Origin of the sequence: Rhizobium sp. BR 314, assembly GCF_047445805.1 — a bacterium.
GTDB classification, from domain to species: Bacteria; Pseudomonadota; Alphaproteobacteria; order Rhizobiales; family Rhizobiaceae; genus Rhizobium; species Rhizobium lusitanum_B.
Window position 1 is genome coordinate 57,672 of the sequence record NZ_JARWLA010000022.1, and the last position, 51,311, is coordinate 108,982.

The window sequence follows — 51,311 nt, forward strand, 5'->3', positions numbered from 1 at the left end:
GCCAAGCCAAGACGCGGGGGTCTATCGCTGAAATGAAACCGGACGTTTCGCCAAGCACGTCTGCTCGGTCAGCATTCCCCTGGGCTCTATGGATTACGGTTGCCGCAGCCTGTCTCTCTGCCGCTTCAGCCTATTGGCACGGCTACCGGATCAACCTGACGCCGAGCGAGTCGATGGGTCTCTGGCGGAGACCTGGTGTTCATTTGTCCGCCGCCATCGGCCGAAGTCCAGCAAGCGAAGAAGCGTGGATATTTCCGCTTACCGTCATGCTGCCGGAAGCTGCGTTGGGGTTCTGGACGCCGACCACCGAGCGCGCCTGGATCGCAGTACTTCAGGGCACCGAACTGATCGTCGTAGCTGGTTCCATGGTTGCCGACCTGGGCGGGTATGACAACGTGCTGATTGCGATCTCGGCTGCTCGCGGCGCGGTCATCTATCGCGAGCGCATGCCGGTCCCGGAATCGATGTGGCAGCCGTGGTGCTCGTGGTCGGGAGCGTGCGAGAGCACGTACATTTCTTTGCAAACCCGGTCGTCACCATCGGCTCCCATCGGGTCGATCCGCTGATTTGCTACGAGCAACTGATCGTCTGGCCGATCTTGCAGTCCATGCTCCATAGCCCGGATCCTATCGTTGCGGTTGGAAATGGCTGGTGGACAGATGGCGCTTCGATCGTCGCCATCCAGAGGGTAAATGCGATCGCGTGGGCGAGGTTGTTCTCAAAGCCGCTCGTCTTTTCCTGCAACACCTAAGCATCATTGGAGCCGCCATGCTCGATGCAGCACCGATCAAGGAATGCGCCGATCCCTCGCTGAACCCGGCAATCGTCCAACACTTTGTCGATGCCGCCGGCTCCGCCGTTACCGTCAGGCAGGGTGGCCGCCTGCTCCTTGTTCAGAAGGCGGCAACACCGGAAGCGGCCATTGCGATCGCAAGGCAATATCCAGGCGATGGCCTCCCGACGCAGTCGGCTCCAGGCGATTCGGGAAGGTGGACGAACTCGGTGCTTCCGGGATGCGGATCGATCTTTCTCGGATTGAGAGAAAATTGATGAAAAATCTGGCAGGTTTCGTCCAAGTACTGACGAGTAGCGAAGGCGCGATCGACAAAATTGGCTCATGTCGCCTTCTCACTTGCTTGCCTTGATCTTGGCTCGCAGGTGACAGGATTTGGCCAGGATTATCTTGCGAATCGGGCGTGTGGACCTATCTATCGGTCGATATCACAGGGAGGAATTTCATGACGAAGCGCATTTTGTTTACCGGGGGAAGCGGCAAGGCGGGGCGCCACACGGTTCCGTGGTTGGTCGACGCGGGCTATGAGGTCCACAATGTCGATCTCGTGCCGCTCGACAGCCCAGGCGTCACCAATCTTCAGGCAGATGTGACGGACGCAGGCCAAGTCTACAACGCCTTGACCATGCATCGTGATTTTCCCGATCTTGATCGCGGCAAAGGCGCCCAGCCTTTCGATGCCGTCGTGCATTTCGCGGCCATTCCTCGAATCCTGATCAAACCTGACAACGAGACGTTTCGCATCAATACGATGAGCACCTACAATGTCATTGAGGCGGCCGCAAAACTCGGCATAAAGAAGATCATTATTGCCTCAAGCGAGACGACCTATGGGGTCTGTTTTGCCGAGGGGCATCGCGATTTTCATCGGTTCCCGCTCGAAGAAGATTATGACGTCAATCCGATGGATTCCTACGGTCTCTCCAAGGTCGTAAACGAGAAGACGGCTCGGGCTTTTGCTGAGCGTTTCGGCATAGATATCTATGCGCTGCGCATCGGGAACGTCATAGAGCCGCACGAATATGAGCGGTTCCCCGACTTTTTTGCCGATAGCAGCATCCGCAAGCGGATTGCATGGAGTTACATCGATGCTCGCGACCTCGGTCAGATCGTCCATCTTTGCATCGAAAAGAACGGGCTCGGTTTTCAGGTGTTCAATGCTGCAAATGATACTGTATCCGCCAACACGCCTTCGCGCGAGCTGGCCGCAGAGCACTTTCCGAATGTTCCGTTCACGCGCGAGATCGGTGAGTTCGAGGGTTTGTTATCCAACCGAAAGATTCGCGAGGTTCTCGGTTTCAAGGAAGAGCACAACTGGCGGCGCTACGTGCAGCGGTGACGCGCCCGATCAGATGATCGGGAAGCTCAAGGCGCGACTTGCCGTTCAGCGGCGCGGTCGGCTCGGTCAATCTTCGCAGGAGATTGAACGTGCCATTGAGCAGTGGGAACTGGCGCTGGAGGATAGGGTGGCGGCGGACGCGGACATGGTCGGGCCTCGGCCCACAGTCAACACAGACCGGGGCCGAGGCCAAGCCTTCTCGCCAGCCGTTACCGGATCATCCGCGCCGCCATGAGGACATTCACGACCTCGACCCTTGTGTTTGCCGCGGCTGCGAGCACCAACTTCCTGAAGGCGGTGACGTCTGAGACCGAGATTCTGGATGATGTGCCCGCGTCGTTTCGGGTTGTTCGCCATCTCCATGCGGCTCTTCGCTCATTGCGACATCTCATTCTTATCGTCAGGACGTTTCACAAGACGCTGCAGGGCTTGAAGGCCGGCGGTAATCGGCGGAGCGAAAGCCATAATCCCAAAGTATGCCGCGTAGTAGATATTTGAGAAAGGCCCATGAACACCAAATAGAGCTTCGCCACCCCCGCACCGGCCGCCCCTGCAAGGCGTGTTGTAAAATATCACCGTCAGACCATCCCACAAAACTAGCAACGGCACAACGCGCACCAGCCACTGGCGGAACATCTCCGGGTTGGGGATCAGAGGACGAAATTCCACGTGCCTTTGCGGATCCATGCCGACCTGGATCGTTCGCAAAAAGACAGCCAATATGACGACGAGAGCGGCTGCCGAGACTTGCGTCAGCAATACGGACACGAGCGGCCCTATCGGTGGGGCCAGAAGATACACCGTCCCGGCAACGATAAAAGCCGCAAGAGCTATGCAACTGCCCAACGAGCCCACGGTCAGACCTTTGCGCGTAATCAGCGCGTGCAGGAAAGAGATCACTGCCGCTATGGTCGCCAGCCAAGCAAATGGGCCGACTACCCAGGGAAATGGCGGCCAATGTCTGGGGAAGAGGAACAGTATGATCCAAGGGGCGGCGATTATGACGGCGAAATGTATCCAGGTCAGCTCAGCCTGGTGTGAGGCGTTCTTCTTGCGAGCCTTCTTGGATGCCTTCTGTGTCCTCACCACCGACCGCTGCGGCCTCCTCACGTCAAATTCTCCATTTGTGATCAGGACATCACATACCCTGGGGCGCCTCAGTGACGAATGGGGCCACCAAGTTCGAGATCAACATCATTTGGATCGTCGCCAGTCGATTTCAGAACTGCGATTCCCTCTTCCGTTCGGACTTTACAATCAACCTTGGAAAGGCGGCCGACAGTACTCATCACCAGTTTGCATTTTTCCTGGCCCTTTAGCGAGCGCCTCATATAGACGCCCCTGACCGAGATCGTGCTTGAATCCGTCTTCCTCCCACTAAAGCTGACGTCGCCCCGGTCCGTTTTCGCAATGACCGATTCCTCGCCGACCGGGAAGTTCTGCATGTAGAGCAACCGTTCACATGGATGATCAAGCTCGTCGCCGAGCCTGACGTAACAAAATCGGTGCGACGAAGGATGTTTCGGCCTCTCTGTCGCGTGGCTCACCGTTGGAGAAACGACAGCAACCACCGCGCCGACCGCCAAAGCGAATCTCATCATCACATCTCCAGCTCTTCGTCATCATTAGCGGAGGGCGAGAAAGTCGATGGCCAGATTTCGCTAAATGGTAGCGAGCGACCGCCGTCAGTTCAGGCGCGCAATAGCGTCGTCGAGATTGTCGATCGCGAGCTGTTCATGGGCGATCATACCGTCAATATCGATGTCACTGTTGACCTGTTTCGCAATCGCGGCTCGCATCTTCATCTCAAGCAGTTCGTCGCGATGCGCGATCTTTTCGTCCCTGATTTTGATGAGCTTTAGGCGAAAATCATCATTCATCTCAAATCTCTCCGCTTCGGGTCAGCTATCCGAAGCTCCCGAATTTACGTTCGCCTTCCGGATTCGACTTTACAAGGATCACTCGTGCCCGCGGCCGCGATAGGTGGTCGGCACGCCGGCTGCCTCGTGGCATTGCGCGAGGGTCTCCAGCCACGTCGCCAATCCGGCCGGCACTTCGACATTGCCTGCCTCCAGCGCCTCCACCCATGACAGGTCGCATTGCAGGGCGCTTGCCAGATTGATCGGCGTCCAGCGGATATGCAGAAGGCATTCGGAAAAGCGCTCTGGGGTCATGATCATCCAATTCCTGAAGATGCTTCAGGGTGTCAGAGGACGGCGCAAAGTCAAGCGAACATGCAGATCCGACCGCCTGGGGGCAGCTCTACAATGACGAAATTTGTTGCGGTCGCAGTCGTGGCGCTTGATGGAGCGTCTTCGATCCTCACCCGATGTCATCGGCACCGGTTTTATCGGCGCAAGGAGGAAGCTCTTTGGGGCACCGAGATCACTTGTTCACCCGAGCGAGACGCAACGCATATGTCTCCAATCGGCTGTACTAAAATTGCGATTCTAGTATAGCCGCAGCCTATCCCTTGACGGGCGGGGGAGTTTAGAGACCGTTCGGAGAGAGGCCTGCACCCGCAGGCCTCTCAGCGCCTGATGCTTTATGCCTTTGGCTTGCGCCCACGCTTCGGCTTTTCGGCGCTCGCTTCGCCCGACACTTGGCTTGTTTCCGTCGCCTTCACGGTCGCCGGTTTCCGCGTTGCAGCCTTCGCCGCAGGCGCCTTCACCTTTGCCTTGGCGCTATTCAGAAGCGCGGCACGGCGCAAACGGTTTTGCTCCAGCGCCTTCTGAAACGAAACGTCGTTGTCGGCATGCTGTGCAAGGTCGTCGAGGAACTCTGCAACTTGTGCCGTGGTTTCGACGACGACATAGCTTAGTCCCTGCCCGGCATCGATCGAATCCCGGCCGATGGTCACGCCAAAGCCGCCGGGGGCGCGCTGAAACCAGGTCGACCGCCATTTGTTGAAGCCGGCGCCGTCGCTCTCAAACTCGGCCAGATAGGCCTTCTGCTCGGCCACTCTCGCGCGGAAGGCGTCGACGGCACTGCGTGTACCAGCCTTCGGCTTGTCGGACTTCTTGGCGGACCATTTTTCCAAAAAACTCGTCATTGTGCTCGTCTCTTTTGCTCGTTTTCGTCATCAAACCATTTTGCAGTGCGACATGCCAATCAGGCCTACCGCACCTGCCTGCCTGAGCGTTCTACAGAATAGACGTAGGATGGCAACAATGTGAGCTATCGCAAATATGTGCACGATGAGGTGTGGTGGCTTACGACATCGATCAGCCGATATCGGTGGGTATCAATCCGACCCATCCGGTGATGGGGTTTTCACGCTGCGGCCTGCCCGCTAAAGTTTACGCATAGTTTTTGGTCGGAAGCGCAATGACGTCACAACTCGACATGTTCTCCGGAAACCCACCGCCACGCCTATCGGGGGCAGCGAGCGCGCATCGGCAAAAAGCCGGAGCCACTCCGGGCGAAGAGGATATGGTTCGCATGCTGGAGGCAACCGGCCGCTACCAGATCCTGCGAAAGCTTGCGCCCCGTGAGATCGTCGCGGCAGCAAGGCCGGGTTATCCGCTCAAGGGCATTATCCTTGACACGGAAACGACCGGGCTCGACGCACGGAAGGAAGAAATCATCGAAATTGGCTTGATCGCCTTCACATTTAACGAGGGAGGCGAGGTCGGTGACGTCACCGCCGTCTATGGTGGCCTGCAGCAACCGAGCACGCCGATTTCGGAAGATATCACGAGGCTTACCGGCATTACCGATGCAATGGTCCGCGACCAGATGATCGACATGGCGGTGGTGCGGGCGCTGGTCGAGCCGGCCGATTTGATCATCGCCCATAATGCCGGCTTCGATCGCCCCTTCTGTGAAGCCCTTTCTCCGATCTTCACCCGGAAGGCTTGGGCATGCTCAAACTCGGAGATCGAATGGGGGATGAGGGGCTACGAGGGTACCAAGCTTGGCTATCTCATCAATCAGAGCGGCTATTTCCACGTTGGCCACCGAGCGGTCGACGATTGTTTCGCATTGCTGGAGGTTCTGGCTCATTCTAGGGGAGATGGCGATCGAGCGCCCTTTGCCGAGCTATATGAGGCAAGCAAGCAGTCGCGGGTACGCATCTTTGCGGAAAATTCGCCCTTTGATCAAAAGGACCGCCTGAAGGCAAGAGGTTATCGCTGGTCCGACGGCAGCGACGGCCGCCTGAAATCATGGTGGATCGAAGTCGCCGAAGAAGCGATGGAGGATGAGCTACGGTTCCTGCGAAGCGATATCTATCACTGGGACGAGGCTGATCCGCCGGTCCAGCGACTGACGGCTTTCGATCGTTTCAGGAGCCGAAATTAGTCTCCAAACAGATCTTCTGCGACATGCTCATCCGACATGGCATACTCAGCATGGGCATTCGCTACATGGATGCTCACTTGCTGGTGGCGGAACAAGATCTGTTCTCCCAGACACGCTAAGGTCGAACGGACAACGAGCATCGTGCGTTTACCCAAGTTGGCGATAGCATGCGCAGATGGCAACTGACGCAGCGAACAACGTGACCGAAGCGAACCAACGCGCCTAGAACGCTGAACGATTCAATGCATGACTGTCGGCCTTTGGCAGTCCGGAGGCTGAAGCGGCGAGAATCGTGGCCGAACCTGAACGCGTTCTCCGCCGCCTCTCCCCGCATCTTGGAGAGGTCACAGGCGACCGCATTTGCAACGTGCAAGGCTCTCATGGCCGCATTGCGGTAGCACTGACCCGGGATTGGAGCGAACCCCTCGGGCTAGACCACGGGAGACGGAAAAACTGATACGCTCGGTGGGCCTCAATCGGAGAAGGCTCATGAAGTCACGAGGTCCATATCGGCGGCATTCGACACCGTTCAAGCTGCAGCTCTGCCAGGATATTCGAAGTGGTGTCATCGGACGGAGAGAGGCAAGGGCGGAAATCACTTGGGGCGACTATCAGCTTTCAACTTCTCCAAAAGGTTCTGTCGCAAAACGGTATCGAGGTCACGGATGTGGAGCATGCACTGGGGCTCAAGCAGCAATAAGTTCGAATTGCTCGGCGCATTGCGTTGAGCTGCTGTCTGTCGGCAACGTTTCCTCAACTCTAGCATGCTAGGAAAGTCCTTTTGGAGGATTGAAATGTGCTTGGCCATGGCCGCGCTGAGACGGATTACCTGAGGCACCGATGCTCAAGATCGCCGCGCTAGGGTCGTACTTTTATCAATCAGCTCTCGCCTTCTGTCTCCTCATCGCAGTCTCCCACCTGCTCGCGGCGCCGAGCTACGTCGCCTATTCACTGTTCATCTCGATCGTCCAGTTCGCCGACATCGCCTGCTTTCAGTGGCTCCGCTCCGCCTGCAGCCGTTTCTATCCCGGCCCTGACGAAGAAAGTGAATTGGCTCAGCGTGGCGTCATCATCGCCGAGTTCATTGCCAGCGCCGCCTTGTGCCTTCTCGGAGCGCTGGTCGCACAGCTGTTAGACGTTCCACTCTGGCTCGGGCTGACCGGCGCCACCGCAGCGATCCTGCAAGGCGGCGGTGAATTGCATCTGACCATGCTGCGCTTTCGGCAGGAGTTCAGGCTGTTCTCTTGCCTCCAAGGTGCACGTGCGACGATCCAAGCGGCGACGACGTTAGCCGGTGCCGCGCTAGGTGGCGATCTCAAGCATGTGGTGGCTGGTGTCCTGGTGGGAAACTTAGTCTACTGTACCTTAGCCTGCGTCCTGTCGCGTCACATCCTGCCCTGGTCGCGCGCCCGCGGCGGTAAGCTCGTCAAGCGTCATCTGGTCTATGGTGGTGTGTCGGCCGGCGCCTCAGTCGTCGGGGTGCTGGCACCGCTCGGGCTCAAGACAATCTTTTTGAGCGGGCTAGGACCGGCGGGAGCGGCCGGCCCGTTGCTGGCGCTCGATCTGCTGCAGCGGCCATTCGGCATGATCATCGCCTCGCTTCAGGCCGTGCGTTACCCTGAGCTGGTGGCACGCTTCGACAGCGAGGGCAGCTCTGAAGACGTCCAGGTCGAGCTCGGCCGCTACTATGCTCTGCTGACAGGCTCCGCCCTGCTCGGCGCCGCTGGTCTAATCGCTCTACTTGGGGCCGCGACAGCGACCGTTATTCCGCCTGCTCTGCAGGCTTCCTTCGCGCAAACGGCGCCGTTCATCATGCTGGTGGCGTTGCTTCGAGCCCTCACTCAAACTTTACTGTCGACGCCCGCGCACCTGCAACGCCGCTTGCCCGCCATCGTCGGATTGGCGGGCCTCGACTGCATCTTGACCTGCGCCGGAGCCTTGGTGGCCGTGGCGCTCTATCCCGGCGCCGGTGCGGCCATCGCCGCCGGAACCGCCGGCGGAGCGGCAGCGGCAGCGGTCTTCGGCGTGTTCATGCTGGGCCGACAACCTTTCGTTCTGCCCTGGTGGCCAGTGCTTGCATCTGCCGCGGCCTTGATCCTTGCCTGGCTGAGCGCAGGTTTGTTTGCAGGCAACCTCCTGCTAGCAACTGGCGTCGCCCTTGCCGTCGCGCTCGTCTTCGGCGCGGCACCCTCTTTCATCTTCCTCCGCTGGATCGCACGTTGAGGCATCATGACTGACACGACACCAACCCAACCGACTGTTATCATTGTTGGCTTCGCCACCTCCGGCCGCCGCGAGGTTTTACGAGACACACTCATCCAGCTCGATCGGCAGGAACTGCGCCCGCAACGCATCTTGATCTGCCCGTCCTCCAGCGATGACGTCGATTGGGATCATGCGGCAAGCCTGACAATCCCCGCAGAGCGCATCGATGGCTCTCGGGGGCTAACCGCTCAGCGCAATGCCATCCTTGATGCGGCCGGCGATGTGGATCTGATCGTGTTCCTCGATGACGATTACCTGCCGACGGATCGCTTTCTTGCCGAGGTCGAGCTGATATTCCGGCAAAATCCGGATGTTGTCGCGGCGACCGGTCATGTCCTTGCCGACAGCGTCCATGGGCCTGGAATCGGATTGCAAGAGGCGCTCGCGATTTTGGCCGACGACCAGCCGCCGGAAAATGGCGATATCCGTCCGGTGGAGAACACCTATGGCTGCAACATGGTATTTCGTATGACAGCGATCCGGCGCGCAGGCGCGCGCTTCGACGAGAATTTGCCACTCTACGGCTGGCAAGAGGACGTTGACTTCTGCAGCCAGCTCGCAGACGAGGGGCGGATCGTGCACGCTACGACGTTGCGTGGCGTCCATCGGGCCGTCAAGCTTGGCCGCACCTCGGGATTGCGATTCGGCTACTCACAAATCGCGAATACAGTGTATCTGGCGCGCAAGGGTACGATGCGCCGCGTTCGTGCCTTGCGCCTGTCTTCCGCGCCCCTGATAGCCAACATCGTTGGTAGCCTGCTGCCCCAGGGCCGGATCGATCGACGCGGCCGCCTTAGGGGAAATTTGCTGGCACTGCGGGATCTATTGCTAGGTCGCCTCGACCCGCGACGCATCCTGTCGCTTGACTAAGACCTCGGCCTGGGTTTCCTCCGATCGCGCGTCCAGCGCGACGGTCGTCGTCGTCGGATCGGACTTTTGAAGGCGCGCGTAGAAATCGAGGTGAGCGAGGGCAGCCTTGTCCCAGAGCCTGGCGAGGTCGACGCCGATCGCCTCTGCTTTGCCGGCCTGGGCGACGAGAACGGCCTCTGCGAAGCGGTCGGGGGTGGCGTCGACTGGACACAGGACCGTCGAAGGGTTGTCAATCTTCGCCTTCAGCGCCGGGGCGAGTGCGAATTCGTCCGGCCTCTCGGCTTCAGTCGAAACCAGCGGGATCGCGAGTTGGCTGACCGCCAGAAAGCTGCCACGCCGCGTACTGATCCCGTCGGTGAACGGCAGCAGGAAGACGTCGGCGGCGGAAAGCGTCGCCATTAGCGCGCCCTCGTCGTCGATCCGGCCACGGAAATCGAGCCAGTCGGCGACGCCGAGGTCGTGTGCCAGTGCCAGGAAGGCCTCACGATCCTTGGGCTTATCCCAGAGGAAATCGCCGCAAATCAGCAGGCGCGCCTTAACGCCACGTTTGTGCAGCGCTTGCGTGGTGCGCAGCAGGACGCCGGGTCGCTTGCTTGCATAGAGCACGCCGAAAAAGCCGATGACGATGTCGGCTTTGCCAGCGCCGGAGCCACGGAGCTTAGCCCGCTCCGCGGCGACTCTCCGAGGATCGATCCGCGCCGGCATGATGTTGGGACCGATCGGGATGACCGGGGCTGCCTGCTTCTTCGCTTTGCCGACCAATAGGGTCGTCCGGAAGCTCTCGCGCTGCTGCGGCGAGACGAAGATGAAGCCGTCGCAGGCCAAGATGTCAGGCACCATCGAGAGATGGCGCAGGCAGTTGAGCGAGGTCCATTCGTGCAAGGTGATGGCAATCCGTCCCTTGCGTGTCATCAACCGCGCCGCCATCAGGGCCGAGCCCGGCACGACTTTGTTGCCCCAGCCCTCGATCGGCAGCTGCAGATGCACAATTCGGTCCCGACGCAACTCCTCGGCAATGGCGCCAATGAAGGCAATCGGCTGTTCCGGTTCGATTGTTCGGACCGCGACAAAACCCGGGCGCAGTGCATTGATGGCGTCGGCGAGGCGATGGGCATAGTCCATCACCGCGCAGGTGACGGGCCGCGCGGAGCCGAAAATGACGACGGATGGGGCGGGAGATGAGGAGTGCATGCGCCTGTTACCCTACCGATGGTGGAGTACATGCCATAGCACAACTTTCCTAACATTGGGTTCATCCCCGCAAAGGCACCAAATGTGATACTGGATTTTAGTCGTGTGCTAACGCTCGTTGAAGGGTGCAACCGCAATTTGACGACCGGGGAGCCGCCCCGCCAGAAATGGCTCTGATGAGGTTGTTGCTCTATTCGAAGTGGTGAGATCAAGCACCTTCTGACTGTCCGTAGCTTTGGTGATTGATGGCTTCGCAGTATCGCGCTTCTCTCCTGGATCGGCCTGCGTGGCCCTCCCATTGTCCGACCAGAAGAATGACGCAGAACAATCTAATCGGCGACCTGATCGCAAAAAACGACCGTACCGAGACAACCACGCGAGCACCCCCCATACGTCGTCCTGCGAAGGACATCTTTCCACCAAGTGCGGGATCTTCTTGTCTCCTTTGGTTCCTGTCACCTTGGTTGCCAATTACGCAGCACCAGGCACATCAGTCCCGCACCTTGCATTCGACCTGGTTGTTGTCAAACATGAGTTGGTTTCCTCCAGTATCGGTCACGATCTGGCCGACATAGGCGCCGGTTGCCCTGTCCCGCTGCGCCGAGATCACCATCCTTATCCGGCTCCTCTCAGCGTCATCCATAGCGATCAAGAGCAAGTTTCCGTCGCGGAAGCTGAATTCCGTGACTCTCGTGGGGTAATCAAAATCGATCGAAGGAAGATCGGTAAGTTTTTTTGGCACCTCGAAGACCAACTTTTGATCTTTTGGATACAAGCAAGTCACCGACTTCGCGGAAGCCGCGTTCGGTTGAGTGATTGCCAACAATATGATGCCGATGGTCATCGAGTGTTTCATCTGTCATCCTTCAGAGCGATATGTATTCCGAGCTGTTTACGGCTGGCGATGCGAAAACACTGAATGCGATCCTGTGCCACAAGGCAGCTTCTGTATTGAACGTACACGCAGACCGCCGTTCAGAACACGGCGTTGAAACCAACGTTGAGCCCTACGGCAGGCGCATTGCCGTAAGATGCGCGAGAAACTCCGGCGGCGACACTCACGGTCGAGCGGGTGCCGATCGCGAACGAATAGGAGCCGGCCAGGAAGGGCCGCACATTGTTGCGATCGAGCGTCTCGGGCTGCGTGAAGCTGGTACGGCCGGGAATGGAAGATGTGCCGGTCAGCCCGGTCACGCTATGATCGAGATCGGTGACGACACCAGCCTGGAGACTGATACTCTGATGCTCGCTGATCGGACGGGAGCCACCAAGCGAGAATGTAGCAGTGGTCAGGCGGCCCGAAAGCTTGCCATACCCGATCGGGAAATCGGCATCCGTGTCTTCGTTGTACGCGGATCGATCCATGCGATAGGTGTCGATCGAGGCCGATGGCGTGAGGAGCCAGTCTCCGGCCACGAAACCGTAGCCGATACCCGCCCGTGCCCCGAAGGTGGAAAGGCCGGCGCTCCCTGCAACCGGTACGACATTGTCGAGGCTAAGACCGCGTGTGATGAAGGCATGGGTCTTATCGTAGCCGATCGCGAGATCGGCCTGGAAGCCCGAGTTGACCGCCCCGCCCGCGCTGTAATGCGACCATAGACCGAAGCTCGGCGCGGCGTCGATATTGAAAGCCTTTCCGCTGATCCTGCCTTTTGCCGTCATCGCGATCGTGCCGCCGACGGCGATCTGATCGGTGATGCCGTAGCCAAGTGCCATCGTACCGGTCAAGGCGTTCTGCTGGTCCGAAACCGTGAAACCCGACAGTGACGTGCTCAGGCACCAATGTGAGCCGGCGGCAGCACGGCACTGTGCTCCGAGCACGCTTCCCATCTCGCTGACCTGCCGGTCGAAGGCGATCGCACTGGCGTCGGCGATGTTCGGCACGGAAAGATAGAGATTGCCCAGATCCTGCATGACGGAAGGCTGGGTTCCGACGCCGCCGGCATTTCCGCTACCATTGCCTCCGCCGTTGCCGCCGCTCCCACCACCGTTGCCAACACCGGGCAGCCGCACGACAAAGGCTCGGGTATAGCCTACTGCGGTTTTGGATACTCCCACAACGACCGAACCGTCGGCACTGACGGAATTGGCTTGACTGAAATTGCCGCCCAAAGTGCCGAGATCGGTAGGCGTCGTCGCGCCGTTGGCCCAGACGGCGGCATGTTGGTATCCAAGAAGACTGGCAGAACCGACAATAACATTGCCGTTAGCGCTGACAGCATAGGCATAGCTGTTGGGGCCGCCCAGCGAGCCGAGGTCCGTCGGCGCGGTGGCGCCATTGGTCCATGAGGCTGCATGCGTATAGCCCGTCGCAGTATTGGCGTTTCCTACGATGACAGATCCATCAGCACTGGCGGCGACCGCTTGGCTGAGGTTGCCACCGAGTGTCCCGAGATCAGTGGGTGTGGTCGCACCGTTGGTCCAGATGGCGGCATGTTGGTAGCCGAGATGGCTCGCGGAACCGACGATGACATTGCCGTTGGCGCTAACGGCATAGGCATAGCTGTTGGGACCGCCCAGCGAGCCGAGATCGGTTGGTGTGGTGGTACCATTACTCCATGAGGCTGCGTGAGTATAACCGGCCGTGGTGATGGCAGCACCGACGATGACTGAACCGTTAGCGCTGACGGCATACGCTTGGCTAGAATTGCCTCCTAGCGTGCCCAGGTCGGTGGGGATGGTTGGGCCTCCGGCTTGCCATGAGACCGCATGGCCGTGACCGGTCAGGTTGTCGGCAATGCCTACGATGACGGAGCCGTTGGCGCTGACTGCGGTAGCCTGACTGGATATGCCGCCGAGCGTTCCGAGGTCTATAGGTATGGTCGCTCCATTGAGCCACGACACAGCATGCTGGTTGCCGACTGCGTTGTTGGCATAGCCCACGATGACTGAGCCGTCGCCACTCACTGCATTGGCCTGACTAATATTGCTCCCTGGTAGCGTGCCGAGATCGGTAGGCGCAACCGCCCCATTAATCCACGATGCAGCATGTTTGTAGCCGAGGAGGCTGGCATCGCCGACGATGACGGTGCCGTCAGCGCTGACGGCATAGGCATCGCTGAAAGTGCCCCCTAGCGCCCCCAGGTCGGTCATCGTGGCGGGCCAGTCGCCTGCGTCGGCCTGTCTTGTTCCGATGAAGACAACAATTGTCGCGGAGGCGAGAAGAACAATCTGGCGCATCTTACATGACGAAATTAACTTCGACCGTGCGGGGGCGAAATATGCGGCCTGAGCCGGAAAACGGAAAATCAAAGACATACGACCTCGCAACATCAAACAGGCGCTTGTGAATTCCGGAGGTCGTTCAGGTATTAATGCCGTCATTCCGCCTTCGGCTCCAGCCGTTCTGACACTTACTGTGTTCGTCAGGGGCGTGCTTGGGCCAGGCTGCACTGCACTGAGGTCGAGCGGTACTCACCGCGTTTTTAGTACAAGGGGGGTAGCGCCGCGACGTGCCAGGGCGACGGATCAGCCGAGAGGCGTATCAGCCCTTGCCGCAGCGCGTATCTCGGACGGGGTTGCTCCATACCGCCGGCGAAATGCCTGGTTGAAATGGGAGAGATCGCCGAAGCCGCATTCAAATGCAATCGCGCTGATCTGCTGGCGATTGCGGCGTGGGTCGCACAAGAGACGATGTGCGAGCGCAAGACGTTGCCCGCGGACGAAATCGGAAAAGGTTGTGCCTTCCGCCTCGAAGAGCTTTCGAATATAGCGCGGTGAAATCTGGTGGCGCCCCGCCAAGGTATCGACGGTAAGGTTCGCTTCGCCCAGTCGATCAACAATATCGTCAACGAGGAGACGCAGTCGTCCAGCCCGAACGCCGCGCCCCTTGGCAATCTCGCAGGCCTCTCGATCCGCACCAACCATCATCGCCACGAGATCATGCACATGGGTAACGGCGAGGCGGCGCAAATTCGGCGCTTCCAGGACACCCGGTTCCAGTAGAGCGACAACGTAGCGGACGAGCAAACGTAAGAACGCATTCTCACGGCGGATTTGCCGTAAGAACTCACTACTGGGATTGGCAATCATTGGCCGCAGCACCGACGCCGGCAAATGCAGAGCAAGATAGCTCAGTTTACCCGGCACCATGGCGCCTCCGACCTCCTCACCCGAAAGCAGAGCGGCCTCGCCATCACCGAAGGTCAAGTTGTGACCGTGCTGACTGATCGTCGCCTTTCCTTCCAGGTGCACCATCAAGGTCAGATTCTCGGCGATTGACTGAGCTCGCGTTCGTTCGTAGCGCGCAGATGAACTCGTTCCGAAGACGATTCCAAGGCCGGGGAGAGACTGCTGCCTAAGCGAGCTTGCGAACGGAGCATCCGTCAGGGGCCACACGCCCATTCCGCGCCCATAGGTCGCTCGCCAAGCGTCCACGCGGTCGCGCTCAGGAAATTGGTCGGTCGAAAAATACGAGAGCCCGAATTGCTGCACACCTGTGACCATGCGCCTTATCAATTGCTCCTATGCGCTATTTGCTCTGTTCCGCATCCAAGCTTGGCCGGATTCAAGGGCAATCCGGCTGACACAATAATTTAGACCAGTTTGGCGCACTAGGGTCAGGCGGAAGCGCGACTTTGGCTGCACGGCACTGGGGCAGCGATCGATGCGAGACCCATCTCTTTTTCGCCGGAGTTAAATTCTTTCACTGCTTGCGGCTGTGATAGGTGATGCTGATCGAGGTGCGTTGTGGTGACGTTCGCCAAGCCGATATTCCGATCGTGTCGCTGCCCTGCGCCGCGCCCGTGCGCCAACTCGCCACAAACCGATTGCCATCATTGGCCAACTGCTCGGTTCGGTCGTGGGCATCGAGTGATTTCTCGATGAGGCCCGGCAGAGCGTCGGCCGAAACGCCGATGGTATTCAGCGAGCACGATACGTCGGGCTCCGTCACGGAGTTGCCGAAATAGGCGCTCAGACTTACGTTCCGACCCGATCCCGCAAACCTTGCCCGATAGACGATGTCAATTTGGGGACCAGCCTCCATGTCAGCCGAGATCTTGTCTTCGCTGACGAAGCCCAGGCCTGTGACGATCCTTGCCAATTCGCTGGGCAATGCCGGCCGTATCGCGCAGGTCTTCGCGAAGAGGGCGACCAGCACAGGACCATAGTCCTCTTCCGCGGCAACCGGACTCACCAGCGTAAGCATGGCAAGTCCCGCGAACACAAATCGAACCATGCGCCCCCTCCGCCCGGTGGCGCAGCGCGCCAATCTTCGGTCAAAAATCGATCATTCGTCAATCCCGCTCGACACGCAAGCCCCTCACAAGCGTTAACTATGGCAAACCTCACGCGCAACTTCGCCAACTACGACCCCGTGGTCGTCTCGCTGAGTGGGGAAAATAGTGGCAATATTTACTACTGGGCTTGGTCGAAAGAACCGAACCCGGAATCCAAGTCGTACGCATACCTGGGTCGCATCGCTGTGGACTTCACTAAAGCTCTTGCTGCAAGGCGCGAGATACCCGACTGTTGAGTTTCAGCTAGATTCGCGCCACTTTTTCATTTCGCGTTGTACCAAATGATTGCATTTATGGTGTTGATCGAAAACATTTTCTTGCTGTGTGGGTGGAACCGTCCGAAATAAGAAAGCGGATCAAGTTAAGGCGGAAATCAACAGTCGGTGAATGATTGCGTGGCCTTCGATCAGCTTGGGTCACCGCCATTTGCGAGCGGAACGAACAGACCGAGCTTGACATCACGCAAGACCACATTCGTATGCATGCGGCGGATTTGCGGATTTTCCGCCATGATCACAGCAGCGATGTCGTCATAGTGTTCGACATCACGAGCAGTGATGATCGCAATCAGGTCGACGGCGCCCGTCACGTAATAGACCTGTTGGATGTGATCCTGCTTTTCCGCCCAAAGGCGAAATTTGGCAAGAGCATCATAGTTGTCCCGTTCGATCTCCATGCCGACGATGAACACCATCGGTGTTCCGGTTGCCTTGCGGTCCACCACCGCAATTTCCGCCCTGATGATGCCATCCTCGCGCAGCCGCTTCAGGCGCCGCTGCACAGCGGATGTCGAAAGGCCAACCTCCTCGGCAATCGCCTCGGCCGTGAGCTGGCAATTGCGCTGGACGATATCGAGGATATCGCGATCAAAACGATCCAGATTTTCCATTCCCATTCCTCTGAGCGGCCACCGACGCAGGGTAGCGATATCTCTATTCTGTCATAAAAGATGCGCAAGGAATATATTTTTGCATTTTTTATGCAATTTGATCTGAAATTGCGCGCAAAATATGCACTTCTTCGCGATATTCTCCGCGAATTGTTTTCTATTGGAATAGGGTATGACAGAGCTGTCCTCCCAGGCGCTTTGTGTGGAGGATCTTCACAAGAGTTTTGGGTCACATCAGGTCCTCAAGGGCGTTTCAACCTCGGCCAATCAGGGGGACGTGATTTCCATTATCGGCTCGTCCGGATCCGGAAAGAGTACGTTTCTGCGTTGCATCAATCTGCTTGAGATGCCCGATCGCGGGCGCATCGTCCTCAACGGTGAGGAAGTCGTCCTCCGGCAGGGGCGTCACGGACAGATGCAACCGAAAAGCTGGCGCCAGGTCGAGCGGATGCGCAGCGGGCTCGGAATGGTGTTCCAGAGCTTCAATCTCTGGGCACACATGACCGTGCTCGAAAACATCATCGAGGCGCCGGTGCATGTCCTCGGCATTTCGCGTCATGAGGCCGTGGAGAGGGCAGAGGCACTTCTTGCCAAGGTCGGCCTCTTCGACAAGCGCGACCAATATCCCGCCTTTCTCTCCGGCGGCCAGCAGCAACGCGCCGCGATCGCGCGCGCGCTGTGCATCGATCCGGCCGTGATGCTCTTCGACGAGCCGACCTCTGCACTTGATCCCGAACTGGTTGGCGAAGTGCTCAAGGTTATCCGTGACCTCGCTGAGGAGGGCCGAACCATGCTGCTGGTCACGCATGAAATGCGCTTTGCCCGCGACGTCTCGAACCATGTTCTCTTCCTGCATCATGGACGTATCGAGGAGGAGGGTCCGCCCGCGCAGGTCTTCGACGCACCGCTCAGCCTCCGTTGCCGGGAGTTCACCGGCATGCTGGCCTCCTGATCTTTCCCTTTCACAGAACAAAACCTAGGAGAACCCCTAAGATGAGACTGGCTTCCACTTTGCTTGCCGGGCTTGCATTTACCCTTTCGGCGATGACGGCGCAGGCGGATGTTCGCTTCGGCATCATGAACGAATCCTATCCACCCTTCTTTGCCAAGGATGCCGCAGGCAAATGGCAGGGCTGGGAAATCGATATGATGAATGCGGTTTGCGATGAGATGAAGGAAAAGTGCTCGATCGTTGAGCTCTCCTGGGATGGCCTCATTCCAGCCCTTCAGAGCAAAAAGTTCGACGTCATTTGGTCTTCAATGGCAAATACCACGGAGCGCTCGAAGGTCATCGATTTCACCGACAAATACTACAATACGCCCAGTACGCTGATCGGACCGAAGGACCAGAAGACTGGAGCGACCGCAGAAGATGTCAAAGGCAAGACCATCGGCATCCAGGTCTCGACCATCCAGTCCGATTACTACAAGAAGTATTTTGCCGCGGCTTCAGACGAAAAGACCTATCAGACCCTCGACGAAGCGTTCCAGGATCTGTCTGCCGGTCGCATCGACTATGTCTTTGGCGATTCGCTTGCCCTTGATGCCTTCCTGGCAAGCGATAGCGGCAAGGATTGCTGCGCCAAGATGGGTGATGTGGTCGACGACAAGGAAATCCTTGGGGCCGGCGTTTCGGGCGGCCTGCGCAAGGAAGACATCGCGCTGAAGGCAAAGCTCAATAAAGCCATCGCCGCAGTCCGTGCCAGCGGCAAGTACGACGAGATCACCAAGCGGTATTTCAACTTCGACATCTACGGCGCCAAGTAAAACACAGCGACGATGGCGACCTCCCAACAAAGCATCCTGGAGCTGCTCTCCCCCTATCCACCTGGATGGGGCGGCGTGCTGCTGACTGGAGCCGCCTCGACGGTCGCCATCTCTGCCGGCGCGTTTCTGATTGGCCTCCTGCTTGGTACCGGCGGTGCGCTCGGAAAACTTTCCGGCATCAGGCTGCTACGCCTGGCGCTTGAATTCTACACCACCGCGATCCGCGCGGTCCCCGAACTGATCCTGATCGTCGGGCTCTATTATGCCGGGATCGATGGTCTCAACCGTCTTCTCGCCATGTTCAATCTGCCGGCCTTCGAACTGAACGGCTTCGCGGTGGCCGTTGCCGTGCTCGGCTTCGTGCAGGGCGCCTATATGACGGAGGTGCTGCGCGGCGCGATCCTTGCAATCCCATCCGGCCAGATCGAAGCGGCGAAGGCGTTCGGCATGGGGCCATGGCTGCGCTTCCGTCGCATCATCCTGCCCGCCCTCCTGCCAAACGCGCTGCCCGGCCTTGCTAATCTATGGATGTCGATCACCAAGGACAGCGCGCTCGTCGCGGTCGTCGGATATCAGGAGCTCGCCCTTGCCACTCGCCTCGCCGGTGCGAGCACCAAGCACTACTTCATATTCTTCCTTGCATCCGCCTTCATCTACCTGGCACTCACTCTCGTCTCGAATGCGATGTTCGATCTCCTCGAGCGACGCGTGCGGCGTGGCCAGCCAAAGCCCACGTGAGGAGCGATGATTTGACCTTCTCATGGATAGCATCATACTGGCAGCTCCTGTTGACGGGCGCCGTGCAAACGCTGACGCTGCTTGTGATTTCCGTTACCTTCGGCTTCGTGATAGCCATCGGCCTTGCCTTCTCACAGGTCAGCGGCGGTCCGCTCCTTCGAACGCTTGCCCGTGGCTATTGCACCTTCTTTCGAGGCACACCATTGCTGATACAGCTCTGGCTGCTCTATTACGGCGTCGGTTCCCTTCTCCCGATGATCCCCGGCATTAGGCAGAGCATGTTCTGGCCGATCCTGCGTGAAGGCTTCTTCTTCGCGGCAGTCAGCTTCACGTTGAACTATGCGGCCTACGAGGCAGAAGTCCTGCGCGGCGCATTGCTTGCGGTGCCCAAGGGGGAGTTGGAAGCAGGGCGTGCATTCGGCATGGGTCCCATCACGCTGACGCGACGCATTTGGCTGCCGCGGGCCATTCGAATCGCGTTGCCGACGATCGCAGGCGAAGTCGTCATGCAGCTGAAGGCGACACCACTCGCCTTCACCGTCACGGTGATGGATCTCTATGCCGTTGCAAGCAAGGTGCGCCAGGACACGCTACTCGTCTACGAGCCGCTGATCGTCGTTACTGTCTTCTATCTCGTTCTAACCGCCATCGTCGCTCGAAGCTTCCGCTTTCTGGAGGCGCAGGTGCCAGTGCGGCGCTAGCCAACACACGAGGGAGAGACCGACACTCTCCGCAGATCCGAGCATTTTGGAGATTTCATTCATGAACAGAACCTACATTCTCGACGGCGGCATGAGCCGCGAACTCCTGCGCCTCGGGGCGGAATTGAAGCAGCCGGAATGGTCGGCGCTGGCGCTGATCAATTCGCCCAGCATCGTCAGGCAGGTCCATGACGAGTTCATTGGCGCCGGTTCGGATGTCATTACCACGAACAGCTATGCGCTCGTCCCGTTCCATATCGGCGAGGAGCGGTTCTGGCAGCAAGGCCCTGCCCTGATCGCACGATCTGGGCAACTGGCTCGCGATGCCGCAGATGCCTGCCAGGATCGCAAAATTCTGGTTGCAGGTTCTCTGCCACCCATCTTTGGCTCGTACGAGCCACAGAATTTCGACCCGTCTCGGGTGCAGGATTATCTCAAGGTTCTGGTTGAAAACCTCAATCCTTATGTCGACGTGTGGCTGGGAGAGACGCTGAGCTTGCTCGCTGAAGGGCAAGCCGTGCGCACGGCAGTCGCGGAAACGGGCAAGCCATTCTGGATCTCGTTCACGCTAGCCGATGACGCCACGCAAGGGAACGGCGCTGCTCCGAGATTGCGCTCGGGCGAGACGGTCCAGGATGCGGCACAATGGGCGGCAACCTCCGGCGCCAAGGCGTTGTTGTTCAACTGCAGCAAGCCGGAAGTCATGGGTGCCGCCGTCGAAGCGACTGCCGCGATCATCGAGCACGCCTGCTCCGACCTTCAGATCGGCGTCTATGCCAATGCTTTCGAAGGTGAACAAGGCGAGTCCGCGGCCAATGAGGGCCTTCATGCGACCCGTGACGATCTGAACGATGACGCCTATTCACGCTTTGCCTGCTCCTGGGTGGATGCCGGTGCAACAATCGTCGGCGGCTGCTGCGGGATTGGCGCCAGTCATATTCATCGGCTGAAACGGACGCTCCTGCGCGGCGTCGATGGGTGATCTGCCACCGCAGTCCAGCCCGAGGGACGATCGACTTGCCAAACGATGAATTCCGCTATCTCGATCTGTTTTGCATAAATATGAGTTATATTCTCTTGTTTTTGTGCGCCTGACCGAGCTATACGACCGCGGGCGCTTTCGCACGGGCATGCTCATCGCAATCACCGGGATAATTCCGTGACTATATTGAAATCACTTTTGACCATCTCCGGTTTCTGGGCCGGCTTGGGCTTGGCAACGATGGCGGCGTCCGCCGCCTCCACCACCTATCCTCTGACAATCGATAATTGCGGCGCCAAGGTCACATTCCAAAAAGCTCCCGAACGCGTGATCGGGCTTGGGCAAAATAGCGCCGAAGTCCTTCTTCTGCTTGGCCTCAAGGACAAGATGGTCGGTACCGCATTCTGGCCGAGCAAGGTGCTCCCCGAGCTCGCCGAGGCCAATGCCAAGGTCAAGCTCCTGACTGTTGAATTCCCGACCTTTGAATCGCTCCTCTCGCAGAGCCCCGATTTCGTCGCCGCGGCTTTGCCGAGCCTAATGGGGCCGAGCAGCAAGGTCGCAAAGCGCGAGGATTTCGAAAAAGTCGGCGTCTCGACCTATCTATCGCCAAGCACGTGCCTCAGCACCGCCGCCGTCAAGGACCAATATGGCAGCCGCGGAGAGCTTTGGAACATGGATCTGCTCTACAGGGAGATCGATGAACTCTCGCAGATCTTCAATATCCCCGATCGCGGCCAAGCTCTGATTGCCGATTTCAAGGCCCGCGAGGCGGCCCTTCGTTCCTCCGTGTCGAGAGACGGCAAGCCGCTCTCCTATGTTTTCTGGTTTTCCAGCCAGTCGCCGTCCTCCGACGCCTATCTGGGAGGCAAGAACAGCGCCTCAGGCTTTATCGCCGATCTGCTTGGCGGCCGCAACGCCATTACGGCAGAGGCGGAATGGCCGACGCTCGGCTGGGAGAGCATCATCGCCGCCAATCCCGACGTCATCGTCGTCGCCAACCTCGACCGCAATCGCTGGGAACTCGACAAGCCTGAAGCAAAGATCAGGTTTCTGACCACCGATCCCGCCGTCAGCCAACTGCCGGCGGTCAAGAACAAGGCCATCGTCGTCATGGACGGCCAGGCCATGAACCCCACCATCCGGACGATTTATGGTGCCGAGCAGGTTGCCGGGCAACTCAAGGCGCTTGGCTTGCTGAAGTGACCGGAACATATCGAACTCTCCCGCAGTTGGCCGTCATGTGCCTGCTGCTTTTTGCCTCTCTTGCGGCCATCGGCCTGATCATTGCTACAAGCGTCGGGATCGGCGATCTGCCGATACCGCTATCGACGACTTTCTATGCCGTCACCAACAAGCTCGGTTGGACGGAGATCGAACTTAACCGCATCCACGAAACGGTGATATTTGACTATCGCCTGAGCCGGGCATTAGTGGCCGCCTTCTGTGGAGCGGGCCTTGCCCTTTCGGGCGCCATCATGCAGTCGCTTCTTCGAAATCCGCTTGCCGAGCCCTATGTCCTCGGCATTTCGGCAGGCGCCTCGACCGGCGCCGTGTCAATTGTCATCTTGGGTGTCGGTGCAGGTACGGTATCGCTCTCGGCGGGAGCCTTTGCCGGCGCATTTTCGGCCTTTCTTTTCGTCGCTCTCTTGTCGAACGGCACGCGAGGCGGTGCTGATCGCACGATCCTTGCCGGCGTTGCCGCCTCTCAGCTGTTCAATGCAGCAACATCCTATATCGTGACGACATCCGGAAATGCGCAGCAGGCACGCGATGTGATGTTCTGGCTGCTTGGCAGTTTCGGCGGTGTCCGCTGGCCGGAGTTCGTACTAGTATCGATCGTCGTCGCTTTCGGGCTTACTGCCTGTCTGCTTTGTGCGCGGATCCTCGATACGTTCGCCTTTGGCGACGAGGCGGCCTCATCCCTTGGCGTCAATGTCGGACGCGCACGATTGGGGTTCTTCGCGCTGACTGCGATGATGACGGCAACGATCGTAAGCATGGTCGGTTCGATCGGATTTGTCGGACTGGTCGTGCCGCATGTAGCACGTTTCATTGTCGGGCCACTCCATGTCCGCTTGCTCCCGGTCTGTGCCATCATCGGAGCGATGTTTATGGTGTTGGCTGACATCGCCTCGCGCATTCTCATTCCCCAACAGGTTCTGCCAATCGGGGTGGTCACAGCCCTGGTGGGCGTTCCATTCTTCTCGGTCATTCTCTACCGGTTTCAGCGCGCATCATGAGCATCAAGGCCGACAACATCACCTGGAAGATCGGCGAGAATATCGTGCTTGACGGCGTTTCGTTTGAAGCACCCGCCGGCAAGTTGCTGGGCCTGCTTGGCCCGAACGGCTCCGGCAAAACATCGCTCCTGCGCCTTCTTGCCGGATTAAAGCGACCGAACTCTGGCCGCATCACGCTTGAACAGCAGGATCTACAGCGGATGTCGCGCCGCTCGATTGCGAGGCGCGTTGCCTTCGTCGAACAGCACGCCACCACCAACGCCAATCTCAAGGTTATCGATGTCGTAAAACTCGGCCGCTTTCCGCATCGGTCGATGTTTTCAGGCTGGACGCCTTCAGATGATGAAGCGGTAGAAGACGCACTTAATCGTACCGGCATGACGGGAAAGCGCACCGACCGTTGGCAAAGCCTGTCGGGTGGGGAAAAGCAGCGCACACATATCGCGCGGGCCTTGGCGCAGGCGCCAAGAGAGCTCATTCTCGATGAGCCGACCAATCACCTCGATATCCAGCATCAGATTGGTCTTATGCGTTTGATTGCCGGATTGCCCGTCACCAGCATCATCGCCCTCCACGATCTCAACCATGCCGCCATGTTCTGCGACCAGCTGATTGTCATGCAGCGCGGCGCGGTTGTCATTTCAGGGCCACCTGAAGACGTGCTAACGGAAGATTTGCTGAGGGATGTCTTTACCATCGAGGCACGAGTGGAAATCTCGCCTCATCATGGACGACCCCATATCCACTACCTGCGATGACGAAGCCGACTGTTGCGGTACTGTTTGTCCCGCAGGACGCCGGCCCGTACCTGCAACCCGTTCGCCTCGCTATCTGGCCGTCAATTGCCGGTGGGCACGGGCGTGATGGAAGACACATGAACAGACAGCGGCGTTCTCCCTGACCGGAGCGGGTGACGGAGACCGCGTGCTCATCCAGTTCCTTAGTCTTTGTGGGATGACTTCAGTAGTTGCCCAGACATAAGTTGGCTTTCTTCAGGCCGTCGTCTTTTCATAGGCGATGAACAGATCGGTTACGAGAACGCCGTTGATCCGCATCCCAGTCAAATCGACGTCTCTGATGTCTGACCCTGCCAGTGTGACATCGCGTATGGTCAATCGCGATAGATTGGCGTTCGTGATGGTGGCTCCGGACAGATTGACGTTGTTAAAGCGCGTATCGGCAAGGCAGATATCGTCAAAACGCGCTTCGCTTAAATTGCTGCGGGTGAATCTTGCCTTTGTCAAAACAGCGTAAGATCGTGCGTCTGCAAGGTTTACACCATCGAGATTAGCGCCCGACTATCGGCTCGTTTGTAATGCTTCCCTGCATCTGAGGGCCATCAAATGGGTTGTGTTCTTGATGATCGCTCATTGTTCCTCCGGTCAAAACCATGATTGGGGCCTGAAGAATGCCAGATTGCACAGTCATTTGCGATCGTCCAATCTGAAACTAAGACGAGCCCATGCCAGTTTTGGCCATACCGTTCGTCGCGAAATTCCCCAAAACATGCCACAGCTTCGGCCAGCTTAGCGTCCGAATGGGCAACTTCGTTCATGACGGCCAGCGGCGCGATGCCTTCGAGCGCGCTGACTTTGCCTGCGATCACAAGCGCGATCTCTATAGCTGCCCTGGTGACAAGGAGTTGCGCTCACGGCAGATAACCTGCAGATACGAGCATCCGGTCATCGATTGGGATGGCTGGGTACGCTCTCGCGCCGGAAAGCACGACTGCGATGCCTGGCCCTGAAACCTTGACGCTGTCCGAACGCCCTGGCGCGCAAGATAGCACGCTCCACCCGAGAGGGGGCTCGCGACATGGCTCGCTATAGCGCGAAAACGGAAGCCTATGTCACATCGAGGCCGCAGAAGAAGAAGGTCGAGATGCTGTCTGCCCATCTCAAACGCATCCACAAATTGGGTCGCTTGCGATTGCAAGGACCGAACGGAGCCCGCGATGCGTTCCGCATCGCACCCGCAGGCCGAGACCTCCGGAATCTCGCAAAGCTCATTCCAGCACCGGCGGCGATGCCGGCGTGAAGGGAACGACACCTCGGCGCGCGCCCGCCAGGCAAATGCTGCCCCACGGGCGCAATGGGACTTTTTCATCCCTATCGGCCAGGAGCGGACCCATCATTTGCTCAGATAGGGCTATTGCTGTCACCCAAGACCTCCGGCAATGCCGACAAATCACATTGATCCCTCGGTCAATATCTTGTATTGCTTCTGATGTACGTACCTCAGTTTTATGGCATGGAGATCAATGGAGATCTGAGATGTTGCGTACCGGCAAGGAGACAAACGGGAGCAATCGGGGAGATAAATCATGGCGGCGTTAGAACTCAATCCCAATTTCGCAATTGAAGATGAACAATCACTTCGGGCGCTTTTCGAGCCAACCCACTCTCTGGCTACACTGAAGTGTCAGAATATTCTGGGAGCGCATGCGCGAGAATTCATCAGGCGCTCGCCGTTTCTGTGCATCGGTTCGCAGCATCTGGACGGAAAGGCTGACGTCAGTCCGCGCGGCGACCCGCCAGGATTCGTGAAGGTCCTTGATGAGCGTACCATTGCGATCCCCGATCGCCCGGGCAACAACCGTCTCGATACTCTTGCTAATATCGTTGCCAACCCGAACGTCGGACTGCTCTTTCTAATTCCTGGCTTTGACGAAACGTTGCGCATAAACGGGTGGGCTGCTCTAACCCGTGACCTGCAACTTCTGAAAGATATGGCGGTCGCCGGCCGCGCACCGAAACTTGCGATCATCGTAACCATCAGCGAAGTCTTCTTGCACTGCGCCAAGGCTTTCCGGCGTTCTAGATTGTGGAGCGCAGAACATTTCCAGGATCGCAGCGAGATGCCCTCGCTCATAAACATGATCCTGGACGAGACAACAGGAGCCCCGACGGACCGCGATGAAATGCGAACGATGGACGAAGGGCTCGAGGAAGATTATCGCAGGACAATGTATTAGATTCGACTGCGAGGTCACGAAACTGAGCAATAACTACCGTGTGTGCGCTCGCCAGGCTTAGGCTCGAAACAGGCCGCAGCTTTTCACCTACTTGCTCTTGAGTGGGATCGAACCGTCGTTCAGCCGCATATCGACCTCGATGAAGATCACGCTTGAATTTAGTTCTGCAGCAGCAGCGCGTAACGTGTATGCCGACGTTCGCCCGTGCGCGTAAGTGCACCGATCTCTACGAGTTGCTGAAGGTCGCGCGTGGCTGTGGCACGTGATGTGGCTGTGATCGAAATGTAGTTCTCCGCGCTTAGGCCTCCCTTAAACCCCGCTATGCCCTCTTTGAAAATGCGCGCGACTACCTTTTCTTGCCGACTGTTCAGGCGGCCTCTGAACCGATCGTAAAACCTTGTTTTCTGAACGAAAAAATCTATGCGTTCAAGCGTCGCCCGTTGGGCAGCCAGGATCGTTTCTGAGAAAAAAAGGACCCAGCCGGTGATATCGAGTGTACGCTGGTAGCGCTCAAGCTCGGAATAATAGGCCTTGCGGTTTTTCTCGATCATGAAGGCAAGTGAGATCAGGCTAGGTTGCCCTATGTTTTGAGCCAGGGACTTCTCAGCAAGCGCGCGCCCAATGCGGCCATTGCCATCTTCAAATGGATGTATGCTCTCAAAATAGAGATGGCCAACCGCTGCGCGCGTCAAAGCCTGAAGTCGTGCTTGACCGCTTGGGCCGGATTGATTGAACCATGCGGCGAAGCTCTCCATCTCGCCGGCGACTTGGCGAGACGGGGGAGCCTCAAAATGTATTGTCGGTTTGTCCAGTCGGCCTGAGACGATCTGCATGGCGTCGGCATGCTCGCGGTAAGCGCCCACCGTTTCAATGTATCGATTTCCTGCCATCAGCATAGAGTGCCAACGGAATAGCTCCTCGTGATGCAGCGGCTGGTGCCAGTTTCGATAGACATTCGCCATCATCTCGGCGATGCCCCGCTCCTGGGGGCGAACCTGTCGGTCATCCGTGGTGAGGCCGAACTGTCGGCGCAGTGATGATTGAACGCTTGTGCGGTCGAGAAACTCTCCCTCGATCTCTGAGGTCTTGATCGCCTCGTCACTCAGCAGTTCAATCCGAAGCTGACTATTGTCGTCCTGATTAAAATGCCGCACAGCACCGATGACCTCGCCGGCGGACTGCAGAAATTTCTGCTCCAACGGGATCAAGCTTGCAACATCATACTTGAAACTCGGCCAATCGGCGTACTGCCAGTTCCATTGCATGAGTTATAGCCCACCTCTCTATAGCTCATGATTATCCATATAGATGAGCTATGGCAAGCTCATCTATCGCTCATCTACAAAACCTCACGTGCTCGAGCCCTTAGCTCCACAACCTTCTATCGCGGGCTCATCAATGGACAATGAGTATTGGGTCACGGCCAAGCTCGCCAATATGACGCGCTTCTAGGTTAGCACTGAGCGCAAGAAACTGGAATATCAGGTCTTCATCGGCGCGGAATGGCTGAAATCCTATCCGAATGGCAGTGGATATGCCGTTAGATTCTGGAACCTCACGCCGGAAGAGGCGGCGGGCCTGGTCGGCGGTGGGTTTCCCATCAGCGTTAAAGGTGTGGGTTATGTCGGTGCCATCATCGCGTCAGGCGGCCGTGATTCGACCGATCATGATTTCGTGGTGTCGGTGCTCAGGAAACTCCTAAAGAAACAGCGCGAATACATAGGCAGATCGCATCGGTGCAAGAATGTTTGTGATGCGGTCTGCAGTGTTGCGGCAGAATACCGCCTTGTCAGGCACCCAATACCCAGAGCGCTCTGCGATTTTCGCGAAACCGCATTTCGCTCTGGGTCGCACCTTGTCGGAGGGTCAGTGCACCGAGGTCATTTGCAGCAGGAGCGGTATCCTGCGTACTCATCAGCGGGATGTCATGCTAAATTTGCCAAGCCGATTTTAGATGGATTTGCCGGAGTGAGATGGCGAGGACATCGACGGCGCTTCATTGTGCCACCACCCTCACGGCGATGCAGACGGGTAGTTATGATACAGTGTTTCGACGGAGGCGGCGCGAAGAGGTTTCGGATCGCCGAAAAGATTGGATCGGACCATTGCAATCCGCCCGGCGACCGAAATCCTTACGTGACCCGCTCTCGTTTTAGTAAAGGCAAATGCGAATTCTCGGCCCGGTAGTTCAGGCCCCTACACGATCGATGCTAGACGGCCGGCATCGCTTGGCGTCGTGCTGCTCCATAAGAGGATGCCTCTATTCAGTGGGGCCCTCATTTCTTTCGCGCCTTATCCTGATATCCTCGTTCGGCGGCGTGAGCCTAGAAGAACGCGATCGTGTAGAGAGCGAAATCGAAGCTAGCTCCAACATTCGTCTGGTATTGCTGCCGGTTCATGCATAGATCTGGAATTATCAGAAAGGATTCCGCTCGCCATGAAGTTTAGTCTCGATCATCTACCGGAACGCAAGCGGCGTGACCTGGCGCAAATTGTCGAGATCATACATGAAGAGTTCGAGGATGCCCTGAAGGAAGGCACATCTGACTTCAAGAAGAAAGGCCGCATCCTCAAGATCATTCTGTTCGGCTCCTATAGTCGTGGGGACTGGGTAGATGAAGAACATACCAGCAAGGGCTATAAATCCGACTACGATCTGCTGGTGATCGTCAACAACCGCAAGCTCACCGACTTCGGCCTATACTGGTACAAGGCCGCCGACCGCTTTCCTCGTATCATCAAACCACCCGTCAGCCTGGCCGTGCATTCTCTGCGCGAGGTCAACACGGCACTGAAGCTCGGCAACTATTTCTTCTGCGAGATTCGTCAAGACGGCATCGTTCTTTACGAACTGAACGGTGAGGAGCTTGCCGAGCCGAAGCCGCTGACGCCAGCCCAGGAATATCGCGCCGCGCAAGGGCATTTTGAACGATTTGAAAGGGCAACGAAATTTCTTAAAGGTGTGCGATTTTATGCAAGTGAAGGCGATACAGCCGAGGCTGCATTCCTACTGCATCAAGCTATCGAGCACGCCTATTCGACGCTTCTGCTGACATTGACGAACTACAGCCCTGCCTCGCACAACCTCAACCATCTGAGGACGCTTGCGGAGGGTCGCGACCGACGGCTCGCAGGGATCTGGCCGCAGGACCGGCAACGCTATACCGCCTGGTTCAACACTATCAATCAAGCCTATGTAAAAGCGCGCTATTCCAAGCATTTCCAGATTACCGAGGAAGCGCTCGCCTGGCTTGGCGAGCGCACGGACGCACTACAGCAGTTGGTGACAACAATCTGCGAAGATCATCTCGAAAAGTTGCGAAAGAAGCTTTGAGCGTCACAGGTAACCGATCGACGACCGAGGGCCCGCACCAAATCCTCCCGCAGCCCCACCGACTGCCACCTTATCGATCGCCCAAGAACTCGATCTCCCGGAAATCGCGACGATGCGCAGCATTCTCCAAGCCGTGCCCAGATGAGCCGCCGGAACTGATTTACGCGCCTTATGAGATGGATCGAGACGCGGCAAGGTAGCCAAACGTTGCAAGGCGTGACTGTCCAAAGAGCGTATCCATCTCAGATATCCGTACTCTCGGTGGGCGTGACCTCTTTCATGGGATCTCCGATGCTCTTCGTTCTTGCTTGAGCCCAAAGAAAGCGTGCTGTGTGCTTCACGCAGGTTGTTCAAACTCGGCCGCTTGATGTCGTGACATCAGGCGGATGATGGTGAGAAAGGCCGCCACAGCAGCGGTGCCAAGCAGTGCTGCACTCGAGAGAGCCCATCCCACGCCGATATTCTGCATAATGAAGGCCAGGACAAACGGTGCGGCTGACGAGATCACCAAGCGGATGGACAGCACTTGCCCCTGCCGTTGCCCATAGCCTTCGCTTCCGAACAGTTCAAGTGGCAAGGTTCCCTGCACGATGCTGCTAAGGCCCGAGCCAAGTCCGAAGACGACCGCGAACACCAGAGCCCCTGGCAAGGATGGCGCCGTGGCGATCAAGATCACCAACGCCGCTGGTAGCAAGACAGCAGAGATGAGCGCCAACGTCGTTTGCGACAGACCACCCCCGAGCATCATGTTAGTGAATCGACTCAAGACCTGCGCGGGACCAAACAACGTGCCGACCATCACCGCCATGGCTCCGAGCCCGAGTGCAGACAGAACGGGAACCATGTGGACGAGTAGGGCCGCGTTGACGAAGCTTTCAAGCGCAAAACCTGTCGCCATCAGCACGAAGGCCGGCGTCCGGATCGATGGTGGAATACTGGGTTTGACGTGCTTTCTCGTCGACGCTTCCTTGCCGCTCCTGGTAGCTTTGAACGACAGCCACGCATGGATCGGCAGGCCGATCAGGAGATTGAGTGCGGCGAAGACCAGATAGACCTGCTGCCATGACATATGCGCATGCAGCGCCGTCGTAATCGGCCAGAAGATCGTCGAGGCAAAACCTGCGATCAGCGTCAGATACGTGATGCTGCGCTGGGCGACCTGCGGCGTGATCTGGACGAGCAATGCGAAGGCCGCTCCGTATTGCACCAGGTTGGATGCCGTTTCGATCGCGATCAGCGAGACAACGAAGGCCACCTTCCCGGAAGACAAGGCACAAGCCACCAGCGCAAGAGCAGCGATCGCCGAGCCGCCCGTCATGACACGGCCAGCCCCGAACCGATCGATCCATTTCCCCATCGTCGGCGCCGCGAGGCCGCCGATCAGGAGAGCGGCGGATAGTGCGCCAAAAATCCATTCCGACGACCAATTCAGATCTCGCGCCATGGCGGGCGCGAGAATGCTGAAGCTGTAATAGAGGCTTCCATAGCCAATGATCTGGGTCAGACCGAGAGCAAGGATCGCGGAGACGGGAACCTTGTGATCGCTCATCGAACCTGTTCCAACGTGTTGCCGGCACGGGCCGCGCCATTGCATCCGCATCCTGTTTGCTCGGCCGCCTGTGCCGCCGCGTCGGCAGCACAGCAGGCATCGACGTTGGCTGGTGCGGGATCGCCGCAGCATGACCCGGACTTGCCGTCTTCGGTCAGGCTCACGCCAAGATCGACGCTGCAGACGCCCGTCTTCGGCAGCACCAGATGAACCTCGCGCGCCGCCTTGTGGTCGCCGGCGATCTCCGCCACCACGGAGCGCACCTGCTCATATCCGGTCGCCATTAGGAAGGTAGGCGCCCGTCCATAGGACTTTGAGCCGACGATCGTGAAGCCCGGCTCCGGATGCGCGAGTTCGGCGACGCCGTGCGGGGGCACGTCGCCACAGGAGTGGAGATTGGGATCGATCAGTGGTGCAAGTGCCGGCGGCGCTTCAACGGTGGGATCGAGGGCGATGCGTAGTTCGCGCAAGAAGGAGAGATCCGGCCGGAACCCCGTGGTCACGATGATCCGATCGACGCTGATCGAGTACGGCGCACCAGCGAGTTTCGCGTCGACGCGCAGACTGTCGCCTTCCTTCTGAATTCTGCTTACGGCAAACGGCGCCAGCATGTTCAGGCGACCGTCCTCCATGGCGCTCTTGGCGGCAAGGCCAAGCGCGCCGCGCTCCGGCAACTGGTCGTTCAGTCCGCCGCCTAGCAGGCGGTCGAGGCCGCCGCGGCGAAGCGCCCAGAATATCTCCGTGCCCGGTTCTGTCTCCTGAACCTCCATTAGCGCCAGCGCCGCGTTGATCGCGGAATGGCCGCCGCCAATCACGAGGACGCACTTGCCCGCAAACTTGCCCCTGTCGACGCCAGCGACATTGGGAATGCCATACGAGATGTAATCGGAAGCCGCCGCCTCGCCGAGGACGGGCAGGCCGTCTATGCCGATCGGGTTCGGCTGCGTCCATGTGCCGGAGGCGTCGATCACAGCTCGGGCCCGAACCCAAACTTCCTCTCCATCCTGGTCCCTATATCGGACGACGAAGGCCGATGCGTCGCGGCCGGCGGACGAGACCTTGTCCAGCCCTTCGCGGGTGATCGCGGTGACGGTGACGCCCAGCTTGAGGTTCTGCGCGATCTGCGGGAGTGCGGCGAGCGGCTGCAGATAGGTACCAACAATGTCGGACGCGGTTGGCAGAGCATCGCCATCAGGGCCTTGCCATCCAGCGTTCTCGAGAAGGGAGCGGGCGGCTGCGTCAATATTGTATCTCCATGGAGAGAACACGCGGACATGTCCCCATTCGATCAGCGAAGCGCCAACCGTGTCGCCGCGCTCAAGAACAACGAGGGGGGTGCCACGGGTGACGAGATGCGCCGCGGCGGCGAGACCGACCGGGCCTGCACCAATGACGGCCACGGGAAGTTCACTAGCATTCAACATGACAGCTCCTTCGGTATTTCTAGTAATTTGGAATTATCTAGGCAAAAAAAGGGATCACTCCGCCGCCTCCACGGTCGTCGATCCGCATTTGGCATCGGCACAGCATTCGTCCACGAGATAGCCGACCAGTGCCTGCATCTCCGGATAGTTGGCGCGGCAGATCAGTGTCGTCACCTGCCGTTCCTGGGTCACGAGGCCGGTATCGACCAGGCGCTTCAGATGATGGGAGAGCGTCGACGCCGCGATATCCAGCTTTTCCTGAATGCGACCCACGGGCAATCCATCCTCTCCGGCGCGAACAAGCGTCCGGTAGAGTTGGAGGCGGGTGGTATTCCCGAGAGCTTCAAGCTGGGCGGCGGCTATTTCGATTTTCATGGAAATAGCATGGCCCGTGTCCATTACGAAGTCAAGGCTATTTCGACAAATATGGAAATAGCCTTGACCCGGTCAGATCGACTTCAGTGAAACCCGGTGCTCGAGTTTTTCCGCTTCTTCCTTCCGCTCGCTGTAGCGATCGGTGAGGTAGTCGGACGCGTCGCGCGTCAGGATCGTGAACTTCACAAGTTCTTCGCAAACGTCGACGACACGATCGTAATAGGAGGATGGCTTCATGCGCCCGTCGGCGTCGAATTCCTGAAAGGCCTTGGCGACCGAAGACTGGTTGGGAATGGTGATCATCCGCATCCAGCGGCCGAGAACCCGGAGTTGGTTGATGGCGTTGAACGACTGCGATCCGCCCGACACCTGCATGACCGCTAGCGTCTTGCCTTGCGTCGGCCGGACTGAGCCGACAGAAAGCGGTATCCAATCGATCTGTGCCTTCATGATGCCAGTCATAGCGCCGTGGCGCTCCGGACTGACCCAGACCTGGCCTTCCGACCATTCTGATAATTCCCGCAGTTCCTGCACCTTGGGATGACTGACGGGTGCGCTGTCGGGCAGCGGCAGGCCTTCCGGATTGAAGATCCGCACCTCGCAGCCGAAGTGTTCGAGCAATCGTGCGACCTCGTGCGCCAGGAACCGGCTGTAGGAGATGGTCCGCAGCGAACCATAGAGGATCAGGATGCGTGGCTTGCGGGACGAGAAGGCTGGACGCAGCGCGTCCAGATCCGGCTGACGCAGATGCTCCAGCGATGCGGCAGGCAAATCAGACAATGCGCTTGCCCTCCGCGTCGAGAACCTTCTCTCCGTCCTCCTTGGTGAACGCGCCCTTGTGGGTGTCGGGTAGGATGTCGAGCACGACCTCCGAAGGCCGCGACAGGCGTGTGCCGAGCGGTGTGATGACGAAGGGACGATTGATCAGGATCGGATCCTTGAGCATCGCGTCGAGCAACTGGTCGTCGGTCAGGGCGGGGTTGTCCAGACCAAGTTCTGCGTAAGGGGTTCCCTTCTCGCGGATGGCCTGCCGCACCGTCAGGCCGGCGTCGGCAATCATCTTCACCAGTTCGCCGCGGGATGGCGGCGTCTTAAGGTATTCGATGACGGTCGGCTCGATACCGGCGTTGCGGATCATCTCCAGCGTGTTGCGCGAGGTCCCGCAGTCGGGATTGTGATAGATGGTGACATCCATGATCAGACTTCCTTTGGCTTGGTGAGTTTGGAGGCGGATACGGAACGCACAGCAGATCCGCTCTCGTACCAGCCCTTGCTGCGGTTCACGATCCACACGACCGACAGCATCACCGGCACCTCGATGAGTACGCCGACGACGGTGGCGAGTGCCGCTCCCGAGTTGAAGCCGAACAGGCTGATGGCGGCGGCGACGGCAAGTTCGAAGAAGTTCGACGCGCCGATGAGGGCCGATGGCCCGGCAACGCAATGTTCCTCGCCGCTTGCCCGGTTCAGCAGATAGGCAAGCCCGGAGTTGAAATAGACCTGGATCAGGATCGGCACGGCCAAAAGACCGATTACTGCAGGCTGCGCGATGATCTGCTCCCCTTGGAAGCCGAACAGCAGGATCAGGGTCGCGAGCAGAGCCAGAAGCGACAGCGGCTGCAGGGTGTTCAGGAGCCGATCGAGCGGCGCGGTCGATCCGGCGGCCAGAAGGCTGCTCCGCAGAAGCTGAGCAGCGATGACCGGTAGAACGATATAAAGCACGACCGAGATGACCAGCGTGCCCCAGGGCACAGTGATCGCCGACAGTCCAAGGAGCAGGCCGACGATCGGCGCGAAGGCGACGACCATGATCGCGTCGTTCAAGGCGACCTGGCTCAGCGTGAAGTGCGGTTCGCCCTTGGTGAGGTTCGACCAGACAAAGACCATGGCGGTGCATGGTGCAGCGGCCAGAATGATGAGACCGGCGATATAGCTGTCGATCTGGCCCGCCGGCAGCAGCGGTCGGAACAGCCATCCGATGAACAGCCAGCCAAGCAGTGCCATCGAGAACGGCTTGATGGCCCAATTGATGAAAAGGGTCACGCCAATGCCGCGCCAGTGTCGGCTGACCTGGCCGAGAGCGGCAAAATCGATCTTCACCAGCATCGGGATGATCATCAGCCAGATCAGCACTGCCACCGGAATATTGACCTTGGCGATTTCGGCCGCGCCGATCGCATGAAAGACACCAGGCATCAGATGACCGAGCACGACGCCGACGACGATACAGAGAAACACCCAGACAGTGAGATAGCGTTCGAATGTCGACATGATCAGGCAACTCCGCCCTTGGGGTCGGTGTTGCCCTCGATGCGACCGATTTCGCGCAGCTTGGTTTCCAGCGCGAGTTTATCGATGGTGGTCAGCGGCAGATTGATGAACAGTGATATGCGGTTCTTGAGATACCGGGCGGCCTGGGCAAAGGCGCGCCCCTTGTCGAGCTCGGAACCCTCGACAGCCGCGGGGTCTTCGATCCCCCAATGGGCGGTTGCCGGATGTCCAAGCCAAACCGGACACGCTTCGCCGGCCGCGTTGTCGCAGACGGTGAAAATGAAGTCCATGTGGGGTGCGTCCGGTTTGGCAAACACGTCCCAGCTCTTGGACGAGAAACCTGTCGCGCGGTAGCCGAGGGCTTCCAAGGTCTTCAACGCCCACGGGTGAACAGTGCCCTTGGGCTGGCTTCCGGCAGAGAAGGTGCGGAACCGTCCCTGTCCCTCTGTCTCAAGAATGGACTCAGCCAAAATCGACCGAGCGGAATTGCCGGTGCACAGAAACAGCACGTTGTAGATAGGATCGGCGCTCATTGCAGTTTCTCCTCCATTTTGGGTGCGCAGCATGCGGCAATCTCCGTGGCATGGGCGCAGATTTCCGGGTGTCCGGAACAGCAATCCTCCATCAGGAAGCGGACAAGACCGCCCAGGGCTTCGAGTCTGGCGGTGTAGATGATCGATCGGGACTGACGTTGCGCATCGATCAGTCCGGAATGCTCGAGTTCCTTCAGGTGGAAGGAAATGTTCGACGGCGAGACCTCGACCTTCTCCGCCAGGGCTCCCGCCGCCAAGCCACCAGGGGCGGCGACGACAAGAAGACGCACGATCTGCAGGCGGGTTTCCTGAGAAAGGGCGGCGAAGGCGGTCAGGGCTTGATGCTGGTCCATATTTCAATCATCATTGAATCATTGAAATGAGGATTACAGCAAGTGAACGTGATCGACAATTCAAAAAATCGAAGCGTCGACAGCAGCCCGGATGTGTTTCTTGAAATGCATGGCCAATGCCGAGGCTCCGACGGGGTGGCGGCCCCGTAAATCCTGTTGGCGGATTTTGCGCCGTTTTGTGCCTTGCATGGTTTCGGCCGACAATTTGGGTACGGTCAAAGAGGCTGCGCAACCAGAAAGGCTGCAGCTGACGCCCTCCGGCGAAGGGAGGGCGGCTCTCGAACAGGACTACGCCCAGATGCTGGAAGACGGCCTCCTTCTCGATGAGGCCGAGACCTTCGACGAACGCCTCTCTCGATGCGCAAAAATCCAAGACAAGGCCAATGCCAGCGGTTGAGAAAAGTGTCCATGATCGCAGGAAGCTAACTTATAGCGCGACAAATTGGGTGAGAATCGTATTGCTTCAAAGCAGCCATGGGGCCGCTTCGTTCTCGCAAAAGCTGCTGCACCGTTTCGCGCGCGCAATAGGCGTTAGGCGTTGTAGATCGCCCGAGCGATATCTCGCGGATAAGTTCCTAAGCAGCCTTCGACCGCCGTGTTGGACATGATCGCGGCGGAAATGCCTTCCATTGGATCGACGAACCAATTGTGTCCATAAACTCCGCCCCACGTGATTGATCCCTTCGACATCGGAACGTCGGCCAAAACTGGGTCTTGAATCACTGCGCCCAAGAAGGAAAATCCTTGTCCTGGTTCGCTTGGGCGCAGGATGTCGCCAATCTGGTTGAGAAGCGCGGCCCTTGCAGTCGCGGCCTTCAGAATGGGAGCGCCACCGAGACGAACGGTTTCGAGAAAGGCAATGAAATCCGGCGCTGTGCCCACCATGCCAGCACCGCCGGACTGAAAAGCCTTGGGGTTAAACAGCCGTGACGGTGCAAAGGTCAGCAGATTGCCGTCATTATCCGGAACCAGATGGCGGTCACCCATTCTGATGGCCGCTGGACTGGCGTCGGCATAGGGCGTGGCAAGCCGCTCTGGATCGCTGACCGAGAAACCGGTGTCGCTCAGCCCCAGCGGCTCGGTCACATGACGACGCACCGCTTCATCCAGGCTGCAAGCTTCGATCTGGGCGACAACAGCTCCAAGAACATCGATGGCGATCGAGTAAGACCAAAGTGTGCCTGGCGCGGCTAGAAGCGGAAAGGTCGACAGTCGGCTGAAGTTCTCCTCGAAGTCGAGATCCGTGTCGGCGAGGCCCGAGTTGAACATCCGCTCCGTTGGGGTGGATTTGGGATCTGCACCATAACTAAGGCCTGCCGTATGCGTCAGGAGGTGCTGGATAGTGATATCGGCTATCTTTCCATCTGGCTGCCTGGGCCGGAAATAGGGAAGATAATCCCGCGCGAGATCGCCAAGCGCCAGCCTGCCCTTGTCGATAAGAGCCAGAGCGGTCGCCGCCACGAGCGGTTTCGTCACGGAAGCGAGACGGAATATGGTTCCCGTTCCAGTAGGCTTTCCCAATTCGCGATCGGCATAACCGGCAGCGCGGCTGTAGATGGTTTCTCCATTCTGGACGACGATCACGACAGTGCCGACGATCTTGCCGGCCACGATCGCCTTTTCGATAACCGCGTCGATCCGCTCCTTCACCGCAAACATCCTCTTGTCCTTCCGAATAAGCAGGCATAGAACGGCATATTCTGCCTTGGTTCGCAAGGCGAAGCAGCACCTATAACGTCGCGTAGAACTACGGGCGATCCTGGGCCGTGGCTCACACGATCAATCGAGCTGCTCGGCCCTGCTTGCGTTCGACATTGTTGCGGTAGCTGTCGGCCTGCGTGACCGATTTATGCGGGGATTGCTGCATGGCCTCCTGCAAGGGGATACCGCGGTTGGCCGCCTCAGTCAGATAGCTGGATCGAAGCCCATGCGCTGAGAATGCCTCGGGATCGAGCCCCGCCTGCTTGCACCGGCTTTTCAGGATCAGGTTGACCGATTGCCGCGTCAGTGCCCGCCGGTCGATGTTGCCCTATTGGTCGGTGCTCCGGAGCACCGGTCCGATGTCGATCTTGGCCTCCGCCCGGTCCTCGGCCGTCGTCGCCTTGGTGCGGCCAAGATGGATGGTGAGGCAGGGTTTCGTGGATAAGCATGCACCGGCTCGTCCTCGATGAGATCCTCGACTCGGAGGTCGGCAGCTTCGGAACGCCAGCGGCATTACCGACCTCGCTGGCCGGCTTGATCGTTCTGAGACTGCGTCAATTCCTGTTGTAGGCGCCACTGAATCTCCTTGGCTATCTTCGATAGAGAGGCCAAGATCGTTGAGACAGGCTCCATCGAGAGACCGGTCGCCTTGGCTATTCCGCAATGCTGCGGCACGCTATCATTACCAACAAACTCTACCGAGACGATCATCTGCAATTGTGCAGTCATGAACGACCTTTCATAAAAAGCACCCCATTACCTGAAGATCCTTACCCCCACGTTTTTCCCGCTCCCGTTGGCGCCCATGCCTTGGTTGACAAGGTGGCGCAACGTCTCGATATCATGGTCGGTGAGCAGTTCGGCGAGTTTGTCGCGCCGGTCCATCGGCAGCATGGCGGCGATCGTGTCGAGTGCTTCGACTCGTCTGGAAACTTGGCGTCCGCGGTCAGTCTCCAAGAGAGGCTGACCTCATCGCCGTCGTCATCCGATCAATGCTCATTCGCGATTGGCCTGTGAACGGCAACCTGTTCAGCGCGCGCAGCATCGGCCAGCCGCCGGTCCAGCGTCACCAATGGAAGACGTTCCAGAAGCGCCAGGGCCAAGTAGGCGGTGTCATACGCACTCAGGCGATACTTGCGTGACAGCCGCACGACCTCGATGTCGTTGCCGGACCCTGCGAGCCTAAGCGGAAGACTACGGAACCTGGAAAGTGCCGCGTGCAGGCGCCGGCAATGGAGGCATCGACGACGAAGGCCATCAGCGACGGCCTTCCTGCTTCCATTCCTGGATTTCCTCATGGGTGACGGGCTTGGCCTGGGCGCGCAACGCCCGAACCGCTTCGATGGCGGCCAAGCGCTGGCGGTGCTCGTTGATGGCGACCAGGCGGGCAACCGGATCGTTGCCTCGGGCAATGACGATGTCCTCGCCGGCTTCGGCACGCGCGAGCAGTTCGGACAGATGGGTTTTTGCCTCGGCAACCTTGACGGTGACGGTCATACTAGACTCCTCGAACAGCGGGTAACGCGCTTGTGGCCGAGCTTTCCCTTGAACAATAGGTGCTTCCGATGTGTTGTTGATCGACTTATTCCGGCGGAATCAATTTCATAGTATTTATCGTCATCTCAGATCGGCGGAATCTTCCTAATTCGCCAGAATCAGATACCTCGCAATTTGAATCGAATGTGAACAGAGGCAATCCGGAATACCCGAGTGCGCTTGAGATTGTAGTATCCCGGTACTCAACGGTCAGACAGGGCGACCATGGCGAGATATTCATCCGACCGGAGCGAAAAAGACATGAATCGGACCGATGATAGGTCATCAACAATCATCGTGTTTGATACGGACTGTGTGCTCTGCTCAGCATGGGTTCACTTCATCCTCAGGCACGAGCGGGATCAGAAGATAAAGTTTGTCTCGGCTTGGTCAAACGAGGGGATGAGTTTGGCGGCCCGGCACAATTTGACGGTGGATGATCTCGATGAAACCTATCTGGTGGTAGAAGACGGGCGTGGCCTTGTTCGCTCCGATGCTGGGCTGGCACTGCTCGGGCACCTTTCCATGCCCTGGCGTACTCTTCGTATTCTGTCCATCTTTCCGCGATCGTTTCGCGACATCGTTTACGCATTCATCGCTCGCAATCGCTATCGCTGGTTCGGTCATAGCGAAAACTGTTTCGTGCCGCCTCAAGGGCAGAGCCACAGGTTCGTCAACGGCGCGCGGTCAGCGCCGCGTTCTCCATTTCAAGACAAGTCCTCCGGCCGGCCGGAGTGAGAAGCGCGCCATAGGTTTCGGTAGCCGGTCGCATGGGGCCGGCACCATGCGCTGCAGTACAGTCGCCAGCACCAGGCCGGTTTCCATCAGGCCAAAATTCTGCCCGATGCAGACACGCGGTCCGGCGCCGAAGGGCAGATAGGCGTAAGGCGGCCAATCCGCTTCGCCCATGAAGCGGGCGGGATCGAACCGCTCAGCGTTTTCGAAGAAGCGGTCATCGCGTTGCGTGATGTAGGGAATGACCTGCACGAGGTCTCCGCGCCGAACCCGATGCCCCTCTATATCTACGTCCCGCAAGGCCTCGCGAAGAAAAAGCGTATAAGCGGGCGGATAAAGCCGCAAGGTTTCCTGGAGTATGGCCATGATCGTCGGCAGCCGCACGAGATCGGATGCCCGGGGCCGTTCGGAGCCAACCACCGTGTCCACCTCCTCGATCGCGCGCTCCAGCCAGACCGGGAAGGCGGTAAGCATCGCAAATGCCCAAGTCAGCAGCGCGCCCGAAGTTTCGTGACCGGCAATCAGCAGGCTCATGGCGTCGTCGCGGATCGCTTGCACGCGACCTTCGTGATGTTCGATCAGGCTGGAAATGAGATGGGCTCCCTCGCCCGCGGGCTGCTGCAGGGCGGTGGAAACCAGTCCGGTAACGAATTCCTCCATGATCTTCATGGCGCGATCCTTGCGGCGCGCGATCGGCAGAGGCAGCCAACGGGGGATATTGATCAGCGACGTCGTTTCGGCAAAGGCAACATCGGAGAGATCCTGAACGGCCATCTCGATCTGGTGTCCGAGCGTCGGGTGATCCGCGCCAAACATCGTGCGGATGGCGATGTCGAGAGACAACCTCGCCATCGTCTGGTCGACATCAAACACGACTTCGCCACCTCGACTGGCCTTGCTCGCAACCATCTCGCAAAGCCGTTCCGTCTCGGCCACCACCAGCTTGCCGTATGCGGGCAGGCGTCGCGACTGGAAGGCTGGCAAGACCTTGCGTCGGCGATCGCGCCAATGATGCCCTTCCGCAAGAAGAAGGCTGTCGCCATTCCATTGACGCAGGACATCCATCATGCGCCGGAAACGGATGAACTCGCCGGCCTGCTTGGTCAGCACTGGCTCGATGGCATCGGGGTGGAAAAGATACCAGATCCAGTAGGGGCCAAGTCGTAGCCTGACGACGTCCCCACGTGATTTTTTCAGATGCGCGTAGAATGAAAGCTGATCGGATCGAATGCGAATGAGATGATCGATCCCGAGCAGGAGCGAACCTTGCCGCGGCCTCTGCTTGCGTGTTGAAGTGCTCATGCCGCTGCCGCCTTGGACGAAAATGCCCGGAGACAGAGCGTCGGCAGAAGAAACAGGTGGCCGATCAAGGCCGTGACGAAATTGCCGTGGGTCAGCGCCATGCATAACGCGGCCACGCCCGAATAGGGCGTGTAATCGTCGGGATGCATGTAGGACGCACAGGCGGAGCCTTGGTTGATCTCCAATGCCGTTGGCCCGATCCGCTCGATGACCATTCCCGTCAATCTGTCGGCCAGTCTGTCCGTGTTCAGGTGGACCCTGGCAGTTGCGGTGCAGTGCGGGCGCCAGAGTGGCAACCACTCCGGAACGGCATTTCGATACTCCACCCATCCGTGGGGAAACCGCTGTTGCAGGTCATGCCGGTGGTGCCAGCGAACGATCCCCTCCACGAATATCCAGGCCATGACGGCCGCAGCGGCGATCCATATGTTGCCGAGGAATACCCCAAGCACGGTCCAGGAAAGCGCCGCCGACAGCTGCATCGGGTTGCGGATATAGCTGTATATCCCGGTCGTCACGAGCCTTCGGGTCGGGTCCAGTGGTATCGCCGTGCCCAAGCCCTGAACCGCAAGCATCTGTACTGCAGACAGCCCGATCACGAAGCTAATCAAAAGACCGCCGAGCAAACCCGCCCAGCGCCAGGCCGGATGTGTCGTGATTGCCCATTCTCCTCCCATCGCGGCCATGATCAGCGATGGCAGAATTCCAAGCGAAAGGCAGGCATACATGATGGCCAGCAGGGCAGCGCGGAAAGGCAGTAGAATATTGCGCTCCGTCCAGCGGGCCAGATAGAGCGAAGGGACATGTGCGGTGGCAAACACGAAGCCGATACCGAACATCCAATTCGGGCCGGCCGATACCAGAGGCGTCAGGGAGGTAAACAGAAGTCCGTGCATCACGACTGCGATTAATGTGCACATTAGAACCGGGTTCGAGCGAGGAAACGCAAGGTAAAGCACCGGGCCGAAAAGGATTGCTCCCCCGAACAGAATGTCTGCAGGAATGCCGTTCAGCATCAGGGCATTCCACCCATAGCTCCACCAGCCGGCCGCGATAGCCAATGTGTGTGTCGCGAAGACGGCGGACAGTCCGTAGAGAAAGGCGAAGAATGCCGCCACCTGTTGGCGGTGCGAGGGACGGCGCCAGTACACAAGGAGTGCCAGCAGGGCGAGCGGCTCCAGCAGGAGAGCCCATCGCAGCAGCCACATCAGCGGTTCAGGCAAAAGCAGGTTCATCTGACGGCGATCCAGCGCTTTACCGTGGAACGCATGGGCGCGGGAACGCGTGTCTCGAACATCTCGACAATGAGAAAGGCAACCGGGAAGCCGAGTGCGAGATGAAGGCCGGCGGCAGGCAAGGCAATGATCATCAGGATTAGAACCATCGCCGCGAACCGCATCATGAGGCCTTCCGATGTCCGGGTCGCCGGCATGCGGATCAGGTACGCGAGGGCAGCGCCAGGCAGAACGACCGTCATGGGGAAAGCGAGAAAATCGTCAGGCTTTCCTTCTGCCAGCCCATAAGCTGATTTGATGAGCCTGCTCAGTGCAAGCCCGGCGGCAAGAGTGCTGATGACAGCGCGTACCGCTGGCCTCAATTGAAATCGTAGATCTTGCAACGCTGTCTCCATGCCGAGGTGACGTTCGCACATATCAAATATGATTTTCAAATCTCTGAAACCGGCGGATCAAATACCAACCATTTTGCTTACCATAGCGAGTGCTTCGATTTCCTACCAAGCCAGATCTTCAAATCAGAGCGTCTTCCAACTGTCATTCTTGGGGAGCATTCTGCAATCTGTAGCGATTGATTGTATCCAAGTCGAAACGTCGGCTGTGAGGTCAGAATGGCGCAGACACCTGACGGCACGCTCATCAGCGATACGACTTGGCAAAAGGCTGTGGCCCGCGAAGCGGTCATTCGGCGCACCGCTATCCTAAAAAACTGACCGCCCCGGAGAGATTTGCCGCGTGCAGAGAGTTGGGCCTCAAGCCAACAAGGTTCTATCAGCTGCTCGGCCTCAATGACGAATGAGGCCAAATCGATATGCCTCGTCCAGCAGGTGGCGGACCGAGGAAGGCTGCCTTTTTCGCCCACCACGCGCCGGCCGCTCTCCCATCTGATCCACTTGGGCGGCAATGTCGCGTAATGACAGGCCAGGATCAGCAATGGCAATCGCCGCAACCAGCTTCATCAGGTGATCTTCTGGGGCACGGCGCAGGGAACGCGTGATCAGCTCGGGCTCGGCTAGCTTCTCGCGAACCATCCGATGCACCGCGCGGCGCAGGCGTTCCACCGTCCAGTCATGGCGCGGGCGATTGAGGACCCGGACGACATTGTCCCAGCTGTGCTGAGGCCGGAGTTGCCGCACCATCGGCAGCCAGGTTTGGGCGGACGAGATCAGCTCGCCGAGATAGAGCTGCTCTCTTGCGTCGATACCGCATTGATCGCTTCTGGCCGCCGCTCTCGAAGGCCGGGACTGCCCGGCAGCTTGCCACGCGCTTTTGCCGCCTTGATGCCGGCCTTGGTTCGTTCGGCGATCAGCGCCCGCTCGAGCTGTGCGACGGCTCCGAGAACCTGAAGGGAAAACATGCCCTGTGGCGTGGAGGTGTCGATGGTATTGCGGATCGATCGGAAATGGACACCGCGTTGTTCAAGGTCCTCGATCACCTGCAACAGATGACTGACCGAACGGGCGAGGCGATCCAGCTGGACGACGACAAGCACCTCGCCGGCAACGAGTTCGCCGAGCAGTCTCGTTAGAACCGGCCGGACCCGCGATGCACCGGATCCGTGCTCCTGGAAAATCCGCTCACAGCCGGCAGCGCGCAACTCGTCCATCTGCGCGTCATGGACCTGATCATCGGTCGAGACGCGTGCGTATCCGATAAGCCGTTTGAGTGTTGACGGCGGGTTGGCGGCTGACCGCTTTGCCATGGTTTTCTCGCGCATTTTTGAGGCGCTTTGTACAGATAAGGAATGCATGAGAAAATGGTTCTTTGTAAGCGCCGTTGGAAATAAGAGTTGTTCTAAGTACTTCGTTCTTTTTTTGTCGCGCAGGAGCGTACAGACGAAGCGGCTTGTTGACTCATACAAACATAGGTTGTCAGAATAACGAATTGCGTGATTCTGACACGATAGAAGTGCACCTCCTGGAAGAGCAATGGTTTATAATTTTTCTGGTTTCTCGGCTCAGTCTTTTGAGCGACTGATTCAGGCCTTGGTGGCCAAAAAATTTGGCGCTGCTACGCAAGTTTTCGGAGCAGGGCCAGACGGTGCGCGTGAGGCGGCCTTCGAAGGAAAGTTAGAAATCAACCCGCAGCAAATCTGGGAAGGTTATGTTGTTGTTCAGGCCAAATATCAGCAGTTTCCCGGAAGGCCGGCGGAAAATGCGGCTTGGCTGAGAACACAGCTCGACGAAGAGTTCAAGAAATTCGAAGATCCTTCTAAAGGGCTTCGCCGCCCGGATTACTACGTTATCGCCTCGAACGTCCGTTTGAGCGCCGCTGCTGCAAACGGCGCCGGAAAAGGGGGCGGGGGCATCGACAAGCTCCAAAAGTATCTAGTGGAAAAGAAAAATGCCCTCGCAATGAAGGGGGTCGTGCTTTGGCATGCTGATGTCTTGAGCGCGCTACTAGACGCCGAACCTGATATCCGAACGAGGTTCAGCTGCTGGGTCGACCAGGGTGACGTTCTTTCTGCAGCACTGCTTCACTTGAAAGACAAAGACATCGAAACCTACGTTCCGGATTTCCTGAGGAGCCAGTTTCGCAAGAGCCGCGATGTTAAAACGAAGGACGCCGGCCAAACTACTGGAAAAAAAGTTGTCCTCGATGACATATTCATAGATCTACCGTTGGACCAATATAGCCTGATGTCCGAGAGTTTCGACTTCTTCGATGATGTCGAGGCGGAAGCCCGTGCAGAGCAAACGGCTGAACAAGGCATGGAGCAGGCCGACTTTGCATATCCTGGTTCCGACGAAGACTACTCCCCCGACTTCGACGGCGACAATCGTTCTTTCGTCGTGAAGAAAATTGCAGAGCGTTGCTTTGACAAGTTCGATGCTGTGGGGAATCACGAATGTCTCCCGAGAAACAGTTTGAAGAACAGCGTCGTGCTGATGGGTGGACCAGGCCAAGGAAAGTCGACGGTCTCGCAGTTCCTCGGCCAGATCTTTCGAGCGAGACTATTGCAAGGGCTACCCGACAATCAGTTGGATTTGGAGCCCGCAATTGAATTAGTTTTGGCACGGGCTAAGGAAGAGGGTGTACCGCTGAATGGCCCAGCGCGGTTTCCTATCGTTATCGATCTGCCTTCATATGCAGATGCGCTGAACCGAGCAGTTAACGCTCATAGCAATATGCCGCTGCTCCGATATATCGCTAACCAAATTGCTAACGGAATGGGCGAATTAACCGCGAACGCCTTAAGACGTTGGCTCGCTTTGGTACCGACAATCTTTATCTTGGATGGTCTTGATGAAGTACCTCATTCAAGCAACCGAAAGGAAGTTGTAGACGCCATCAATCAACTAATGGATACACTGTCTGCCGACAAGGTCGATCACTTTACGCTTGTGACTAGCCGCCCCCAGGGCTACCAAAACGAGTTGAACAGCAAGGTGTGGTCTCATTGGGAGATGGCGGATCTGGCACCAAAAGATGCGCTGAGATATGGTGCCCAATTAGCGTCTGTTCTCGTTAGCGATGAGACGAGACGACAGGAGATAGTAGAAAACCTCGTATTTGCGTCTACAGAAGAGGCTACTTCTCCGCTGATGACGAGCCCCTTGCAGGTTTCGTTGCTGTTCGCGCTCGTTGAAACACGTAATAATATTCCCAAGGATCGATGGACGCTTTTCTATCGATACTATGAGATTCTGCGTGATCGGGAAATTGCAAAGGGCGGTGATAGCGGCAAGCTAATTGGCCAGTACAAGAGTGAGATTGATCGGCTGCATTACGAGGCGGGGTATCTGCTGCACCTGCGAGGAGAAAGCAGTGGTGGAGCTGACCCCTTTTTCTCGCTCGAAGAGTTTTCTTCGATCGTTGCAAAACAGCTGGATCAATCGGAATACGACGTGGATTCTGACAGACTAAGGGAGGATATCGTCAGCCTCGCAACCACGCGACTTGTCTTTCTGCGAGCCAAAACAGATGGCCAAATCGCATTTGAAGTTCGATCCCTTCAAGAGTTCATGGCGGCGGCACGCCTGATGGCCAGCCCGGAGAGCATGATCAAAGGTCGTTTGAAGGAGATAGCGGGCATATCCCACTGGTCGCATGTCTTCAAGATCGCCTGCAGCAAAGTGTATTCCTCTGCCGAACTGGAGTCTCTTCGGGAAGAAATACTAGCGATACTCGATTCGGTTGATGCTGGCGACGTAGCCCAGGAAGACGCCGTCATTCATAGTGGGGCGTTGCTTGCCGCCGAAATGCTGGCGGATGGAGTTCCTGGAGCGGTACCGTCCTCCAAACGAAATCTTATGGTGCGGGCTCTTCGGCTCATAGACACCCCGTACTTTCAAGGTCCACTTTTGCTCGCAAAGGCTACAGACCAAGCAACGATAAAAGCAGTCGAACGGGCGCTGGTTCAGTCTTTGAGAGACAAAGAGGGGTCCGCGCGCCAACGTGCATTCAAACTCCTTGCATTTTTGACGCATTCGGAAGACAGCGCGGTTAGGGCTTGGGCCCAAGGTCTATTTTTGGAATGGGCGCCAATCGTGGACGAAGATGCTCTCAAAATCGTCGACTCGAAATCACTTATTCGCAGTTCAAAGCTAGTCCGGGACTGGTTGCGAACGGCTCTTTGGCGTGCACCGATACAGGTCGTCCGCGAATGGTCCGATGCTGTTGATGAGGATGGTTCCGATTCGTCGGAGTGGTGTCAAATCTTGGGGGCCCAGGACATAGAAAAGTCCTATGCCTATCTCCTTACATCAGATGGTAAATCAACGAGTGTGCAGCTCGGTTTTCGGCGTTACGCGCAGACTATCGAGATCGTAAGACCACCGGAATCTGCCCACCTTCAATGGCATATTCTTCATCGGTGGCGGCAGATTTGCATTCAGCCGACGACGCGCGTCCTAGCAGACTTCATTCGTGCGCTCTCGCCAGAGCAAGTGGAAGCCATGCCGCTGCGCGAATTGCCATGGATTGTAGCCCACATGATCGACAGACATCGACAAGGAAGCTCGCTAGCGGCAATCGGAGATGAGATTGAAGCTGGGCTCTTTGGGGAGCCAGAGCGCTGGTATTCAACTGAGAAGCGGTGGGCTGAGACCGGTATCTTTGCCGAGGAGTTGCAAAGCGTAGATAGCAATCAGCTTCGATTGATTCCTACCACCTTCAAGTTCTACTTCCGAAGAATTGGTGAAGGAGTTCCACTCGAAGAGAAAGTCGAGAATGTTTCGACCATTTACCAAGTTATCGCGAACTCCGAATCCGCACAGCCATTCTTTGAAAGAATACTGGTTGGCTACTTGCGTCGGCATCCGGGGATTGCTGTTTCGGATTCGATCGTCACTCTTCTCCAACGGAGAGCACCGTCGATCACCGGCCGGCCGGCTATAGTTCAAGAGCTTGCAGCAAATCTTGGATTGGCGTCTTCGCCGTCGCAAAGCGCTATCCTGGCCGAGAATGTACAAATTCTTACAAGCTGCCTCACGGAGATCCCCGCAGCGTCCATATCAAACAAGTTTCAGATTGATGTGATTTTGAGAGAGGTCCGAACGAACCGAAGCTTACTTTCGCTGCTGGCTGGTCCGCCGCAGCTCCGTGCGAAGAGAGCAGCCTGGTTGGACGAGCTTCCCGTGGAGCTGTTGGAAGTGCAGAGCGGAGACACTGGCCTTGTGCGGGAGGCGATCGCCATTTTGCGATTGATGCTTGCTCAGGACGCCCAGATTGCGGACATCAGGACAATATCACCAAATCGACTTCGTATCCTTCTGGGAAACACTGGGCACTCGTCCGAATATGTGACGGACGTCTTGAAAGCCGTATGCTACCAACGACTAACTGCGACAGGCAGAGGCGATGTTCACTATGCCAGTGCGCTTCAAAATGTGCTGCGCGATGCGATGCGAAAACGTATGTCTCGGTTCGGGAGACCCGAAATCTATAGCATGCTTAGACTTCCTTCGCCGGTGTGATCCACTCAAGCGATGGCTATGTATCGGCAAGCCTTGGCGGGTAGTCGCAGGTTTGCATCTTTACAAAGGTGCAACGTGGTTGTCGTTAGATTAGCAATCTTGCGGCTCGGCCGCTCTTTCGCTCGGCGTTGTTGTAATAGGTCGCCGCCTGCGCCACCGATTTATGCAGCGACTGCTGCATGGCTTCCTGCAGAGGAATACCGCGGTTAGCCGCCTCGGTCAGATAGCCAGACCGGAGCCCGTGCGCCGAGAATGCCTCTGGTTTGAGCGTAAGCGGTTAGCCGACGGCGTCTGGTTTGAAGTTCCATGGCATGAGCAGCTCAATATCGGCGGCTGGCCAGCGATTTGCGATGCGGGTGAGCGTCTGGGATAGCCAGGCAATCGGATCGACGTTGTTCATTTTTGCCGTCTGCAGAAGTGTGGCGATCGTCGCCCATGTCTCTCCGCCGCCTGCGCTACCGGCAAAGAGACTATTCTTCCTCGTAATGGTTTGGGGTCGGATGGCACGCTCGACTATGTTGGAGTCGATTTCGACGCGACCGTCCGTCAAGAAGTGCTCCAGCGCCTCCCGGCGTGTCAGGGCGTAGCGTATCGCCTCAGCAGTCTTGGACTTTCCGGAGACTTTGGAGAGTTCCTTCTCCCACAASTGGAASAGATCGGCGACAATGCCAGCGGACGTCTCCTGACGGCGCCTCGCGCGCGTTTCGGCATCACTGCCGCGGATCTCGTCCTCGACCTTCCAAAGTTCCGTCATSGCTGTGATCGACGCCGTTGCAGCGTCATTAATGCCGCCGACATGCAGCTCGTAGAACTTTCGGCGTAAATGTGCCCAGCATCCGGCMAGCTTGATCGTTTCATTGCTGCCGGACTTGGCGCGCTCCTTGAGCATGCTGGTATAAGCCGAGTACCCATCCACTTGCAGGATGCCGCTGAACCCGGCGAGATGACGCGCGACACACTTGCCACCCCTGCTGTCTTCGAAGCGATAGGCAACCATCGGCGGGCCAGACCCGCCAAACGGTCGGTCATCGCAAGCGTAGGCCCATAGCCACGCCTTCATCGTTCTACCAGAGCCGGGAGCCAGCGTCGGCAAGGTGGTCTCGTCCGCAAAAACCCTCTCTCCGGCTTTGATGCGCTCCAGGATGTAATCCGCCAGGATCCGCAACTCGAAGCCCAGATGCCCCATCCATTGGGCCATCAAAGAGCGGCTGAGAACCACGCTGTCGCGCAGATAGATCGCCTCCTGGCGGTAGAGCGGAAGACCGTCGGCGTATTTGGACACGGCGATATAGGCCAGCAACCGTTCGCTCGGCAGCCCGCTTTCGATGATATGCGCGGGTGCCAAAGCTTGCAGCACACCGTCACGTTCGCGGAACGCATATTTTGGGCGGCGTGTGACGATGACCCTGAACTTCGGCGGTATGACATCAAGCCGCTCGGATCGGTCCTCGCCGATCAGAACCTTTTCCAAGCCTTGACAGTCGTCGGGGATCTCCGGCTCAATCACTTCCTCGATGCGTTCGAGATGGGCAGCAAAACCTTTGCGAGGCCGCGCCTCCCTTTTTGGCCGCTCTTTGCCCACTTGGCCGAGTTCGCTATCAATCGCCGCAAGGCCAGTCTCGACCTCCTCAAAAGCGAAGTCTATCTGCTCGTCGTTTATCGCCAGCCGCAGTCGCTCGGAGCGCGTCCCGTTTTGGGCCCGCTGCAAAACCTTCAAGATCGCCGTCAAAGTGGTGATCCGCTCGTCGGCTTTYTGTTGGACAGCCTTCATTCGGGCAATTTCGGCGTCAGTCGCAGCCTTCTCTGCGTTCAAAGCGATGATCATCGCTTTCAGCGCATCGAYGTCGTCAGGAAGGTCGGGACCGGGTAAAAYCATGCGCGTAATAGAGCATARAATCAGCCGATTTCCCAACACTTACAGCAACATGATTCAWCTTGCCGCACRTCGYCWTCAGCCGATCGAAAGTGGCCGSCGCACCTTGGCGGGGCGGATCTTTTTCCAATCCATTCCGGCCAGAAGTGCCATYAATTGCGCATGGTCGAGACGGACGCGGGCAGCAGACGGGACAGGCCAGCAGAAGCCATTTTCTTCGATTATTTTGGCGTAAAGGCAGACCCCACTGCCRTCCCACCAAACAATGCGGATCCGGTCTGCACGTTTCGAGCGGAATACATAAAGMGCACCACTGAAGGGGTCGAGGCCGCCATCGCGCACCAGGGCCATCAACGATGCAGCGCCTTTGCGGAAATCGACGGGCTGACACGACACGTAAACAACAACACCCGAAGCGATCATGCCTGCCGTACCGCCCGGACAATGCCGCTCAGCAGCGCCGGATCGATCGAAGCGCTGACGCGAAGTGTCGTGTCGCCCAGCTGGATCTCGACAGTGTCCGTCCGCACCGTCTCGAAACGAGTAAAGGCCTCCTCGTTTTCGGTTGCTCTCAGGCGCTGAACCGAACCAGATGCGAGGGCTACTCGCCGCCATCCAAAGAGCTGCGACGGGTCCATTCCATGGGCACGCGCGACCGCAGAGACATTAGCGCCAGGAGCCAGAGCTTGCTCCAAAATCAAAGCCTTGTCCTCATCTGACCACGACTTCGGTTTCCGCCGCGTTCGCACCGGCTCCGCCGTCAGAATTTCGAACGTACGACCATGATTCATATCTTCACTCATAGGTTTCCCAGCATGATTCATGCTGAAAATGAGCGATTTCGCGTCTCGATGCTACGTGGGATGGCCTGTCCGCTTACG

52 protein-coding genes and 7 pseudogenes (1 of these 59 only partly in view) are annotated in these 51,311 nt (G+C 58.0%); 23 read left to right on the top strand and 36 right to left on the bottom strand.

Translation table 11 applies throughout. From position 1 onward, the window contains the following. The 4 genes and pseudogenes from QD461_RS23730 to QD461_RS23745 form a co-directional block, all read left to right on the top strand. Positions 1 to 566: the 3' portion of a nitrilase-related carbon-nitrogen hydrolase gene (locus tag QD461_RS23730; protein WP_414089937.1), read on the top strand. Its footprint begins 70 nt before the window's first position; 566 of the gene's 636 nt are visible here — the last part of the coding sequence; the start codon falls outside the window, past its left edge; it ends in the stop codon at positions 564 to 566. Beyond that, a complete protein-coding gene (locus tag QD461_RS23735) occupies positions 497 to 751 on the top strand; it encodes a nitrilase-related carbon-nitrogen hydrolase (RefSeq protein WP_414089938.1) in 255 nt (84 codons plus the stop codon). Before QD461_RS23730 ends, QD461_RS23735 begins: the two co-directional genes overlap by 70 nt. Before the next feature lie 17 nt (positions 752 to 768). Further along, positions 769 to 957: pseudogene (locus QD461_RS23740) on the top strand (conjugal transfer protein TraH); the annotation flags it as partial. A 281-nt stretch (positions 958 to 1,238) separates the two neighbouring features. After that, positions 1,239 to 2,132 carry an NAD-dependent epimerase/dehydratase family protein gene (locus QD461_RS23745; protein ID WP_414089939.1) on the top strand — a complete coding sequence of 298 codons (894 nt, stop codon included), beginning with the start codon at positions 1,239 to 1,241 and terminating at the stop codon, positions 2,130 to 2,132. 375 nt (positions 2,133 to 2,507) lie between these two features. On the opposite strand, the gene QD461_RS23750 is transcribed toward QD461_RS23745, so the two are convergent. From QD461_RS23750 to QD461_RS23770, 5 genes are all read right to left on the bottom strand, one after another. After that, entirely contained in the window at positions 2,508 to 3,221 is a 714-nt protein-coding gene (locus tag QD461_RS23750) for a hypothetical protein (protein WP_414089940.1), read from the bottom strand. A 68-nt stretch (positions 3,222 to 3,289) separates the two neighbouring features. Continuing rightward, positions 3,290 to 3,733, bottom strand: coding sequence for a hypothetical protein (locus QD461_RS23755; protein WP_414089941.1), 444 nt, complete (start codon positions 3,731 to 3,733; stop codon positions 3,290 to 3,292). 84 nt (positions 3,734 to 3,817) lie between these two features. Then, positions 3,818 to 4,012 carry a hypothetical protein gene (locus QD461_RS23760; protein WP_414089942.1) on the bottom strand — a complete coding sequence of 65 codons (195 nt, stop codon included), beginning with the start codon at positions 4,010 to 4,012 and terminating at the stop codon, positions 3,818 to 3,820. Between the two features lie 78 nt (positions 4,013 to 4,090). Continuing rightward, positions 4,091 to 4,306: a hypothetical protein gene (locus tag QD461_RS23765; protein ID WP_184707679.1), complete on the bottom strand. Its 216-nt coding sequence runs from the start codon at positions 4,304 to 4,306 to the stop codon at positions 4,091 to 4,093. Positions 4,307 to 4,677: 371 nt separating this feature from the next. Then, complete coding sequence (locus QD461_RS23770; RefSeq protein ID WP_414089943.1) at positions 4,678 to 5,184, bottom strand: hypothetical protein; 507 nt, start codon at positions 5,182 to 5,184, stop codon at positions 4,678 to 4,680. 275 nt (positions 5,185 to 5,459) lie between these two features. On the opposite strand from QD461_RS23770, the gene QD461_RS23775 reads away from it, so the two are divergent. The 3 genes from QD461_RS23775 to QD461_RS23785 all read left to right on the top strand — a co-directional run bounded on the left by QD461_RS23775 (position 5,460) and on the right by QD461_RS23785 (position 9,569). Beyond that, positions 5,460 to 6,434, top strand: coding sequence for a 3'-5' exonuclease (locus QD461_RS23775; protein WP_414089944.1), 975 nt, complete (start codon positions 5,460 to 5,462; stop codon positions 6,432 to 6,434). Between the two features lie 840 nt (positions 6,435 to 7,274). Next, positions 7,275 to 8,657 carry a hypothetical protein gene (locus QD461_RS23780; RefSeq protein ID WP_414089945.1) on the top strand — a complete coding sequence of 461 codons (1,383 nt, stop codon included), beginning with the start codon at positions 7,275 to 7,277 and terminating at the stop codon, positions 8,655 to 8,657. A gap of 6 nt (positions 8,658 to 8,663) precedes the next feature. Continuing rightward, positions 8,664 to 9,569, top strand: a complete 906-nt coding sequence (locus QD461_RS23785) for a glycosyltransferase family 2 protein (protein WP_414089946.1) — start codon at positions 8,664 to 8,666, stop codon at positions 9,567 to 9,569. Here QD461_RS23785 and QD461_RS23790 read toward each other — a convergent pair. The 6 genes from QD461_RS23790 to QD461_RS23815 all read right to left on the bottom strand — a co-directional run bounded on the left by QD461_RS23790 (position 9,528) and on the right by QD461_RS23815 (position 16,889). Beyond that, positions 9,528 to 10,760: a glycosyltransferase gene (locus tag QD461_RS23790; RefSeq protein ID WP_414089947.1), complete on the bottom strand. Its 1,233-nt coding sequence runs from the start codon at positions 10,758 to 10,760 to the stop codon at positions 9,528 to 9,530. The two genes, QD461_RS23785 and QD461_RS23790, sit on opposite strands and share 42 nt — an antisense overlap. A 490-nt stretch (positions 10,761 to 11,250) precedes the next feature. Beyond that, complete coding sequence (locus QD461_RS23795; protein ID WP_414089948.1) at positions 11,251 to 11,604, bottom strand: hypothetical protein; 354 nt, start codon at positions 11,602 to 11,604, stop codon at positions 11,251 to 11,253. Positions 11,605 to 11,735: 131 nt separating this feature from the next. Then, entirely contained in the window at positions 11,736 to 13,940 is a 2,205-nt protein-coding gene (locus tag QD461_RS23800) for a hypothetical protein (RefSeq protein ID WP_414089949.1), read from the bottom strand. Between the two features lie 288 nt (positions 13,941 to 14,228). After that, positions 14,229 to 15,104: a helix-turn-helix transcriptional regulator gene (locus tag QD461_RS23805; RefSeq protein ID WP_414089950.1), complete on the bottom strand. Its 876-nt coding sequence runs from the start codon at positions 15,102 to 15,104 to the stop codon at positions 14,229 to 14,231. Positions 15,105 to 15,405: 301 nt separating this feature from the next. After that, positions 15,406 to 15,939: a hypothetical protein gene (locus QD461_RS23810; RefSeq protein ID WP_414089951.1), complete on the bottom strand. Its 534-nt coding sequence runs from the start codon at positions 15,937 to 15,939 to the stop codon at positions 15,406 to 15,408. Positions 15,940 to 16,406: 467 nt separating this feature from the next. Further along, complete coding sequence (locus QD461_RS23815; protein WP_414089952.1) at positions 16,407 to 16,889, bottom strand: Lrp/AsnC family transcriptional regulator; 483 nt, start codon at positions 16,887 to 16,889, stop codon at positions 16,407 to 16,409. A gap of 172 nt (positions 16,890 to 17,061) precedes the next feature. On the opposite strand from QD461_RS23815, the gene QD461_RS23820 reads away from it, so the two are divergent. The 8 genes from QD461_RS23820 (at position 17,062) to QD461_RS23855 (ending at position 24,075) form a co-directional block, all read left to right on the top strand. After that, on the top strand, positions 17,062 to 17,841 hold the full coding sequence (locus QD461_RS23820; protein ID WP_414089954.1) for an ABC transporter ATP-binding protein: 780 nt from the start codon (positions 17,062 to 17,064) through the stop codon (positions 17,839 to 17,841). A 41-nt stretch (positions 17,842 to 17,882) separates the two neighbouring features. Then, positions 17,883 to 18,656 carry a transporter substrate-binding domain-containing protein gene (locus tag QD461_RS23825; protein WP_414089955.1) on the top strand — a complete coding sequence of 258 codons (774 nt, stop codon included), beginning with the start codon at positions 17,883 to 17,885 and terminating at the stop codon, positions 18,654 to 18,656. Between the two features lie 12 nt (positions 18,657 to 18,668). Further along, positions 18,669 to 19,394, top strand: a complete 726-nt coding sequence (locus tag QD461_RS23830) for an ABC transporter permease (RefSeq protein WP_414089957.1) — start codon at positions 18,669 to 18,671, stop codon at positions 19,392 to 19,394. Between the two features lie 11 nt (positions 19,395 to 19,405). Beyond that, a complete protein-coding gene (locus QD461_RS23835) occupies positions 19,406 to 20,095 on the top strand; it encodes an ABC transporter permease (RefSeq protein WP_414089958.1) in 690 nt (229 codons plus the stop codon). 61 nt (positions 20,096 to 20,156) lie between these two features. Then, positions 20,157 to 21,077: a homocysteine S-methyltransferase family protein gene (locus tag QD461_RS23840; protein WP_414089959.1), complete on the top strand. Its 921-nt coding sequence runs from the start codon at positions 20,157 to 20,159 to the stop codon at positions 21,075 to 21,077. 177 nt (positions 21,078 to 21,254) lie between these two features. After that, entirely contained in the window at positions 21,255 to 22,280 is a 1,026-nt protein-coding gene (locus tag QD461_RS23845) for an ABC transporter substrate-binding protein (RefSeq protein WP_414089960.1), read from the top strand. Between the two features lie 35 nt (positions 22,281 to 22,315). After that, the gene (locus QD461_RS23850; RefSeq protein WP_414089961.1) at positions 22,316 to 23,317 is read left to right on the top strand and encodes a FecCD family ABC transporter permease; all 1,002 of its coding nucleotides are present in this window, start codon (positions 22,316 to 22,318) and stop codon (positions 23,315 to 23,317) included. Next, a complete protein-coding gene (locus QD461_RS23855; RefSeq protein WP_414089962.1) occupies positions 23,314 to 24,075 on the top strand; it encodes an ABC transporter ATP-binding protein in 762 nt (253 codons plus the stop codon). The genes QD461_RS23850 and QD461_RS23855 overlap by 4 nt, the downstream gene beginning before the upstream one ends. Before the next feature lie 234 nt (positions 24,076 to 24,309). On the opposite strand, the gene QD461_RS23860 is transcribed toward QD461_RS23855, so the two are convergent. Further along, positions 24,310 to 24,561 carry a pentapeptide repeat-containing protein gene (locus QD461_RS23860; RefSeq protein ID WP_414089963.1) on the bottom strand — a complete coding sequence of 84 codons (252 nt, stop codon included), beginning with the start codon at positions 24,559 to 24,561 and terminating at the stop codon, positions 24,310 to 24,312. A 218-nt stretch (positions 24,562 to 24,779) separates the two neighbouring features. Here QD461_RS23860 and QD461_RS23865 point away from each other — a divergent pair, with 218 nt between their 5' ends. From QD461_RS23865 to QD461_RS23875, 3 genes are all read left to right on the top strand, one after another. Further along, a complete protein-coding gene (locus QD461_RS23865; RefSeq protein ID WP_414089964.1) occupies positions 24,780 to 25,064 on the top strand; it encodes a hypothetical protein in 285 nt (94 codons plus the stop codon). 68 nt (positions 25,065 to 25,132) lie between these two features. Then, positions 25,133 to 25,354 (top strand): hypothetical protein, encoded by a 222-nt coding sequence (locus QD461_RS23870; protein ID WP_414089965.1) that lies wholly within the window; start codon positions 25,133 to 25,135, stop codon positions 25,352 to 25,354. Positions 25,355 to 25,640: 286 nt separating this feature from the next. Beyond that, positions 25,641 to 26,291 (top strand): pyridoxamine 5'-phosphate oxidase family protein, encoded by a 651-nt coding sequence (locus QD461_RS23875; RefSeq protein ID WP_414089966.1) that lies wholly within the window; start codon positions 25,641 to 25,643, stop codon positions 26,289 to 26,291. 158 nt (positions 26,292 to 26,449) lie between these two features. On the opposite strand, the gene QD461_RS23880 is transcribed toward QD461_RS23875, so the two are convergent. Beyond that, positions 26,450 to 27,556, bottom strand: coding sequence for a Fic family protein (locus tag QD461_RS23880; RefSeq protein ID WP_414089967.1), 1,107 nt, complete (start codon positions 27,554 to 27,556; stop codon positions 26,450 to 26,452). Positions 27,557 to 27,797: 241 nt separating this feature from the next. Here QD461_RS23880 and QD461_RS23885 point away from each other — a divergent pair. Next, positions 27,798 to 27,965, top strand: a pseudogene (locus QD461_RS23885) (heme-binding protein); the annotation flags it as partial. A 251-nt stretch (positions 27,966 to 28,216) separates the two neighbouring features. Here the strand turns inward: QD461_RS23885 and QD461_RS23890 are convergent. Continuing rightward, positions 28,217 to 28,543, bottom strand: a pseudogene (locus QD461_RS23890) (IS6 family transposase); the annotation flags it as partial. Between the two features lie 185 nt (positions 28,544 to 28,728). On the opposite strand from QD461_RS23890, the gene QD461_RS23895 reads away from it, so the two are divergent. Continuing rightward, positions 28,729 to 29,625: a nucleotidyltransferase and HEPN domain-containing protein gene (locus tag QD461_RS23895; protein WP_414089968.1), complete on the top strand. Its 897-nt coding sequence runs from the start codon at positions 28,729 to 28,731 to the stop codon at positions 29,623 to 29,625. Positions 29,626 to 29,962: 337 nt separating this feature from the next. Here QD461_RS23895 and arsK read toward each other — a convergent pair whose 3' ends face one another. The 8 genes from arsK to QD461_RS23935 form a co-directional block, all read right to left on the bottom strand. After that, entirely contained in the window at positions 29,963 to 31,174 is a 1,212-nt protein-coding gene (gene arsK, locus QD461_RS23900) for an arsenite efflux MFS transporter ArsK (protein ID WP_414089969.1), read from the bottom strand. Further along, on the bottom strand, positions 31,171 to 32,598 hold the full coding sequence (locus QD461_RS23905) for an FAD-dependent oxidoreductase (RefSeq protein ID WP_414089970.1): 1,428 nt from the start codon (positions 32,596 to 32,598) through the stop codon (positions 31,171 to 31,173). Before QD461_RS23905 ends, arsK begins: the two co-directional genes overlap by 4 nt. Before the next feature lie 54 nt (positions 32,599 to 32,652). Beyond that, the gene (locus tag QD461_RS23910) at positions 32,653 to 32,973 is read right to left on the bottom strand and encodes an ArsR/SmtB family transcription factor (protein WP_414089971.1); all 321 of its coding nucleotides are present in this window, start codon (positions 32,971 to 32,973) and stop codon (positions 32,653 to 32,655) included. A gap of 72 nt (positions 32,974 to 33,045) precedes the next feature. Continuing rightward, on the bottom strand, positions 33,046 to 33,753 hold the full coding sequence (arsH, locus tag QD461_RS23915; protein ID WP_414089972.1) for an arsenical resistance protein ArsH: 708 nt from the start codon (positions 33,751 to 33,753) through the stop codon (positions 33,046 to 33,048). After that, positions 33,746 to 34,168, bottom strand: coding sequence for an arsenate reductase (glutaredoxin) (arsC, locus tag QD461_RS23920; protein ID WP_414089973.1), 423 nt, complete (start codon positions 34,166 to 34,168; stop codon positions 33,746 to 33,748). The genes arsH and arsC overlap by 8 nt, the downstream gene beginning before the upstream one ends. A gap of 2 nt (positions 34,169 to 34,170) precedes the next feature. After that, positions 34,171 to 35,244 (bottom strand): ACR3 family arsenite efflux transporter, encoded by a 1,074-nt coding sequence (gene arsB / locus QD461_RS23925; RefSeq protein ID WP_414089974.1) that lies wholly within the window; start codon positions 35,242 to 35,244, stop codon positions 34,171 to 34,173. 2 nt (positions 35,245 to 35,246) lie between these two features. Further along, positions 35,247 to 35,777 carry an arsenate reductase ArsC gene (locus QD461_RS23930; RefSeq protein ID WP_414089993.1) on the bottom strand — a complete coding sequence of 177 codons (531 nt, stop codon included), beginning with the start codon at positions 35,775 to 35,777 and terminating at the stop codon, positions 35,247 to 35,249. Continuing rightward, positions 35,774 to 36,130 carry an ArsR/SmtB family transcription factor gene (locus tag QD461_RS23935; protein WP_414089975.1) on the bottom strand — a complete coding sequence of 119 codons (357 nt, stop codon included), beginning with the start codon at positions 36,128 to 36,130 and terminating at the stop codon, positions 35,774 to 35,776. Before QD461_RS23935 ends, QD461_RS23930 begins: the two co-directional genes overlap by 4 nt. Positions 36,131 to 36,239: 109 nt before the next feature. Between QD461_RS23935 and QD461_RS23940 the strand changes: the two genes are divergently transcribed. After that, positions 36,240 to 36,527: a hypothetical protein gene (locus tag QD461_RS23940; RefSeq protein ID WP_414089976.1), complete on the top strand. Its 288-nt coding sequence runs from the start codon at positions 36,240 to 36,242 to the stop codon at positions 36,525 to 36,527. Between the two features lie 134 nt (positions 36,528 to 36,661). Here QD461_RS23940 and QD461_RS23945 read toward each other — a convergent pair whose 3' ends face one another. From QD461_RS23945 to QD461_RS23970, 6 genes and pseudogenes are all read right to left on the bottom strand, one after another. Continuing rightward, positions 36,662 to 37,789 carry a serine hydrolase domain-containing protein gene (locus QD461_RS23945; protein WP_414089977.1) on the bottom strand — a complete coding sequence of 376 codons (1,128 nt, stop codon included), beginning with the start codon at positions 37,787 to 37,789 and terminating at the stop codon, positions 36,662 to 36,664. Positions 37,790 to 37,901: 112 nt separating this feature from the next. Then, positions 37,902 to 38,341 (bottom strand): annotated as a pseudogene (locus tag QD461_RS23950) (tyrosine-type recombinase/integrase); the annotation flags it as partial. Between the two features lie 3 nt (positions 38,342 to 38,344). Then, positions 38,345 to 38,560 (bottom strand): hypothetical protein, encoded by a 216-nt coding sequence (locus tag QD461_RS23955; RefSeq protein ID WP_414089978.1) that lies wholly within the window; start codon positions 38,558 to 38,560, stop codon positions 38,345 to 38,347. A 66-nt stretch (positions 38,561 to 38,626) separates the two neighbouring features. Further along, positions 38,627 to 38,788: pseudogene (locus tag QD461_RS23960) on the bottom strand (integrase); the annotation flags it as partial. A gap of 32 nt (positions 38,789 to 38,820) precedes the next feature. Next, a complete protein-coding gene (locus QD461_RS23965; RefSeq protein ID WP_414089979.1) occupies positions 38,821 to 39,129 on the bottom strand; it encodes a type II toxin-antitoxin system VapC family toxin in 309 nt (102 codons plus the stop codon). After that, on the bottom strand, positions 39,089 to 39,328 hold the full coding sequence (locus QD461_RS23970; protein WP_414089980.1) for a type II toxin-antitoxin system Phd/YefM family antitoxin: 240 nt from the start codon (positions 39,326 to 39,328) through the stop codon (positions 39,089 to 39,091). The genes QD461_RS23965 and QD461_RS23970 overlap by 41 nt, the downstream gene beginning before the upstream one ends. Before the next feature lie 300 nt (positions 39,329 to 39,628). Between QD461_RS23970 and QD461_RS23975 the strand changes: the two genes are divergently transcribed. Continuing rightward, positions 39,629 to 40,105 (top strand): thiol-disulfide oxidoreductase DCC family protein, encoded by a 477-nt coding sequence (locus tag QD461_RS23975; RefSeq protein ID WP_414089981.1) that lies wholly within the window; start codon positions 39,629 to 39,631, stop codon positions 40,103 to 40,105. Here the strand turns inward: QD461_RS23975 and QD461_RS23980 are convergent. From QD461_RS23980 to QD461_RS23995, 4 genes and pseudogenes are all read right to left on the bottom strand, one after another. Then, on the bottom strand, positions 40,055 to 41,404 hold the full coding sequence (locus QD461_RS23980) for a cytochrome P450 (RefSeq protein ID WP_414089982.1): 1,350 nt from the start codon (positions 41,402 to 41,404) through the stop codon (positions 40,055 to 40,057). The genes QD461_RS23975 and QD461_RS23980 overlap by 51 nt on opposite strands. After that, positions 41,401 to 42,639, bottom strand: coding sequence for a methyltransferase family protein (locus QD461_RS23985; RefSeq protein WP_414089983.1), 1,239 nt, complete (start codon positions 42,637 to 42,639; stop codon positions 41,401 to 41,403). The genes QD461_RS23980 and QD461_RS23985 overlap by 4 nt, the downstream gene beginning before the upstream one ends. After that, positions 42,636 to 43,022, bottom strand: a complete 387-nt coding sequence (locus QD461_RS23990) for a hypothetical protein (RefSeq protein WP_414089984.1) — start codon at positions 43,020 to 43,022, stop codon at positions 42,636 to 42,638. The genes QD461_RS23985 and QD461_RS23990 overlap by 4 nt, the downstream gene beginning before the upstream one ends. A 402-nt stretch (positions 43,023 to 43,424) precedes the next feature. Beyond that, a pseudogene (locus QD461_RS23995) lies at positions 43,425 to 44,341 on the bottom strand (recombinase family protein). A 226-nt stretch (positions 44,342 to 44,567) separates the two neighbouring features. On the opposite strand from QD461_RS23995, the gene QD461_RS24000 reads away from it, so the two are divergent. Then, positions 44,568 to 48,557 (top strand): NACHT domain-containing protein, encoded by a 3,990-nt coding sequence (locus tag QD461_RS24000; protein ID WP_414089985.1) that lies wholly within the window; start codon positions 44,568 to 44,570, stop codon positions 48,555 to 48,557. 85 nt (positions 48,558 to 48,642) lie between these two features. On the opposite strand, the pseudogene QD461_RS24005 reads toward QD461_RS24000, so the two are convergent. The 4 genes and pseudogenes from QD461_RS24005 to QD461_RS24020 all read right to left on the bottom strand — a co-directional run. Then, positions 48,643 to 48,825, bottom strand: a pseudogene (locus QD461_RS24005) (integrase); the annotation flags it as partial. A gap of 9 nt (positions 48,826 to 48,834) precedes the next feature. Next, positions 48,835 to 50,433: an IS66 family transposase gene (tnpC, locus tag QD461_RS24010; protein ID WP_414089986.1), complete on the bottom strand. Its 1,599-nt coding sequence runs from the start codon at positions 50,431 to 50,433 to the stop codon at positions 48,835 to 48,837. A gap of 75 nt (positions 50,434 to 50,508) precedes the next feature. Further along, positions 50,509 to 50,853, bottom strand: a complete 345-nt coding sequence (gene tnpB / locus QD461_RS24015) for an IS66 family insertion sequence element accessory protein TnpB (protein WP_183941229.1) — start codon at positions 50,851 to 50,853, stop codon at positions 50,509 to 50,511. Next, entirely contained in the window at positions 50,850 to 51,221 is a 372-nt protein-coding gene (locus QD461_RS24020) for a transposase (RefSeq protein ID WP_414089987.1), read from the bottom strand. Before QD461_RS24020 ends, tnpB begins: the two co-directional genes overlap by 4 nt. Positions 51,222 to 51,311 lie beyond the last annotated feature (90 nt).

Coding starts and splice junctions, on each gene's coding strand:
- QD461_RS23745 (WP_414089939.1), top strand. CDS start 1,239: ATGACGAAGCGCATTTTGTTTACCGGGGGAAGCGGCAAGGCGGGGCGC.
- QD461_RS23755 (WP_414089941.1), bottom strand. CDS start 3,733: ATGATGAGATTCGCTTTGGCGGTCGGCGCGGTGGTTGCTGTCGTTTCT.
- QD461_RS23760 (WP_414089942.1), bottom strand. CDS start 4,012: ATGAATGATGATTTTCGCCTAAAGCTCATCAAAATCAGGGACGAAAAG.
- QD461_RS23765 (WP_184707679.1), bottom strand. CDS start 4,306: ATGACCCCAGAGCGCTTTTCCGAATGCCTTCTGCATATCCGCTGGACG.
- QD461_RS23770 (WP_414089943.1), bottom strand. CDS start 5,184: ATGACGAGTTTTTTGGAAAAATGGTCCGCCAAGAAGTCCGACAAGCCG.
- QD461_RS23775 (WP_414089944.1), top strand. CDS start 5,460: ATGACGTCACAACTCGACATGTTCTCCGGAAACCCACCGCCACGCCTA.
- QD461_RS23780 (WP_414089945.1), top strand. CDS start 7,275: ATGCTCAAGATCGCCGCGCTAGGGTCGTACTTTTATCAATCAGCTCTC.
- QD461_RS23785 (WP_414089946.1), top strand. CDS start 8,664: ATGACTGACACGACACCAACCCAACCGACTGTTATCATTGTTGGCTTC.
- QD461_RS23790 (WP_414089947.1), bottom strand. CDS start 10,760: ATGCACTCCTCATCTCCCGCCCCATCCGTCGTCATTTTCGGCTCCGCG.
- QD461_RS23795 (WP_414089948.1), bottom strand. CDS start 11,604: ATGACCATCGGCATCATATTGTTGGCAATCACTCAACCGAACGCGGCT.
- QD461_RS23800 (WP_414089949.1), bottom strand. CDS start 13,940: ATGCGCCAGATTGTTCTTCTCGCCTCCGCGACAATTGTTGTCTTCATC.
- QD461_RS23805 (WP_414089950.1), bottom strand. CDS start 15,104: ATGGGCGTGTGGCCCCTGACGGATGCTCCGTTCGCAAGCTCGCTTAGG.
- QD461_RS23810 (WP_414089951.1), bottom strand. CDS start 15,939: ATGGTTCGATTTGTGTTCGCGGGACTTGCCATGCTTACGCTGGTGAGT.
- QD461_RS23815 (WP_414089952.1), bottom strand. CDS start 16,889: ATGGAAAATCTGGATCGTTTTGATCGCGATATCCTCGATATCGTCCAG.
- QD461_RS23820 (WP_414089954.1), top strand. CDS start 17,062: ATGACAGAGCTGTCCTCCCAGGCGCTTTGTGTGGAGGATCTTCACAAG.
- QD461_RS23825 (WP_414089955.1), top strand. CDS start 17,883: ATGAGACTGGCTTCCACTTTGCTTGCCGGGCTTGCATTTACCCTTTCG.
- QD461_RS23830 (WP_414089957.1), top strand. CDS start 18,669: ATGGCGACCTCCCAACAAAGCATCCTGGAGCTGCTCTCCCCCTATCCA.
- QD461_RS23840 (WP_414089959.1), top strand. CDS start 20,157: ATGAACAGAACCTACATTCTCGACGGCGGCATGAGCCGCGAACTCCTG.
- QD461_RS23850 (WP_414089961.1), top strand. CDS start 22,316: ATGTGCCTGCTGCTTTTTGCCTCTCTTGCGGCCATCGGCCTGATCATT.
- QD461_RS23855 (WP_414089962.1), top strand. CDS start 23,314: ATGAGCATCAAGGCCGACAACATCACCTGGAAGATCGGCGAGAATATC.
- QD461_RS23865 (WP_414089964.1), top strand. CDS start 24,780: ATGCCAGTTTTGGCCATACCGTTCGTCGCGAAATTCCCCAAAACATGC.
- QD461_RS23870 (WP_414089965.1), top strand. CDS start 25,133: ATGGCTCGCTATAGCGCGAAAACGGAAGCCTATGTCACATCGAGGCCG.
- QD461_RS23875 (WP_414089966.1), top strand. CDS start 25,641: ATGGCGGCGTTAGAACTCAATCCCAATTTCGCAATTGAAGATGAACAA.
- QD461_RS23880 (WP_414089967.1), bottom strand. CDS start 27,556: ATGCAATGGAACTGGCAGTACGCCGATTGGCCGAGTTTCAAGTATGAT.
- QD461_RS23895 (WP_414089968.1), top strand. CDS start 28,729: ATGAAGTTTAGTCTCGATCATCTACCGGAACGCAAGCGGCGTGACCTG.
- arsK (WP_414089969.1), bottom strand. CDS start 31,174: ATGAGCGATCACAAGGTTCCCGTCTCCGCGATCCTTGCTCTCGGTCTG.
- QD461_RS23905 (WP_414089970.1), bottom strand. CDS start 32,598: ATGTTGAATGCTAGTGAACTTCCCGTGGCCGTCATTGGTGCAGGCCCG.
- QD461_RS23910 (WP_414089971.1), bottom strand. CDS start 32,973: ATGAAAATCGAAATAGCCGCCGCCCAGCTTGAAGCTCTCGGGAATACC.
- arsC (WP_414089973.1), bottom strand. CDS start 34,168: ATGGATGTCACCATCTATCACAATCCCGACTGCGGGACCTCGCGCAAC.
- arsB (WP_414089974.1), bottom strand. CDS start 35,244: ATGTCGACATTCGAACGCTATCTCACTGTCTGGGTGTTTCTCTGTATC.
- QD461_RS23930 (WP_414089993.1), bottom strand. CDS start 35,777: ATGAGCGCCGATCCTATCTACAACGTGCTGTTTCTGTGCACCGGCAAT.
- QD461_RS23935 (WP_414089975.1), bottom strand. CDS start 36,130: ATGGACCAGCATCAAGCCCTGACCGCCTTCGCCGCCCTTTCTCAGGAA.
- QD461_RS23940 (WP_414089976.1), top strand. CDS start 36,240: ATGGCCAATGCCGAGGCTCCGACGGGGTGGCGGCCCCGTAAATCCTGT.
- QD461_RS23945 (WP_414089977.1), bottom strand. CDS start 37,789: ATGTTTGCGGTGAAGGAGCGGATCGACGCGGTTATCGAAAAGGCGATC.
- QD461_RS23955 (WP_414089978.1), bottom strand. CDS start 38,560: ATGACTGCACAATTGCAGATGATCGTCTCGGTAGAGTTTGTTGGTAAT.
- QD461_RS23965 (WP_414089979.1), bottom strand. CDS start 39,129: ATGAGGAAATCCAGGAATGGAAGCAGGAAGGCCGTCGCTGATGGCCTT.
- QD461_RS23970 (WP_414089980.1), bottom strand. CDS start 39,328: ATGACCGTCACCGTCAAGGTTGCCGAGGCAAAAACCCATCTGTCCGAA.
- QD461_RS23975 (WP_414089981.1), top strand. CDS start 39,629: ATGAATCGGACCGATGATAGGTCATCAACAATCATCGTGTTTGATACG.
- QD461_RS23980 (WP_414089982.1), bottom strand. CDS start 41,404: ATGAGCACTTCAACACGCAAGCAGAGGCCGCGGCAAGGTTCGCTCCTG.
- QD461_RS23985 (WP_414089983.1), bottom strand. CDS start 42,639: ATGAACCTGCTTTTGCCTGAACCGCTGATGTGGCTGCTGCGATGGGCT.
- QD461_RS24000 (WP_414089985.1), top strand. CDS start 44,568: ATGGTTTATAATTTTTCTGGTTTCTCGGCTCAGTCTTTTGAGCGACTG.
- QD461_RS24020 (WP_414089987.1), bottom strand. CDS start 51,221: ATGAATCATGGTCGTACGTTCGAAATTCTGACGGCGGAGCCGGTGCGA.